Genomic DNA, 57,671 nt, shown 5'->3' with positions numbered 1-57,671 from the left:
CCATCTTTCCCTTCATATGACCGGATTTTGGTACATGCTGCCCTATATCTTGATGACAATTGCCATTATTTTGACCGCTGTTGCCAGCGACCGCCTGATGAAACGTTCCATCTTTGCCGGGATTGGAACCATCATTGCCGGTGTGGGGCTCTTTTTGGGAACGCATACGGATAATCTCGTGCTGGCGATGCTGCTCATCTCCGTATCGGCCGCGATGAACGGCGTGGTTTTACCCACGATTTGGAGTTCGCTGCAACGCATGTTTCCCAGCCAAAATGTCGGAATCGGCGCAGGGCTGTTAAACGGGTTGGAAAACATCATCGCTGCGGTGGGGACGTATATTCTCGGCCTTTCGTTTAATGTCGGTTTTTCCTACCTGATCATCTTCGCCCTGATCGGCGGCATCAGCGGGCTGATTCTGGCGAAACGCGGGTATTGAGAAAAAATCGTTGACAGGCATGGTCTTTTCGGTTATAAACAATTCTATATAATGGATCGGTTGACGCAATGATGGAGTGAGTAAGCTTGGTTCCGGCGCCCAGAGAGCAGATTTCAGAGGCTGGAAGAATCTGCCGCCGCCCGGGCTGAACCCCGCCTCCTGAGCTTCCCGTGAAAAGCGGGACGGTTACCGCCGTTATCGGTTCGAGTGGGCGATCCGCTGCTGCTGGGCGGATTTGCCAATGAAGGTGGTACCGCGAAAGAACCTTTCGTCCTTCTGGGGATGAGGGGTTCTTTTCTTTTTTACTGTGAAAGTTTCCGATTTGACTGAGTTTCATCCGGGGCTTGCCGCAAAAGAGAGGAATATTTTCGATAAAAATGGTTGAAGGTGGTGGTATCCTTGCAGGGAAAACGCATGGTCATAAAGGTGGGATCGAGCAGCATAACGGAAGCCGGCGGAAAAATATCACAAGAGAAAATGAAAAGCTTGACAGCGCAAATGGCAAGTCTGATCCGGCAGGGGATGGAATTGATCCTGGTTTCATCCGGAGCCGTCGCTGCCGGATTGGAAAGACTGGGCTGGTCGCGTGCACAGATTACCATTCCCGAAAAACAAGCCGCTGCTGCAGTGGGACAAGGCATTTTAATCGGGATGTACCAGCAGCTCTTCGCGGCCGAACAGATTCAGATCGCCCAGCTTTTGCTGACACGTGCGGATGTGGAGGATCGCAAGCGGTACATCCATATTCGGAATACGGTTGAAACCTTGCTGCGCCGGGGCATTTTGCCCATTGTCAATGAGAATGACACCGTGGCAGTGGATGAAATCCGCTTTGGCGATAACGATACGCTGGGCAGCCTTGTTGCGTTGGTGGCGGAGGCGGATGCGCTTGTGATGCTGACAGACATCGACGGATTGTATACATCCAATCCGGCCCGGGACCCGAATGCGCGGCGGATTTCTGAAGTGACGGAGATTACGCCCGGTTTAAAAGCGATGGCGGGTCAAAGCATCAGCCGGGTTGGAACCGGCGGCATGCAGACCAAGCTGGCAGCAGCCGAAATTGCCACGCAGTCGGGGATTGAGACCTTTATCGCATCAAGTCAGGAGCCGGACGTATTAACGAAAATCGTTTCCCGGCAACAGGTGGGGACGCGGTTTTTTCCCCACCACCGTCTCTCGGGAAAAAAGTCCTGGCTCGCCTACGGCACGAGAGTGGAAGGAAGTGTCACCGTCGATGCAGGTGCTGCTGAGGCTTTGATCGATGGTTATGGCAGCCTCCTCCTCGCGGGGGTGGAAAAGGTGAGTGGGGAGTTTTTGGAAGGTGCGGCTGTTGCGATCAGGAAAGCAGACGGAGAGGAGATCGGCAAGGGAATCGTCCATTTCTCCAGCTTTGATTTGCGGTTGCTTCTGGAGAGAAAAAAAGTGGAGAAAAAGCAAAGCCACTATCCGGTCGTCATCCATCGGGATGCACTGGTGATTCTTGTGAAAGAGGGGAATCAGTGATGACACAAAATGAATTGCAGCGTTATGTGATTGAAAAGACGGAGAGAGCTAAACAGGCCTCCCGAAAGCTGGTTCTTTGCACCACCGAGGAGAAAAATGAGGCACTCCTTGAGATGGCAGATACACTGTGGCGGGAACGGGAGAGAATCCTTATGGCAAACCAAAAAGATATCCAGGCGGCCAGAGCAGCAGGAACGCCGGAGGGTAAGCTGGATCGGTTACGCTTGAACGAATCCCGTTTGCTGGAGATGATCGAAGGTCTCAGGCAGATTGTCGAACTGGATGATCCGGTGGGAGAGGTGCTGGAAACCTTCCAGCGGCCAAACGGGCTGAAAGTGGAGAAGGTGCGCGTTCCTTTCGGGGTCATTGCCATGGTGTATGAATCGAGGCCCAACGTTACCGTCGATGCGGCCGGGCTGGCCCTGAAAACGGGAAATGCCGTGGTTTTGCGCGGGGGAAAAGAAGCGCTTCGCTCCAATCATGCCCTGATCGAAGCATTGACAAAAGGGTTGCGCCAGTCGAACGTGCCCCCGGAGGCGATTCAGTTTATTGACCGCCCGGAACGGGAGACGGTCGATTTTCTCATTCGCGCCAAAAATACGGTCGACTTGGCCATTCCGCGCGGGGGAGCCGGATTGATTCAGCGCGTCATCCAAAATGCGCTGGTTCCCGTGATTGAGACGGGAGTGGGCAACTGCCACGTCTATGTCCATCAGGCGGCTGATCCGGAGCGGGCCACCCGAATTGTTGTCAATGCCAAAACCGGAAGGCCATCGGTGTGCAACAGCATCGAGACCGTATTGGTCGACGAAGCGATCGCTCCTGTCTGGCTCCCGCAAGCAAGCAGGGATCTGGCTGAAAAAGGCGTTGAACTGCGTGGATGCGAAAAGACATGCGAAATTCTGCGCCACACTCCGGGATTAAAACTGGTGCCCGCTTCGGAGGCGGATTATGCGACCGAATTTCTCGATCTGACGCTGGCGGTGAAAGTGGTATCCGGACTGGAAGAAGCAGTAAAAGTTTGGCACCCGCCATTCGGAAGCGATTGTGACCGAAGACAACGAAGCGGCGAAAGCGTTTCTGGCACAGGTGGATGCTGCTGCGGTGTACCATAATGCATCCACCCGCTTTACCGACGGCTTTGAGTTTGGCTATGGAGCGGAAATCGGCATTTCCACGCAAAAGTTGCATGCGCGGGGACCGATGGGACTGAAGGAATTAACCAGTTATAAATACCGGATCCACGGAACCGGGCAAGTGAGAGAGTAGCTGAGCAGCGGAATTCCGTCGCAAAGAAGCGGCGGAATTTTTTCTGTGACACATACGGCCGGACTGAGACCGGATTGTGAACATCAAGTGTGATTGTTTTTAAAATAAATATATAATAGGATTAGTCTGTCGATTTTTCCGGGAATGTTGATGAGACAAATACCGGGCTGATCTCCGATGACGCGCTTGTACTTTCTCCGTTAAAACCAAAGATGAGGGGAATCCTCTTCTATGAAAATCGCTTTTGTCAGCTGCTCGAAAATGAAAAGGGAGATTCGCTGCCCCGCCTGCGAAATGTTTACTTCCGCGCTGTTTCGCAAAGCTTTTTCCTATTGCAAAGATCATTATGACCAAGTCTATATTCTTTCCGCCCACTACGGGTTGTTGCATGAAAAGCAGATGATTGCCCCTTTTGACCGGGCGATGCGCCAGTTAAGTGCGTCACAGCGCCGGGATTGGGCAGTGCGCGTTCATATTCAACTGCTCGATCAACTGCGCAAACAGTCGATCGCCTGGGAAGAGATCGAGTTGGTTGCTTTTTATGCCGGGGAGGATTATCGCACTTTTTTAATTGAGTTGTTTCCTGAAACGATTCCTGTGGTGGTTCCGCTCGCAGGATTGCCCATCGGAAAGCAGCTGCGGTTTTTTAAGGAGCAGGGTTATTGAGTAGTGTTTTTCCGCCGTGTTGTAAACATGACAAAGGGAGTCTCCCGAAGCGCGGGAGACCCCCTTTTTTCTGTGTCAGTGTTTTCCTTTTGGATAACTGACCATGTTGACAAACATCCGGTAAGCACCGGGTACCTGATTCTGGATTTCCCGATACCAGACCATGGAGGTGTACAGATAGGTGCCTTTCCCGTAATCGGCCACTAACAGCCCGCTGTCGAACGGTTTTTCCCCGGGATCAGCCATCGAGAAGAGGGGAACATAGTGCTGCCGGTCCCAGTCAGAGGGAAAATAGACTGCCCTCTCTTGCACCCAGCCGTCAAAATCGGCGGAAGTGATGGGATTGGGCCATTGCAACAAGGGATGATCCGGTTTTAAAAAGGTGACCGGTGCCGTTTCATCGGTGACCCGCCAGTTGATTGGCGGATCGCCGGGTGTGAGCGGATAGGGAGCGAGCTCCGGTTTCCAGCGGTCGGTCGGCTTATGGTATTGCATGACCACATGGCCGCCGTTTTTTACGTAATCGAGAAGACGCTGATTGTTGGCCAGCAGGTCATCCCGCGACAGATAAGCGCGAATCCCGACGACGATCGTATCATATACGCTTAAATCCCCGTTTTTCAGGTCATCCTCAGTCAGCATTGTCACGTGCAACCCGGCTTGCCGCAAATGTTCGGCAACATCGTCAAAGCCGCTGTCCACATAGCCGATGTTTAAGGACGGGTCAAGTTTGAGAGGAAAGGCATTCAACTTGATGGCTGCATCGGTGATGTAGTAGCTGGTGCCGATGTGAGGGTAGGAGATGCGTTCCACCTGGGCATGGAACTTGTGGTTGCCGACGGCGGCGGTGACCGGAATCTGGTATTGCTGAGCTTTTAACGGCCCGGTGGACTGAATGCGGACGGTAAAGTTTTTGGTTTCATCCGCTTTGGCAAATTGCACGTTCCATTTTGCCGGAGTTGCCTTGAAGCCTTTTGGCAAGTCCAGAGAGATCGTTCCCTGGCTGGGGCCGTTTTTATAATTGGTCACTTTAATCGCAATCGTTTGCTCAGGTTGTGTCGCTTCCGTATTCAGAATGCTCGCTTCGGGGGTGAGTGTGATCCCCCAATCCGGCAGCAGGGCGGGTGTAAAGGTCAGCGGATCGGCGGTAATTTGCTCGGTCACTTTTTGTCCTCCGATCAGGTAAGACAGATCCACTTGCAGAACCGGAGGATGATAGGGATGGAAATACGATTCGGGATTGGCGGGAGCGGTCATCGCAAAGGAAACAGTCATTTCTCCTTTGGAAGGGAGAAAGGTTCGATAAGGCTTCATCGCGAATTTCCATCCGCCTGCGGGTTGCAGGGGGTGGATCCGGACCTGATGAATGGCGTTGTTGTTCAGCTGTAGTTTGACAGTGGAGGTGGACCCTGGGGTCCAGACGTCGCGGTCGAGGGTCACGCGGGTTTGGATGCCTGCGGCAATGGTGATCACATGTTGCAGTTGCTGTTCTTTGATGTTCAGGCGGTACAAGAGGTCATCTTTTTGTTCGTGATTTAACGGGGCGTGGGCAGCCAATTCCTTGGCCATTCGCGTCATGCTTAATGCCTTGACAGCGGAGGCAGTCACCTCAGGCCTGTTCGGATAGGCGTTCTGGGTTCGTTCGTACTGGGTTTGCAGATGAGTTAACGTCGTTTTCAGGGCCGGGTCTTTTACCTGGCTGGCGTAACTTTTAAAATCATAGGGCAGTGAATCGAACAGGGACGTCTCCGGTCCGGTTGCGCTGACGGAAGAACGGATCAATTCCAGGGAGATATACTGGTCAGCCACGGGCAGGTCGCGCCCCATCCCCTGGCTTTTGTGTTTTTTGCGTGATTCCTCTCCCAATTGGGGATAGGTGAGTCCGTATACCGGATCGACTTTTCCGCCGACATTAAAGCGCAGCGTTTCGTGCCCGTCTGTTCCCGGCAGATAAAGTTTTTTCACTTGCCAGGGTTTCAGCCCGGCTTTGATCTGTTCGGGAAAAACACTGGGATCGGCGGCATCTTTAAAGGCGCGCACCGTCAGTTCGCTGATCGCCCGATGATGGCCGTGTTCGGTCGGGACATCGCGGAAAGAGGGCATGATAATATCCGGGCGCTCTTGGCGGATCCGGCGGATCAACCGTTCGTACGTCAGGGTTTCACCCCATTTTTTCAAGGTTTCTTCGGGTGATTTGGAAAAACCGAAGTCATAGATCGGGTCATTTAAGTCTTCACTCAGCATGAACAGATGAACATCCAGCACTTTGGCGGCTTCCTGCAATTCGCGGCTGCGAATAATTCCCAGTGCATTTCCGAGTTCGGGTCCGATCTCGTTTTGACCGCCTTCGCCGCGGTTGGCCAGGACACTGATCGTCCGTACCCCTTTACCCAATGACAGATAAGCGAGCAGAGCGCTGTTCTCATCATCGGGGTGAGCGCCGGTGTTCATAAAGTTGACGATGGTGTCGAGCGGACGCAGTGCTTTCCACAGTTCCTGATCCGGTTCGGATGCAGTGGAAAACGCGACGGAGCGTGAGGGGGAGGCCAAGGGGAATAACAGAACGAAAACGAGCAGCAGAGCGATCAAAACCCGCTTGCGTGACATTTTCATGCTTTTTCCTCCTCGGATTAAAATTGGTTGCCTGACCCGGGATGTTGTGAAAGCAGTTTTCTTGATCTTTATTTTGTGAAATAGAATGAAAGTTTATTTTTATCTGTATATTTATTTAACCAGAAGCCGGTTTTCGTTTTCAAATTCGGGAATCGAAGAAATGAAGAGAAAGAAAGAGAATGGAAATCGATCATAAAGGCGATTGAGCCAACACGACAATTGATTGACTAGTATTTTATTTCATAATTATCGTATTTTTGTGTAATATAAGTAGAGAGGAAGTTTTTGGCGGATGATGAAGGAGGAAAAAGGAGGGGTTTGATGAAGAAAAGATGGCGCTGTTGGCTGAGCGGTGCCCTCGTTTTTCTGTTTGTGACCGGTTGTTTGGCCACCACGCCTCCGTCCGCCGACAAAGGCGGTTTGGAAGAAAAGGTTGTCGTCTACTCTCCCCACGGCAAAGAGATCTTGCAGGAGTTTGAAAAACGGTTTGAACAAGCGCATCCCCATGTCGATGTAGAGTGGCTGGATATCGGTCCGCAGGAGATTTTGGACCGCGTTCGGTCGGAAAGGGAAAATCCACAAGCGGACGTGTGGTGGGGAGCGCCGTCGGTCATGTTTGAAAAGGCAAGGGAGGAAGGATTGCTTCAACCCTATCATCCCTCTTACAGCAAGGCGTTGCCCAGGCAATTCCGTGCTGTGGATGACAGTTGGACAGGAACCAGTCAAACCCCGGAAGTGATCATGTACAATTCACAGAAGGTCTCTCCTTCCGAAGCTCCGAAGGACTGGGATGACCTGCTCGACCCCAAGTGGAAAGGGAAAATCATTATCCGCTATCCGCTTGCCTCAGGGACGATGCGCACCATTTTCAGTGCGATGATTTATCGTTTCGAGCAACAGGATCACAGCCCGCAAAAGGGCTATGAATGGCTGAGAAAACTCGATGCCAATACCCATTCCTATGCGGCCAATCCGGAAATTATGTACAACCAGATCGCACGCGGTGAGGGAGTCATTACGGTGTGGGATATGCCGGATACCGTGATGCTGAAGGAAAAGAAACATTACCCGTTTGATTACGTGATTCCCAAAAGCGGAACCCCTGTTCTGACTGAAGGAATCGCCATTATAAAGGGAGCAAAACATCCAAAGGCCGCTGAGGCTTTTTATGAATTTGTCAATACGCAGGAGTCGATGAGATACTTGGCGGAACAATATTATCGCATTCCGACACGCACGGACGTGACCGGATTGCCGGAGTGGATCAAGGACAGCAAGATTACGCCGATGGATCTTGATTTCAAACTTGTGCAGGCAAAAGAACAAGAGTTGATGAATTACTGGGAACAGAATATCAAAAACAAATCAAAATAACAGTGCCGAAATCCGGATGGGAGGCAGCCATGAGCAGTGTTCGCTTTGAAGCGATTACCAAGCGCTTTCAGGATGTCATCGGAGTGGCAAACTTGAATCTGGAGATCAGGAACGGAGAATTTTTTACTTTGCTCGGTCCCAGTGGCTGCGGGAAAACAACGACCCTGCGCATGATTGCCGGTTTTACCTTCCCGAGTGAAGGGAGGATTTTTCTGGGAGAACGGGAGATCACTTCCGTCCCGCCGCATAAGCGCAATACGGGAATGGTTTTTCAAAATTACGCTTTGTTTCCACATATGACGGTGATGGAAAATGTGGCCTTTGGGCTTACTGTCCGCAAACTTTCCAAACCGGAACGAACAAAACGGGTGAAAGACATTTTGCAGCGCGTACGCTTGGAGGGTTTTGAAGATCGCAAAATATCCGAACTCAGCGGCGGGCAGCAGCAACGGGTGGCGCTGGCCCGTGCCCTGGTGATTCGGCCGAGCATCCTGCTGCTGGATGAACCCTTGAGCAATTTGGATGCACGTTTGCGGGAGGAGATGCGGTCGGAGATTTTGGCGCTGCACCGCTCGTTCGGCATCACGACCGTCTATGTGACTCATGATCAGACAGAAGCGCTCACGATGAGCGACCGCATTGCCGTTTTTCAGAGAGGAACATGCCAACAGGTAGGAACCCCGGAGGAAATTTACCAATCCCCGAAGAATGCGTTTGTCGCTTCTTTCGTCGGTGAGACCAATCTCTTGCCTGCGACTGTGCTCAAACGGGAAGGTGATTCGGTTTTGGTTTGCGCTGCCTCCGCCCTGTTTGAAGTGCCCGTAACGGCGGTGGAAGGGGAGGCGGCGGTCGGGGAAACCATGTGGCTGTCGATTCGCCCGGAAGCGGTGGAAATCGTAACCGGGCCCGGGAGCAATACGATTTCCGTAACGACGGAGCTGATTCAGTTTATGGGTTTTTCCATTCACTGCACGGCGAAAGCGGAGGATGGAACCCGCTTGCGTTCGTTGATCCTCAATCACCGCTTTCAGGGAATGAAAGAAGGGGAGGCGCTGTTCTTTCACTTTCCCGCAGAACGATTGCGACTGTTTGCCCAAAGGGGAGAGGAGGAATGAGGAGAAAAGCGGAGATTGTGCTGCGGCATGTTTGGCGGAATCGAACCACCTGGATTTTATTGCTGCCGGTTCTGTTTGTGCTGATCGGTTATGTACTCTATCCGACATGGCAAACTTTTGTGAACAGCATCCGGTTTAACGGTCACTGGGGATTTGAGTTATACCGCCGTTTTTTCACCGGCGACAGCCTGTCCAATTTGGAAGCGTTGTGGAACAGCGTCTATCTTTCTCTGCTAAGCGTGATTTTCAGCGCATTGATCGGGGTTCCTCTGGCGCTGATCTTCCACCGGTACGATTTTCCCGGGAGGCGCCTGTTTCAGATGGCGGCCGTGATGCCCATGGTTTTGCCGTCTTTGGTGGGGGTAATGTCTTTTCTTTTTCTGTATGGGGAATCAGGTCTGGTGACACGGACCGTGCAGCATTTGCTCGGGCTCAGCACACCGCCGTTTACGCTGTCGGGTGTGCCGGGAATCTTGCTTGTTCACACTTACACCATGTATGTTTATTTTTATCTGACGGTTTCATCGGCGCTTCAGGGGTTGAATCCGTCTGTTGAAGAGGCTGCCGTCAATCTGGGGGCCGGGCCGTGGACCGTGTTTCGCAAGATCACCCTGCCGCTGCTCACCCCGTCGCTGATTGCCGCGTCCCTGCTCGTGTTTATGACCTCGATGGCTTCCTTTTCCGCCCCTTTTCTGCTGGCTGGCGGATACCGCGTGCTCAGCCTGCAGATCTATTTTTCCAAATTGAACGGGGATATGCAGATGGCGGCTGTCCAGTCGGTGATCTTGTCCGTCGTCTCGATTTCCTTTTTGCTGTTTATGCGGTGGCATCAGGGACGGCGGGATTATCATATATCGGAAAAAGGGGTGAGCGGGTGGCGGAGGGAAGTGCGCAATCCTTATGTCAAATGGATGCTGGTCTTTTTGGGCATCCTCATGGTGGCGGTGCTGTTGCTGCCGCATTTCACCCTGATCCTGCTGTCATTTGTGCCGGAAGGGACGTGGACATATCAGACATATCCGACGGAATTCAGCCTGGAAAATTACATTCTGCTCATGAAAGATCCCTCGATTTGGGAACCGATCCGCAACAGTTTGTGGATGGCCGCTCTGGCCACGGCCGGCAATCTCCTGTTCGGCGTTTTGACGGCGTACCTGTTGGTGAAACGGAAATTTCGCGGCAAAAACCTGCTGGATATTCTCGTGATGCTGCCTTGGGCATTGCCGGCGACGGTCGTGGCGATGAACCTGATTTTTGCCTTTAATGTCCCTGCTTTTTTCGGATTTGGCCATGTTTTGGTCGGGACTTTTTGGATTTTGCCGCTCGCTTATTTTATCCGTCATATTCCCTTGGTCGTGCGGCCGACCAGTGCGGCGTTTGCCCAACTGGACGACTCGCTGGAGGAGGCGGCCCGAAATCTCGGGGCTGGATGGTTTACCGCTTTTCGCCGCGTGATCTTGCCGCTGGTGCTTCCCGGGATGATGGCCGGTGCATTGCTGGCTTTTGTGACGGCTGTCGGTGAATTTGTTTCTTCCGTTCTTCTCTATACCATCGATAATCGGCCGATCTCGATCGAGATCATGAATCAGTTGCGCATGTTTAACCTGGGTCAGGCTTCCGCTTATGCGGTATATCAGATTTTGTTGATCGCGCTGGTCATGTTTGTCTCCAATCGGTTCTTAGGCGTCAAGATGCAAAATACCCTTTAAACAGACATGCTCTTTTCGACACATCGACATCTTCACAATAAAAAGGGGAGACGGCACATGCGCCTCTGTGACCGGATTGCCCGGGAAGACGGAAGCGTTTTCCCCGGCAAAACCTATGCAGAATCCATTCTGCGCCCGGTTTTCGAACTGCAGCGCGATCATTTGTATCATGCTATGATGGAAGTTCAGCGCGCCCATGTCCGGATGCTGTTTGATGCGGAGATTCTTTCCAGGCAGGAAGCGGCGCAAATGCTTCGGGCGATCGGGAAAATCCGGGAGAAAGGCAGTCAGGCATTGGCTTATGATCCACGCCATGAAGATCTCTTTTTCCTGCTGGAAGCGAAAATCGCCGGGGAGATCGGGGATGACCTGGCCGGCAATATGCACATAGGACGAAGCCGGAACGATTTGGGCGTCACCGTTTTCCGGATGGTGTTGAGAGACAGGTTGCTGGCGCTGATCCGGCAGCTGTTGCGGTTGAAAAAAACGTTGCTGGAATTGAGCGGGGAGCACGTTTCCACGTTAATGCCGGCTCATACCCATACCCAGCCGGCACAACCGATTACGCTCGCGCATTATCTGCTGGCGGTGTTTGACGGACTGCGCCGCGAAACGGAACGATGCTGGAGTGCGTACAAAACGGTAAACCGGAGCCCGATGGGAGCGGCTGCTCTCTCTGCAACGGGCTTTCCGATTATCCGGCAGACGGTATGTGATTGGCTCGGTTTTTCCGAAGTGATTGAAAATACCTATGATGCGATTGGCGGAGCCGACTATTTGGTGGAAACGGCCACTTCAGCTTTATCGTTGATGACGTTTTTGGGGCGCTTTTTGCACAATTTGTTGTTTTGGTGCACGAAAGAAGCCGGGGTGATCCGCGTTGCCGACCCGTATGTGCAGGTGAGCAGCATCATGCCACAGAAACGGAACCCTGTCAGCCTGGAGCATGCCCGCGCTTTGTCGAGCAGCGCGATCGGTGAGGCGCAGGCGGTCGTGATGATGGTGCATAATACTCCGTTTGGCGATATTGTGGATACCGAGGAGAATCTGCAGCCCCACCTGTATCAGGCTCTGGAAAAGAGCGAGCGCGTTGTCCGCCTGCTAACGGCTGTTCTCGCCACCATGCAAGTCGACCGGGGCAAACTCCGCGCCGAGGCCGGAAAATATTGCTGTACCATCACAGAACTGGCCGATCATCTGTTCCGGACAGAGGGAATCCCGTTTCGCAAAGCCCATTCGATTGCCGCGTTTGTCGCTGCCAAGGCATCTTCGTCCCAACTCGGGCTCGCTCAGGTTCCGGTGGGGTGGGTGAACGATGCAGCGCTTAAGGTGACGGGGAAAGCACTGCATTTGGATGAGAAAATGTGGGGCAAAATCGCCGATCCTGAGTATTTTGTCAATAGGAGAGATCGCACTGGCGGGCCTGCACCCCAAGTGGTGACGGAAATGATCAGGAAGCGCGAGCGGATTTGGGAGTCGGAGAAAGCGAAATTGATGCAGGAGCGGCAGAGGCTGGCGAAAGCCGAAGCGGATCTCGACGCCAAGGTGAAGGAGTGCTGTCAGGGGGAATCGTAGAAAAAACTCTTGTCATTTCGGTTGCCCCCGGAAGCGGGAAGGTGAGGGAAACCTCGGGAGCCTGGTCCGGGGTTTTCTGTATTTTTCGGTTTCAAATGAAGGAAATGTGAAAGAACAAGCGAAAAGAAAACAGGGCAATATGACAGAAGGAGACGAAAAAGATGTTTGGGAAGATATTAGCCAGTTTGAACATCGGCGGAACCATTGTCGACACCATATTGGAGAAAAAAGAATTGCGCCAGGGGGAAAAGGTAGGCGGACAACTCCGTCTCGTCGGCGGGAAAAGCGAGCAGAAAATCAATAATGCCACATTAACCCTGGTGTGCGAATATCGCTATGACCATAAAAAATCGGTTAAATGGAAACAGGTGAAAATCGGACCGATCGGAACGATCCGGCCGCAGGAAGAAAAAGTGATCCCCTTTCAGCTTGAAGTGCCGGAGACGATGCCTTGTACTTTTCACGATTATCTCCGGGAAGGATTTTGTACCAATTTAATCACCGATTTGGACATTCCCTTTGCCATTAATCCGCACGATAATGACGAGGTCACGATTCAGCCCCATCGCGATTTGCAATTATTGCTCGATATTCTGGAATCCTTGGGCATGAAAGTGGTCAAAATGAGCGGGCCGATGGTTCCCTTTGGTTCGACTGCGCCCGCTTTTCCATATTACCAATCGATTTCGCTTGAATCAGGCGGGCTGGTTTCGGCCACGGTGTCACTCCTGTGGAAAGGGAACGGTGAAATCAAATGCTTCCTCGGCCGGAACAGCCGGATGCTTAACATCTCAGCGAGTGATCACGTGGAAGGCGGAGAAAGGATGAAAGCGCTTTTTGAGAAGGAACTGGGGGTGGCAGAGAGGAAATTGGTGAACGAGGTTCTGGAACGCCTGGGCATTGATCGCGACCCGGCCCGTTTTTACCGTTTGCGCATTCCGGAACGTTACCGCCCTTATTGCACCGAATTTTCGCTCGAATATTTGCATAAAAACCTTTTTGAACTTGAATTGGATCAGAAAAGGAAGGGACTTAAAAGTATGGTCGACGATATGCTCGACCTGGATGAGCGCAAGATCCGCTTCCGGGTAAATGAAGAGGATTTGCGCGATCGGGGAAAACGAATTGAAGCACTCATCATCGACTCTTTTGAACAGTTGAAACCAAACGGGACAGAAAAAAATACCTAATAATGAAAAACCGCTTCTGGATCCGCATTTTCAGAAGCGGTTTTTCATTTCCTTCCTGAACAGCTTCACAAGCCGGGAGAAGGGTCTTTTTGGTTGTTCAGGGCCCCGTTCCCCTGCAAACCTCGCAATTTTTCCAAAGGCATCTTTACTGAAGCATGTGGTTTAGCTTGTGTACATATTCCGGGCTTCCGCTGATGATCAAGCGGTCCCCGACCTGCAGCAAAGTGTCCCCGTGAGGGATGATCGCCTCATTTCCGCGAAAGATGCGGATGATGAGGGTGTCTCCGAGAAAGGGCAGATCGCGGACGCGCGTCAGATGGTATCGCTGGTTGGCCAAGGGGATTTCCATCAAATATCCCGCATCATCCGTTACCAGGCGGAACAGGGACGGATACTCGATCATCGCTTTGACCAGGGTTGTGTTGGAGAAGAAGGCGGAGGTGAACTGAATGTGCGAATCCTTCGCCGGCTGTTGCAATTTCGGGTCTTCCACGCGTGCGATCACTTGTTTGACGCCCTTTTTCTCCGCTGCCATCGCAATATCGACGTTTCGCCGGTCATCTGAAGTAAAAGCGATCACAATGTCTTTATCAAACACTTTTTGCTCATCGAGATGCTCGGGATCGGCAACCGGCATTTCGCAGATTTTAAACGGCCGGTCATTCATATGTTCCAAATTGGATTTGTCTGGTCCGTACAGCGTCACATCATAACCGTCTTCATGAAGATCGTGGGACAGTTTCAGGGTGACGGCATTAATGCCGACCAATGCGACCGAGGCTGTCTGTTTCTCTTCTGCATCCGGGATGATCCGCTGAAAGAGAATGGGGGACAAAATCGCTGTGACGACCGCGGCCAGAACCAATGCCGTATTCATGGTATTGGTGATGATCTGGAGGTCCATCCCGACTGCCGCTCCGGCGATAACCAGGCTTAAGGTGGATGTCAGCAAAAAGCCGGAGCCGATGGAGCTGTGCCAATCAAACCAGCGGCGGAAGATAAACACGACCAGCACTTTGGACAGGTAAAAGGATAACAGAAGAAGCGGAAACGTAATCAGGGCTTTCGGATCTTTAATCAGACTGATTAAATCGAGTTTGGCCCCTACCATCACAAAAAAGATGGGAATTAAAAAACCAAATCCAAAGGCCGTTAATTGGTTGACAAAAGATTTTTTGGGAGATAACAGGGAGACGATCATCCCGGCCAAAAAAGCGCCGAGAATGTTTTCGGCTCCAACGGTTTCCGAAAGAGCGACAAAAAACAGAATGAGGGCAAAAACGCCCCGCGTTCCGATGGAAATCGTTTCTTTTGAGATTTTTTCTGTCAGGTTGGCCGGTTTCAAGGTGTGGATCAAACGGTAGACCACAAAAAAGATGACGAAGAGCGACATCAGCAACAGGATGCTTTTAAATCCGGACGGAGATCGAAGCGATACATAAACAGCCAGCAAGATCATCGTTAAAAAATCAGCGATCACGGCAGTGACCAGAATGGATTGCCCCAGGGTGTTGCGGGCAATTCCCTTATCTTTGATGACCGGCAGGGTTACGCTGAGCGAAATGGTGGAGATGATGAGAGTCATAAAAAAGGGGGCCTTGACCAGCCCGAACACGTAAAAACTGATCGATAACCCAAATGCCAGCAGCATGATGCTCAAAAAACTGATGAATCCGATTGCCAGCGGATTGGGTGCTCCTTTTTCCTTTTTTCTTGACTGGAAGATCATATTGAAATCGATCTCCAGGCCGCTGAGAAACATCAGATAAATAATCCCCAGCATTGATAATAATTCCAGCCAGTTATCCTGATTGATTATGGAAAATCCGCTTTTGCCCAAAACGAGACCGACCACGATTTCCGCGACAACCACAGGGATAAAATTCCATTTGAGGCGGTGCAACACGATCGGGACGATAAAGGCGGCGATGACTACAATCATGAGGGAAATAAGTGAATGATGACCTTCCATAAATGCCTCCACAGCCAATTTTTATCCTGACACGAGGAAAGGTTTGAACAAAGTATTCCACAAGTTTGAAGGAAATAAGCGCAAAACAACCGATCTCAATGATAAAATAAATAAGGGGGAAAATCCCCTTTTTTAAGGGACGAAAAAGGAAGCGCAAAAGTTGCAGCATCCTTTTTTTGTGAAATGGTCATGGGATGTCGGGTTATGCCCCGCCAACAAATCAGGATGGTTTTGTGTTTCGATGGCGAAAGGATGTAAATTGAACGGTGAACGGAGGTTGAAAAAATGGCTCTGGATCCGCAGGTAAAGCAATTGCTTGAGCAATTGGGAAAGATGGAAGGGCCTGCCATTCATGAACTGGCTCCTGAAGAAAGCCGAAATTTGTTTCGCAACAGCGTGAAGCATTTTGCTGCACCTCCGGAAGCGGTCGCCAAGGTGGAGGATCGCCGGATTCCGGTAAAGGACGGCGAAATCGACATCCGCATCTATACCCCCTCGGGTGAGGGACCTTTTCCGGTTTTTGTCTATTTCCACGGAGGGGGATGGGTATTGGGGGATCTGGACACGCTTGATTCTCCCCTTCGCACCATTACCAACCGGGTGAACTGCGTGGTCGTCTCTGTCGATTATCGACTCGCTCCGGAACATAAATTTCCGACGGCGGTGGAAGATGGTTACCTTGCGACCAAGTGGGTTGCCGAAAATGCTGCCTCTTTCAGCGGGGACCCGCGGAGAATCGCGGTTGGCGGGGACAGTGCCGGGGGCAATATCGCGGCTGTCGTCGCGCTCATGGCCCGCGAAAAGAAAGAACCGGCGTTGTGTTTTCAGGTTTTGATCTATCCGGTCACCGATGTGTCGAAAAACTATCCGTCCTATTATGAGTTTGGAAAAGGCCTTTTCCTTACGGAAGAAGATATGTTGTATTTTGGCCGTCAATATCTGCGGACAGAGGCAGATCGATTCGATATCCATGTCTCACCCATGCTGGCCGAAGATTTAAGCGGCCTGCCTCCAGCCCTGGTGGTGACTGCGGAATACGATCCGCTTCGCGACGAAGGAGAAGCGTATGCCAGCCGGTTGGAGGAAGCCGGGGTACCTGTGGAGCTTTGCCGGTACGAAGGGATGATTCACGGATTTTTCAACATGACGAAAGTGCTTGATCAGGCCAATCATTTGGTGCAAAAAGTGGCTGACGTATTGAAGCGGGCATTTTGATCCCGCCAAACCCGGTGTGCCTTCCCTGTCAGTTGCCTTCCATCCGAATACTTATGCGATCAACCGGCCATAACTAGCCAAAAAAGAGAAAGGTGATGGGGAGGACAATGAAAGATACGATCGAAGGCACGATGATCCCGGCAACGTCCATCAGAAGCGGAGTGAGTCAGGAGGTGGCTCCTAGTCTGTACTGTCAGACTCTGCAAATGGTAAATGTTTGTTTGATCGGCTCCGATGATCAACCGGGGAAATGGATTCTGGCAGATGCAGGGATGCCGGGGTCGGCGGATGAGATTGTTTCTGCCGCGAAGAAGTGGTTTGGCGACGATTGCAAGCCTGAAGCAATTGTGCTGACACACGGGCATTTCGACCATGTCGGGGCTGTTGTCGATCTGGTGGAAAAATGGGATGTACCGGTTTATGCGCATGAATTGGAATTGCCCTATTTAATGGGAAAGTCCAAATACCCCAAACCTGACCCCGCGGTGGAGGGAGGAATGGTGGCCAAACTATCCGCGCTCTTTCCGGTCGACCCTGTTGATTTGGGAAATCATGTGCGGAAACTCCCGTCAGACGGCAGGATACCGGGACTGTCCGGTTGGAAGTGGATTCATACACCGGGGCATACCCCCGGACATGTTTCCCTCTTCCGCGAAGCAGACCGCTCCCTTATTGCCGGTGATGCATTTTTGACGGTGAAACAGGATTCGCTGTTTAAAATGATCATGCAGGAGCCGGAAATCTGCGGACCACCGCGATACTGGACCACGGATTGGCAGGCCGCCCGTGAATCTGTCAGGCGTCTTGAAGCATTGAAGCCGTTACGGGTCGTGGCCGGACATGGCATGCCGATGAAAGGAGAGGCGCTCCGGCAAGGACTGGAGAAGCTGGCGAAAGAGTTTGACCGCATCGCCATCCCTGACTACGGCCGTTATGTGGATGGAGAGAACGGAGGAGGATAATCAGTGAATATATCCGGCAATACCATTTTGATTACCGGTGGGGCATCGGGAATCGGCCTCGCCTTTGCTGAACGGTTCTTGCAGGCCGGAAATGAAGTGATCATCGTCGGCCGCCGGGAAGCAAAGCTGAAAGAAGCAAAAGAAAAGTTTCCAAAGCTGCATACAAGGGTTTGTGATGTTGCCAATGTGGAGGATCGCCTTTCCTTGTTTCAATGGGTCAAGAGCGAATTTCCCGAACTGAATGTCCTGGTGAATAATGCGGGGATTCAGCAGCGGGTCAATCTTTTGCGGGCGGACAAAGAGTGGGATTATTACCGCCAAGAAATCGCGATCAATCTGGATGGCCCCATTCATCTCTGTATGCTGTTCATCCCGCATCTGGTGAAAAAACAGAACGCAGCCATAATCAATGTCTCTTCCGGGCTGTCGCTGGCACCGGGAGTCTGGGTTCCCGTTTACAGTGCGACCAAAGCAGCCCTTCACTCCTTCACGATCTCGCTGCGGCATCAATTGGCCGACACGGATGTAAAAGTAATTGAAGTCCTGCCCCCGGCAGTAAATACGGACTTGGGCGGCGTCGGCTTACATACTTTCGGGGCACCGGTGGATCAATTCGCGGATGCGATATTTCAAGGGCTTTCCAACGGGGATCTTGAAATCGGCTACGGGGATGCGGAAAAGAGACTCCACGCTTCAAGGGATGAACTCAACCAGAGCACAAAACGGGCATGGGAGAATTTCCTGCAAAACAATCCCGGGTTTCTTGAGTAGGATAAGTTCTTAAAACATGAGAAAAAGCCAAGCCTGGACCTTTTCCGTTTTTCGGAATCGATCCAGGCTTTTTTTACCAGTGACCGTTGCTCACCGGCACAGGCCAGCCTCTGGGATAGATCAGATATGCCGTGCCATTGGAGTGTTTCAGAAAGACGCTTTCAAACTGGGTGCGGTCATAGGTGATGCGGACCTGATCATCACTTGGAGCCGCCGGGTCATTGGTGAGGACATTGCCGTTTTGGTCAAACCCGCGAATGACGAGAAGGTGACCGTTTGAGCTGGGGATCGGGGTATGATCCAACTCACCCGGTTTGTAGGCGATACTGACGATGACCGGAACGCCGGCAGTTGTCCAGCGCTCCAGCTCAGCCAGACTGCTCACCCGGATCACTTTTCCCTCCAGGCCGAGTGAAGCGGCATAAGCGGTGTTAAATGGCCAGTTGCCGGCCCCGTCGTAAACATAGTCCCATACGCCGTTCACTACGTCAGGGACGGTCCGGTTCCATTCAGGACGGTTCATCACCCTGGCCCAGTAAGCCATGACCATGGATGTGGAGGTTGGCGAACACCAGGCTTCACCGCCGTCGGGAAAAACCATCTGCGACCGCAACGGGACATCGAGATCGCTGACCAGGCCGGTGCCAGGCACGATTCCGGGACGGTCCGATCCGTTGGCAAAGGTGATGCCGAGAGAGCGAAAGTCAGGTGTAAGCATCGGATCGGTCGTAAACAGCGTGATGCGCGCTTGGACGGCCGTAGCTGTTTTCTTAAGGATGAGCGTGTCGGTGGCCACAGTGCCGTTTGCATCTCCCTGCCCGTTGACGGAGTGGCGTTTAAAAGGGGTGTCTCCTTGCAGCCATACGCCCATGCTGTACCATTTCGTCCATTTTCCGTCGACCCGGCTGCGCAACTCCACTTCGCTCCATGTGCCGGTCGGGGTGTTGGCCTGCCATGAGGCGATCGCCTCGAGAAATGTTTTCTTTATCACGGGTGAGGTCCATTGCCCGTAATAATAGGAGCTTTGGTTATATTTTCCGGCAGTGTCGGTGCCGGATTTTAATGCGAGCGGGTTCAGCCGGAGAGCTTTGCCGGAAAATCGGGTTCCTGCATGAGCGCCGATGCCAAAATTGCGAAATTCGCTGTAAGCCTTTGTGCGGGTTATTTTGTCTTTCATCTGCTCCTTTGCGCTTGCGGCAGGGATTGTGAAACTGAAGGATAAAACCAGAACCAACAATACACGCCAAACAGGCAAGCGCATAAACAAGCTCCTTTCTTTTTTGGGCTTTCTTCTCTTCCTAATTCGATAATACTACAAAAACCTTTATATTCTGAATTTATATTTCTGTTGAAATAAAATAAAAGAGATGTTATGATACCGACACAAATTTACAGATAGAAAACGGATTCACATATGTGAATAAGGAGGTCCCATGTCCGTTAAATCGGCTGTTCGTGTACTGGAGATTTTTGAATTATTGCGGGATCACCCGCAAGGTTTGAATATAAAGGAAATTGCAAGCGCTTTATCCTTTCCGCAAAGCAGCACGTTTAATCTGGTGAAAACCCTTTATGAACACGGATATCTGTCGGCGACGGAAACAAAAAAGTACCGGCTCGGGCCGAAGTTGATCCAGCTGGGAACGAGCAGCATGGAATCGATGGATGTGTACCGGGAGGCAAAATGGCCGCTGGAACGGCTGGCCGAGCAAGTGGAGGAAACTGTTTTTATGGCGATTTTGTCGGGCGATGAAATGGTTTATGTCGCCAAAGAAGACAGCAACCGCTCCATTAAGACCAGTGCGCAGATCGGATCGCGCAAGCCGATGTATTGCACCGGTCTGGGCAAAGTGCTGTTGGCATATTTGCCGGAGGAAGAGCGAAACCGGATCCTGGACAAATCCGCGCTTCACCCCATTACGGAGAACACGGTGACCGACCGGGATGAACTGGACCGGCTGTTGATTCAGTATCGGGAGCAGGGTTACGCCGTTGACAATGAGGAGAATGAAGAGGGATTGTATTGCATCGCGGCCCCGGTTTTTGATGTCGCCGGACTGGTTTTTGCCGCAGTCAGTGTGGCCGGGCCGAAAGATCGCATTCGGAAGCGACATGATTTTATCGTGTTTCATTTGCTGAGCACGACCAGGGTGATTTCAAGAAATATGGGATATATCCCTTAAAGGGAGGTTGTGCAGTGGATGTTGTCACGATTGGGGAGACGATGGTTTTGTTCACTCCCCAAAATACCGGTTTGCTCCGTTATGCCAAGGATTTTTCGCTCAGTTTTGCCGGCGCGGAAAGCAATCTGGCCGTAGGGTTGGCCCGGCTCGGTCACCGGGTCGGCTGGATGAGCCAGGTCGGTCAGGATGAGTTTGGGGAGGCGATCCTTTCCTTTCTGCGCGGCGAGGGGGTGGATACCACACAGGTGAAAAAGCATCCGGCGGCACCCACGGGCCTGATGGTGAAGGAACCTCTGCACAGAAGGGAGTTGCGGGTCTATTATTACCGCAGCAACAGTGCAGCCAGCAAGATGGATGAATCGTTTTTAAACGAAGATTATCTCGCCGGAGCCAAATATCTGCACCTGACCGGCATCACGCCGGCGCTGAGCGGGAGTTGCCGGGCCATGGCGTTAAAAGCGGTTGAACTGGCGAAAAAACATGGTGTCAAGGTCGTGTTTGACCCCAATTACCGTTCCAAGTTGTGGGGAGAAGCAGAGGCGAAGGCCGCGTTGGGAGAGATCGCGGCTCAGGCGGATATCGTGTTGCCGGGGATAGAAGAAGGCGTCCTGCTGACCGGTGAATCCGGGCCGGAACGGATGGCCAGCCGCTTGCTGGAACGGGGAGCCGGGCTGGTGGTGGTAAAACTGGGGACCAAAGGTGCGTTTTACGCATCCGCGGCCAATTCCGGTTATGTTGAGGGTTTTCCTGTCAAAGAAGTGGCCGATCCGGTTGGGGCGGGTGATGCCTTTGCTGCCGGTTTGCTGTCGGGTTTATTGGACGGTCTTTCTCTCGCGGAGGCGGTTCGCCGAGCTTGTGCGGTTGCGGCGCTGGCCGTTGAGGTAAGAGGGGATTTCGAGGGATTGCCACTGCGGGAGACGCTGATGCGGTTCATGAACCAATCCGGTCAGGATGTGCTGAGATAGGGGGGAGAATATGATTCTGAAGCAAATTGAGGAAAGCGGCATTATCGCCATTGTGCGCGGCCACCAACCGCAGGATGTTGAGTTGATCATCGGGGCATTGCGGGACGGCGGCATTCGCACGATTGAAATTACCATGGATACGCCGGGCGTATGTGAAGTGATCGAACGGGCGGCGAAGAAGTTTGCCGGTGAAATGCTGATTGGTGCCGGAACAGTGTTGGATCCCGAGTCGGCCCGGATGGCGCTTGCTGCGGGGGCCAGGTTTATCTTTTCTCCGTCCCTCAACCTCGAAACCATTCGCATGACAAAACGCTACGGGGCCATCAGCATCCCCGGGGTTTTCACCCCGACGGAAATGCTGACCGCGTTTGAACACGGGGCAGATGCCGTCAAAATTTTCCCTGCCAATGTGCTGGGACCGGCATACATCAAAGCAGTGCGTGATCCGCTGCCGCAAATTCCCGTCATTCCGACAGGCGGGGTGAATGAAGAAAATCTGTCTGCTTACATCAAAAGCGGTGCAATCGCTGTGGGGATTGGTGGCGCCTTGGTGAGGAAGACGCAAAAAGTGGATCGGGAGTACTTGGAAGAACTGACGCAAAAAGCGGCTCGTCTGGTTGAAAAGGGAAGAAGCGCGAGAGGGTAAAGCGGGGAGATGGAGGAGTGGGAATTTGAGAATTACCGGATATCAAACGTATTTGGTTCCGCCGCGCTGGCTTTTTTTAAAAATTGTAACCGATGAGGGAATCAGCGGATGGGGAGAGCCCGTGATCGAAGGGCGGGCCAGGACCGTCAAAGCGGCTGTCGACGAGCTTATGGGGTATTTGCTCGGCAAGGATCCCCTGAAAATCGAGGATCATTGGAACGTGATGTACCGCGGCGGATTTTATCGCGGAGGCCCGATTCTCATGAGTGCCATTGCCGGCATTGATCAAGCGTTATGGGATATCAAAGGCAAGTTTTACAATGCTCCGATCCATGAACTGATGGGCGGAGCCTGCCGGGAATCGATCCGTGTCTATTCCTGGATTGGCGGAGACCGCCCTGCCGATGTGGCCCGCGCTGCAAAGAAAGTGGTTGAGCGCGGTTTTACAGCCGTCAAGATGAACGCGACCGAGGAATTGCACTATATCGATTCATACGCGAAGGTGGAGCAAGTGATTGAACGGGTGGCCGGGGTTCGTGAAGAGGTGGGCAACGAAATCGGTATCGGGATCGATTTTCACGGTCGGGTGCACAAACCGATGGCCAAGCTTTTGGCCAAGGAACTGGAGCCGTTTCATCCGATGTTTATCGAGGAACCGGTTCTGCCAGAGAACAATGAGGCATTGAGGGAGATCACAGCCATTACCTCGATCCCGATTGCCACGGGCGAGCGGATGTTTTCCCGTTGGGATTTTAAAACAGTGCTGGCGAATGGTTATTGTGACATCATCCAGCCGGATCTCTCCCATGCCGGCGGAATCACTGAATGCAAAAAAATCGCCGCAATGGCCGAAGCATACGATGTGGCGCTTGCCCCCCATTGCCCGCTCGGCCCGATTGCACTGTCCGCTTGTCTGCAAGTGGACGCAACATCACATAATGCTTTTATTCAGGAACAAAGCCTGGGCATTCACTACAATCAAGGGAGTGACCTGTTGGATTATCTTGTTGACCAATCTGTTTTCGACTATAAAAACGGGTATGTCAAAATTCCGACAGGGGCTGGACTCGGCATTGAGATTAATGAGGAACAAGTGCGGAAAATGGCTGAAACCGGACATGATTGGAAAAATCCGGTTTGGCGCCACGATGATGGCAGTGTGGCCGAGTGGTAAAATTTTCGGGCAAACCAAAACAACATGTTCCATCCGGGGAAACATAACCTTATGGCGAGGAAAACCATAAGGTTTTTTTGTTTGCATGATTTTATTTAAAAATGAGATTGACAGAGTTGATTTATGTGATTAATATTTATCTGTGCTAATATTTAATGCACTTAAATAACGGCATCGGGGGAGTGAGTATGAAAATATCCGATGAGGAAACAATCACCCGTTTACAAATGCTGTTCCAATCGATCTTTAAGAAAATAGGAGCCGATGTCGCAGAGCAGTTATCCAAGACCGGATTGACCAAACCTCAGTTTATGATAATGCAATTTATCGGTCAACGGGAACATTGCCGGGTAACCGATATTGCCAACATCATGGAGGTGAAACCGAGCGCAATCACCCTGATGATCGACCGGTTGGTCTCGGCCGGCTGGGTGAACCGGAGAGAAGATCCGTCTGACAGGCGCGCGGTCGTAATTGAACTGACTGATGAAGGTAAAGACATTTTAGCGGAAGCGAAACAGAAATGCGATCGGTTAACCGCCGACTATCTGGCTTGTTTCAGCCGAGAGGAACTGGATTTGCTCATTCGGCTTTATGAGAAATTGGAACAAAGCGTATATGGAAGAGAAAGAAAGGATGTGAACGATGATGGAACATAAGCAAACGGAAAAACGAAAGACCTTGATCACCGGCCTGATCATTGCCATGTTGTTTGCTGCGTTGGATGGTACGATCGTGGGTACGGCAATGCCCCGGATCGTGGGTGAACTGGGCGGGCTTGATAAAATGGCCTGGCTGACGACCGCTTACTTGCTTACTTCGACCACGATTGTCCCGATTGCCGGAAAACTGGCCGATTTGATCGGGCGCAAAATCATCTACGTGACAGGATTGGTCATTTTTATCATCGGATCGGCGCTTTGCGGAACTGCAAATGATATGACCGGTCTGATCATCTACCGCGCCGTGCAGGGAATCGGCGGCGGTATTATGATGCCGATGGCGATGATTATTATCGGGGATTTGTTTACCGGAAAAGAGCGGGCCAAATGGCAGGGGGTTTTCGGTGCCCTGTACGGTTTGTCCTCTGTGATCGGACCTCAGGTGGGCGGATGGATTGTCGATTCGCTCAACTGGCGCTGGGTATTCTACATTAATCTGCCGGTGGGTTTGCTGGCCGTCCTGTTTATCTGGATGGGCTTGAAAGGGAAAAAAGTTTCCGGTCCGGTTCGGATTGACATCTGGGGGATGTTTACGATGGTCGTGGGCATCGTCAGCCTGTTGCTGGCTTTGTCCATCGGAGGAAAAAACTACGCCTGGGATTCGTGGCAAATTATCGGTCTCTTTGTCCTGGCGGTTGTAGCGCTTGGTACTTTTGTATTGGTTGAGCGAAAAGCGGAGGAGCCGATCGTCCCCCTCTATCTGTTCAAAAACCGTACCTTTACCTTGCTGAATGCGGTTGGTTTCTTTATGGCAGTGGGGATGTTTGGCGCACTCACATTCATTCCCTTCTTCATGCAAGGGGTGATCGGTGTCAGTGCAACCACATCGGGAACAATCATGACTCCGATGATGATCACCATGATTATCTCCAGCATTATCGGCGGACGCCTTGTGCTGAAAATCGGGGTAAAACCGCAGTTGATCATCGGCATGGCCGTTATGGCTGCCGGATTTGTGATGATGACCTTCTTTGACCAGCATACGACAAAATTGTATGTAACGGGAGTGATGCTGGTTTCCGGTCTGGGACTGGGGCTTGTGATGCCGACGCTGACGCTGGCTTTGCAAGAGAGTTTCAGTAAGGAAGAGCTCGGAGTGGTGACCTCATCCAGCCAGTTCTTCCGTCAGATCGGAGGAACGATCGGGATTACCGTTCTCAATGCGGTCATGATCCAACGGGCCGGCGGGTTGCTCACAGACCGGTTGCTGCCTGCGATGCAAAAAATGCCTCCGCAGCTGGGACCGGTGCTGGGAAAATTTAAGGATATGATTGAGAACGATCCGAATGCGCTGCTTTCGATGCTGTTGAATCCGGATGCGTTGAAAAAATTGCCCGCATTTTTAACGGAATCCATGGTGCCGGTACTGAGAAGCACTCTGGTGGATTCCCTGCACAGCACGTTTGTCTGGGGATTGGTTCTGGTTCTTGCCGGTGGGCTGTTTGCCCTCTTTTTGAAACCGATTCGCCTGAGTGACCGTTCCGAAAAAGAGATCAAAAACGAACAAGTCGCTTGAGGAACGAATACGGCCCTGCCTGTGGAAAAAGGCAGGGCCGTTTTGTCATGTCCGGTTTAGCCATCTGTGCAAAAGTTTTACCACTTGGCAAAGGAGAGGATGTTTTTACGAATCCAAAAGCATAAATATCAACAAAACCATCAAATTGCACAACGCAATCAAAACAGCCGGAAACAATTCCGATTGAGAATCTAGATATCAATATTTGGAATGTTTTTGGAAATGGTCCGGTTTTTCTTTTTCTTCTTTATCCTGTCGAGAATTTCACCTAATTCCTGTTTATTCCAAAGTCGTGTCGAAGCTGAAAAGAAAAAAGCACAACTTTTTGTTTTTCCTCCTTTTTCATAGCAGCTTAATCTTCCGGTGATTTATAATTTTGCTAAATAAACTGATTTATAGCCAAATGTTAAAATCGATTATTTATAACGAATACATAGTGGAAAAGGATGATTTCCATGAATTTATTACCTAAGTGGCTGCAGGAATGGATTCATGATGTACGCTGGCATAAAACGGGATTTAGGTTATTGGATGAACGTTGGATATGGAAATAGAGCGCTTTATCAATCGCGAAACAGATACGATTGCCTTTGCGCGTGCCGATGGATTCGTGGCGGGAGGAAACATCACCATTGCCTATAAGCCGTTGGATGAACACTGGATTTATGCCTCGTTTGATCTTTACCGGCCTGTGACGATCCCGATTGAAGCACGATTGGAGCAGCTTCTCCTTTTTTCCGAATTTTATGTGAAGCCGGGCCTGCTCCTCAAACAATCCCATGTATACCAGGACGTGATGACACGGGTTTTCGCCATGCGCCACAAACGGAAAATGACCGAGCTGCGTGAAGAACGGGCCAAAGTTTTTTCCTTGTTTGTCGGCTCCGGCCATTATGACGAGACCATGGTTTCATTGGAAAATTCATCGGTGTTTAATCCGTTTTTAGACCCGGAACTCATTACGATGGCTTCCGCGAGCGGCGGGGAAGTTTCCCAATTTTATACCAAATACTCCGCATCCATCTTTTCTTTTTACCGCGTTCCGGCAGGGGAAAATAAAGGGAAGTTTTACGTGGTGATCAACTACCTTCCCTGTCCGTATACGGAAAATAAACAGTCTTATTTGGATGATTTGTATATTGAATCGAATCCTGCCTGCATATGCCCGACAGATGTGCCGGTCGACTGTCTCGCTGCTTTGGCTCACTTTCAATTCGGACGGTTAATGAGGCTGGAGGATTTGAAAAAAGAGGCGTTGCGTGGAGATTATCCTTTATTTATCGACTTTTTGCATTATTTAAGTTGTCCGTTTGCGCGAAAGGATTATCCTGATTTGGAAGAAGTGTTTCTCGATTTTGCCGGCTGCGGCCATCCGATGATCGAACAGGAAGTCCTGGAGTTGGCCAGGGTGAATGGATGGCGAAAATTGCTGAAAGCCAGCGGCAAGAGTTAAGTTGGCGAAATTGGCGAAATCCCCGGGCAGGTTCGTTGGCGCCGGGGATTATTGTTTATTTTGTGCGCAGAAACTCCGGCAAGTCAAAACAGGAGCGTAAAATCGATTCGTTGACGTACTTGGTCTCTTTATCAAAGTTCTTCACGACGAGATCCTTGTATTTCTTTGAACCGATGGTAAAGCTCCAAAAACCGCCGGGATAGGTTGGCACGGTTGCGATGTAGATTTTGCTGATCGGGAAAAGCTCTTCAATATGATGAACGGTCTGCTTCATCACTTCGCGGTGAAAGAGCGGGGACTGGCTTTGGCAGACCATGAGTCCGTCTTCCTTGAGTGCTTCACGGATATTTTCGTAAAAGCTGCGCTCAAATAATTGCTTGGCCGGGCCGATTGGGTCGGACGAGTCGACGATAATCACATCGTACGCGTTTTTGTGTTGTTTAATGTATTCAATCCCGTCGTTGTAGATAAAATGAACACGGGGATCGGAAAGATTTCCGGATACGTCCTGGAGGTGTTCTTTGCAGACGCGGACCACCATTTCATCGATTTCGACCATATCAATTCGTTCCACTCCGCTGTATTTAGCCGCTTCATGTGCCGCTCCGCAATCTCCGCCGCCGATGATCAGTACGCGTTTGGGATCGGGATGAATGGAGAGCGGTACATGGGTAATCATTTCATTGTAAATATGACCGTCAAGCGAGGTGGTTTGAACCACACCGTCCAGGACGAGCATTCGTCCAAAATCGTATGAGTCCAGAATCATCACGTGTTGGAAATCGGATGGTGCTGCAAATATAATATCTTTGATCCGGTAACTGATTTTCATGTTTTCCCGTTCATCTTCAACCAGCCACCAGTCTTGCCCGATCTTTTGCAAGAATTTCGGCATCTCGTTCATGTGGAGACCTCCTTTATCACATAGAAGTGGGTGGTACCCTGCTACGAGAAACCATTTTATCAAAAGAGAAAGTCTGCTGACAAATCAGATGAACGGAAACACCTCTTTGAAAAGGGTTTATTTTCTATCGGCCTCGTGATTTGCTATAATGTAACGTAGCGATGTCTATGCAGGAAGGACTCAGTCGTCGAGGAAGAACTCATTTTTTCCCATCGTGATTCTTAATGTAAAGGTTAAAGGAGAGCTTCATGAATAAACATCAGTCCTTATCACCCGAGATTGTGAGTGAAATCGAATACCTTTTGCGTGAAATCAGTCAAATTGTCAAAAGAAAAGGCCGGGATATCCTGAATCATTTTCCCATCACCCCTCCTCAATTCACGGCGTTGATTTGGCTGAAAGATGAAGGAGACTTGACGATCGGTGAATTGAGCCAAAAGATGTTTCTGGCGTGCAGCACCATGACCGATTTGATCGACCGGATGGAGAAAAACGGCATGGTGGAACGGGTGCGGGATGACCGGGATCGCCGGGTCGTACGTATTCATCTCCTCGACAAAGGGCGGAAGATCATCGAGGAGGTGCTGGAAACGCGCCGCCAGTATCTGTCTGAAATTTTGTCGCATTTGAGTGATGACGAGGCGCTTGAAATTCAAAAACATTTATCCATTCTGCATGAGGAAATGAAAAAAGCTTAATCTTCCCCCCTCTCCTTGACTGGGAGAGGGGAGTCTTCGTTTTGTCCAGTGCATGGATGATTTTTTTACATATGATATGATGTTGAAGTTGATGCCATTTAAACAGAGAGGATGGCCGGAATTGATGAGAAGTGGAGAGGGAGAAACCATGAGCCGAGAGACAGAGGGGCGGGTAATCGGGATTCTGGATTCGGGTGTGGGCGGATTGACCGTGGCCCGGAAAGTGATGCGCCAGTTGCCCAGAGAAACGGTTTATTACCTCGGGGATACGAAGCGTTGTCCTTATGGCCCGCGTTCGGAGGACGAAGTGCGCCAGTTCACCATGGAAATCATCCAATTTTTGCTGCAGTTTCCGCTGAAAGCAATCTTAATCGCCTGCAATACGGCGACCGCCGCGGCATTGCGGATGGTTAAACAACATGTGAGCCTTCCCGTGCTGGGGGTGATCGAACCGGGAGCGCGCGCGGCCATCAAAGCGACCAAGACGGGGCGAATCGGAGTGATCGGAACCCAGGGGACGATTCAAAGCGGCGCTTACGAACAGACCCTGAAACGGATTCACCCGGGTTTGGAGGTTCACAGTTTGGCCTGTCCAACCCTGGCTCCGCTGGTGGAAAGCGGGTTGCACCAATCTGAAATGGCGGAACAGATTGTCGGTGAATCTTTGAAGCCCCTCAAAGGAACGGGGATTGACACCTTGATCTTGGGATGTACGCATTATCCCTTATTGACCGATGCGATTGGCAAAGTGATGGGGGATCAGGTGGAAATCATCAGTTCGGCGGAAGAGACTGCCGCGGAGCTGAGCACCATATTGCACCATCAGCAGTTGTTGTCGGAGAGGGAACATCCTTCCCATCGTTTTTTTACCACCGGGTCGCCGGAGACATTTGCTGAAATCGCCGCGGGTTGGTTCGGTTTTCCGGTTCCGGTGGAAACGGCGGAACTGGTACCGGTGGCCAACCCGTAATACCATCACACACCCGGAAGAGAATGACAAAAAAGATGTGCTAAATCCCTCCAATGCTCGTATACATGATAGTAGATGACTTGTCCTTGGAGGGATTTGCATGTTGAACAAGATGTTTCGCGCATCCGTCGTCTTGTTGCTGTTGCCGCTGGCCGTTACCGGTTGCACGTTCGGACCGGAAAAACACACATCCAGGCCGATCGACCCTCCGCCCGCAAACGCGAACCCCGTTGCGGCAAAACAAGCGGAAAGCCCGAAGGAAACGAGCAAGACCGAACTCTATTTTTTATCTGATTCCGGTTATGTCGTCCCTTATGCCTTAAATATTCCTTTATCGAAGGGGAGGGCGATCGCCCGGGATGCCTTGAGCCTCATGGTCAAGGGAGGGGCCGGGGAATCGATGATCCCGGACGGTTTTTCCCCGATCCTGCCAAAGGGGACACAGCTGAAAGGATTAAATATCCAGGATGGAACGGCGACCGTCGATTTTTCCAAAGAGTTTTTAAACTATGATCCCGGTCAGGAAGAAAAAATGTTGGAGGCGGTTACTTGGACGTTGACCGGTTTTCCGCAAGTAAAAGAAGTAAATATCTGGGTCGAGGGCAAACCCATCGCGGTAATGCCGAAGAAAAAGACACCGGCCCAGGGATTGACCAGGGAAAATCTGGGGATCAATCTGGAAGTGGCGGAAGGAACCGAGATGAATCGAAGCATGCCGGTCACCCTTTATTTCCTCGGCCAAACCCCTGATAACAAGGTTTATTACGTCCCGGTCACAAGAATGGTCAATGAGACGTCAAATGCAGCGGAGGTCACCATCAAAGAACTGATCAAGGGACCGCGGCAGGATGCCGATTTGAGCGGAGCTTTGGACTCCGATACCGAGGTAAACAAAATACAGGTAAAAGGGGACACGGTCTTTGCCGATTTTGGCGAGCAATTGCTCGAATATGGGAACCGGTCGGCTTCTAAAGACGCGCTGCAAACCATTGTTCTTTCATTAACGGAAAATACCGGTTATAAAAAGGTAAAACTGAGTGTAAACGGAAAGCAAAACATCATGGCGGCCGGTGAAAAAGATTTGCTTGATCAGCCGGTCACACGTCCGAAATTCGTAAACCCTCAGTCACTTTAAAAAAGAAAAAACGGCAAACGATAAGTGTTGAGGGACGGATGCAATTCATCTCTTGACGGTTCGTTTGCGGGCAACTCCGGGATGATCACGTAATCATCCTTTTTTCTTTTCTTTATTCGGAAATTGAACCAAGGGTATGCTATACTTAAGGGACTTGGCACAGGAGGGTGACATCATTGAGAGTAGATGGTCGCGCATATGATGAATTGAGAAAAGTATCGATGGAAAAAGATTTTATTAAAACAGCGGAAGGTTCTGTTTACATAACTGTGGGGGACACGCGCGTCATTTGTACTGCCACTTTGGAAGACCGGGTTCCCCCGTTTTTGCGAAACTCCGGCAAGGGCTGGATCACGGCCGAGTATTCGATGTTGCCCCGCGCGACGCAAACACGGACCATTCGTGAAGCGAGCAAGGGGAAATTGAGCGGGCGCACGATGGAGATTCAACGTTTAATCGGGCGCGCTCTTCGTTCGGTCGTCGATCTGGAAGCACTCGGCGAACGGACGTTGTGGCTGGATTGCGATGTGATTCAAGCCGATGGAGGGACGCGGACTGCTTCGATCACCGGCGCTTTTGTCGCCATGGTTTCGGCCCTTGCCCCGCTGGTGAGAAACGGGACGTTGAAATCCCTGCCGGTCAAAGACTTTTTGGCTGCTACAAGCGTCGGCGTGATCGGGGAACATGCCTGCCTCGACTTGTGCTATGAGGAAGATTCGTCTGCGATTGTCGATATGAATATCGTGATGACGGGCTCCGGTCAGTATGTGGAAATTCAGGGAACAGGTGAAGAAACGCCGTTTTCCGCCGAGCAGCTTGCCGAATTGCTCTCCCTCGGCCAAAAAGGAACGTCGGAACTGATCCGCCTGCAAAAAGAGATTTTGGGAGAAGATGCCGAGCTGGTCGGAGCAGCCCAAGTCAAAAAAGAGGCTTCGGAAAAAGCGTAAAAATGGCGTACAGCAACTGCCGCTTGCCCATGACGAACCCGTTCATGGGCATTTCCATGTTTGATGCGGGAGGAAACAACATGAAAAAACGCTGGGTTTATCCTCACATTACCATCGCCACCGGAAATAAAAATAAGCTGAAACAATTTGCCGAACTGTTTGCCAAACATCTCGGGCTTGAGGTTAAAGGTTTGGCCGATTATCCTGATATGCCGGAGATTGTGGAAGATTGCGACACGTTTGAAGGAAACGCGATCAAAAAAGCGGAGACCATATCCCGAATGTTAAATATTCCGGTAGTGTCCGATGATTCCGGGCTGGTCGTTCCCGCCTTGGGAGGGGAGCCGGGTGTTTACTCGGCACGTTACTCCGGACCGGGAGCGACGGATGAACAGAACAACCTCAAGCTCCTGGGCAAGATCCAAGCCATACCGCCCGAGCGAAGAGAAGGGTTTTATGTCTGCGCGATGGCCCTGGCCATTCCGGGAGAAAAGACCGAAGTGGTCCGCGGGGAATGCCGGGGAATAATCACAGACCAACCGCGCGGAGAATGGGGTTTCGGTTATGATCCTCTGTTTTACTTCCCCGAAAAAGGGAAAACGATGGCGGAACTGACAAATGAAGAGAAATTTGCATTCAGCCACAGGGCCAGGGCGACTGAAAAATTGATCGCCTTATTGAAAGAGCGTTATCTTTTTTCATGAACATTGCCGACAGGAGGTTGATGTCCGGATGAAAGTCCTCATTGTCAGCGACTCCCACGGGAAAGGAAAATTGCTGAATCAGATTGTGGAGCGCGTCAAGGCGGATCATGTGATCCATTGCGGCGATTTTTGCACAGACGAGAAACAGTTGCCCGCTTGCTCGTTAACCGTGGTTCGTGGAAATTGCGATTGGGAACAGGTTCCCATGGAACAGATCTGGAAGCGGGACAGCCTCACGTTTTTTGTGACACACGGGCATCGTTATCAGGTGAAAACCACTCCGCTGCCTGTTCGCTACCGGGCACAAGAGCTTGGAGCGCAGATCGCCTGTTTTGGTCATTCTCACTTTCCCTTTTGCGAAAAGGTGGGAGACGTATTGCTGATTAACCCGGGAAGCATTACCCTTCCGCGCGGTTTTCCCTTTCCGACCTATGCTGTGCTCACAAAAGAAAAAGATCTGTTGACTGTCACTTATTACAAGACGGACGGCACACCGACCCGCCAGCGCGGCTTTAAGGGACGTCTGGACTGAATAAAAGCGAGGAGCAGGGCAAATCCTGCTCCGCCTCTCTCACGGTAATGACTTCGTTTCGATTTTTTGCAATAACTGGTTTGATTGCCTGTAAAAATTAAAAAATGGGTCTTGACGAAATGTATTGGTTTGGTATATGATAATTTTGCTGTCGCAATCAACAAGTTGTGTCCCAGTAGCTCAGCTGGATAGAGCAGCGGCCTTCTAAGCCGTCGGTCGGGAGTTCGAATCTCTCCTGGGACGCCAAAACATGTCGCTTAAAAACGCCTGTCTTGATCGATTCGGTTAAGGGAGGCGTTTTTTCGTGCCGGTGTCATTCCGGGTTTTCACTCAAAAAGATCCGGGTTACTGGCCTGCGATGCATTCTTTCAGCTGATTTGGGCAAACGTTATATTTTTAATAGTCCGAAAATAAAATCAAATTGAATGAGGGTGAATCGTGTGGCGGTGATTGCCGCGATGTTGGTGCTTGGTTCCGGTTTGGTCCATTCTCTGTGGAATCTCTTTGCGAAAAAGAGTATCAATAAGAATGCTTTTCTGTGGTACTGTCAGTGGGTGGCGATCGTTCTCTTTTTTCCATGGGCGATTTTGGACAACGGCGGTTTGCCGGACCAGAAGACGGCGTATCTCTTTCTTTTGATGTCCATGTTATTGCACGGGCTGTATGTCGTATTGCTGGCAAAAACCTATACCATCGGGGATTTGTCCCTGGCTTACCCTGTTATGAGAGGAACAAGCCCTTTATTGGTCCCCGTCATCGGTACTCTTTTTTTGCATGAAAGCCTCTCTGCCGGGAGCTGGATCGGTTTGGGGTTTATTCTGTTTGGGATCATGTTCCTCGGTGGCAGAGGAGGGAAAAAGAATTCGGATCATCCGCTGAAGGCCATATTGCTGTCTTTGGGAGTCGGTGTCTGCATTGCTGCTTACATCATTGTCGACAAGCTGACTTTAACTTATCTTTCACCTGTATTTTTAAATAATGGCGACGAATGTCGGGAATATGCTTGCGCTGTCCCCGGTGATCATCAGACCTGACGAACTGAAAAAGGAATGGGTTTTCAACCGGAAGACGATTTTGCTGGGAGGAATCTTGGCTCCGGGAGGATATCTCCTGTTTTTGTTTGCCTTGTCCCTGGCGGAGGTGGCACAACTGGCCCCGATGAGAGAAATCGGCACGGTTTTCGGCACGGTTCTCGGGATCCTCGTTCTCCGTGAACGGCATGGTTTGCGGTGGATGGCAGGGTCGGCCATGATTACCCTGGGAGTGATCATGCTCGGGGTCTGGGGATAAATCTGATTTTGGGAGTTGTTGGTGCTTTACACCTGGGTGTGCATGGTTTAACATAGAAGCAGTTGCTTTCATACATAGTGAGTGAAGCATGGTCCCCCGGGCGGGATTTTTTCCTGTGGCAGGGCTCTTTCTTGCAAAGTGTTATCGCTGTGTTATAATGAAAGGGTTATTGCGGGAATAGCTTAGAATCGGACTGATTCATCTTAATTTATAGATTGACGCAGGAGGTTACCGTTGATGAAGGCAAGTTGGGAAAAAACTGAAAAAAATCAGGGTGTTTTGACTGTAGAAACCGATGAAAAAACAGTTGCGGAAGCATTGGATCAGGCATTTAAAAAAGTAGTGAAAAAAGTAAGTGTGCCAGGATTCCGGAAAGGAAAAGTTCCCCGTCCCATTTTCGAAAAGCGTTTCGGTGTGGAAGCTCTTTACCAGGATGCGCTCGACATCCTGCTCCCGGAAGCTTATGAAGCTGCGGTAAAAGAAACGGGAATCGAGCCGGTGGATCGTCCGGAAATCGACATTGAGCAATTGGAAAAAGGGAAATCTTTGATTTTCAAGGCGACCGTTACGGTAAAACCCGAAGTCAAACTGGGTGAATACAAAGGATTGGAAGTCGAAGAAAAAGACTTCTCCGTAAAACCGGAAGATGTGGATGCCGAACTGGAACGCATGCAAAAACAGCAAGGCCAGCTTGAAGCGATTGAAGACGGTGCGGTGGAAAAAGGCGACCGGGTGATCATCGATTTCGAAGGCTTTGTTGACGGAGAAGCTTTTGAAGGCGGAAAAGCGGAAAAATACACGCTCGAAGTGGGTTCCGGCACGTTTATCCCCGGTTTCGAAGATCAGCTGATCGGCATGAAGCCCGGTGAAGAAAAAGATGTGGAAGTAACATTCCCGGAAGATTACCACGCCAAAGAACTGGCCGGCAAACCGGCGGTATTCAAAGTGAAACTGCATGAGATCAAACGCCTTAACCTTCCGGAACTGGATGATGAATTCGCACAGGATGTAAGCGAATTTGATACATTGGCAGAATTGAAAGCCGATATCGAGAAAAACCTGAACGAAAAAGCGCAACAAGAGAAAGAAAATTACATTCGCAACGAACTCGTGGAATTGGCGGCCAAAAATGCCGAAATCGAGATTCCGCAAGTGATGATTGACCATGAAGTGGAGCATATGCTTCGCGACTTTGAGCAACGTTTGATGTACCAAGGTCTCAATCTGGAAATGTACGCCCAATTCACCGGACAGGATCAGGATGCCTTAAAAGAACAGTTCAAGGAAGATGCTGAAAAACGGGTTCGTGCCAACCTCGTGCTGGAAGCGATTGCCGCAGCTGAAAAAATCGAAGTGACGGAAGATGAGATCGAACAGGAAATCAAAACGATGGCCGAGCAAATGGGTCGCGAGTTGGAAGAGGTTCGCAAACTCGTCGAACAACAAGGCGTCATTGATTCCGTGAAAGAACAACTTCGCGTGAAGAAAACGATCGATCTACTTGTATCTAACAGTAAAAATAAGGCATAATGGTTATAGGAGAGCAAAAAACGGGGCACGTGAAAAACGTGCCTTGTTTTTAAAATAAGAAGCTCCGAAATGAGGTGTTTTCGATGCCTTTGGTGCCAATGGTCGTGGAACAAACGAACCGTGGAGAACGGGCATATGATATCTATTCCCGTTTGCTGAAAGACCGGATCATCTTTCTGGGAGGCCCGATTGACGACAACATTGCCAATTTGGTAGTTGCGCAAATGCTCTTTTTGAGTGCGGAAGACCCAGAGAAAGACATTCATTTGTACATAAATTCTCCCGGCGGATCTGTAACGGCTGGAATGGCGATTTTTGACACGATGAACCATATCGGCCCCGATGTTTCCACCATTTGTGTCGGGCTTGCCGCCAGCATGGGCGCTTTTCTTCTCGCCGCCGGTACGAAAGGGAAACGTTTTGCCCTGCCCAACAGCGAAGTGATGATTCACCAGCCGCTGGGTGGTGCGCGCGGGCAGGCATCGGACATAAAAATCCACGCTGACTGGATTTTGCGGACCAAAGATCAGATCAACCGTATTTTGGCGGAGCGCACAGGACAACCACTGGAAAAGATCGCCCGGGATACCGATCGCGATTTCTTCATGACCGCACAGCAAGCAAAGGAGTACGGGATTGTCGACAAGGTGATGACGACCAGTGGAAAGGGGTGAGAGAGTTGTTCAAATTTAACGAAGAAAGAGGACAACTAAAATGCTCGTTTTGCGGAAAATCTCAGGACCAGGTGAGAAAATTGGTCGCCGGTCCGGGTGTATATATCTGCGATGAATGTATTGAACTGTGCAATGAGATCGTGGAGGAAGAATTGGGCAACGAAGAGGAAATCGATCTGCAAAATCTGCCCAAGCCACAAGAAATCTGCAACATTCTCGATCAGTATGTGATCGGGCAGGATAAGGCCAAAAAGGCGCTTTCCGTAGCCGTTTACAATCATTACAAACGGATTAACTCTTCTCAGAAGGCCGATGATGTGGAACTTTCCAAAAGCAACATCCTGATGGTCGGTCCGACGGGGAGCGGGAAAACTCTGTTGGCGCAAACCCTTGCCCGCATCTTGAATGTTCCGTTTGCGATTGCCGATGCCACTTCGCTTACCGAAGCGGGTTATGTCGGTGAAGATGTGGAGAATATCCTGCTCAAGCTGATCCAAGCTGCCGACTATGACATCGAAAAAGCGGAGCGCGGGATCATCTACATCGACGAGATTGACAAAGTGGCCCGCAAGTCGGAGAATCCGTCAATCACCCGTGACGTTTCCGGCGAAGGAGTTCAACAGGCTCTGCTCAAAATTCTGGAAGGCACGGTGGCCAGCGTTCCCCCGCAAGGCGGGCGCAAACATCCGCATCAGGAATTTATCCAAATCGACACCAGCAACATTTTGTTTATCTGTGGCGGAGCATTTGATGGTCTGGAAACGATCATCAAGCGCCGGATCGGCAAAAAGGTAATCGGCTTTGGCATGGATCATCAGAGCGTCAACATGAAACCGGGCGAATTCTTGAAATTGGTATTGCCTGAAGACTTGCTGAAGTTCGGTTTGATTCCGGAGTTCGTCGGACGGCTGCCGGTGATCTCCGCACTGGAACCGCTTGATGAGACGGCGTTGGTTCGCATTTTGACCGAACCGAAAAACGCGCTTGTGAAACAGTACCAAAAACTTCTCGAAATGGACAACGTCGAGTTGAAATTTGAGACGGAAGCGCTGGAAGCAATCGCTCAGGAAGCGATCAAAAGGAAAACAGGTGCGCGCGGATTGCGGGCCATCATCGAGACCATTATGCTTGATGTCATGTTTGAGCTTCCTTCCCGCGAAGATGTTCTTCAGTGCCAAATTACCAAAGATACCGTCTTGCATGGTGTGCCGCCCAAATTGATGACAAAGGAAGGCCGCGTCATCAACAGCAAAAAAGAAGAGACGGCGTAACGAAATTGTTGGCATCTGCCGGGATTGGGCGGATGCTTTTTTCTTTCGTTCATGGTATGTTAAAATGTAGTGGTTTCAGGTCAAATCATGAGCAGTTCTCCGGCAAAGCGGCAGAGCTGCTCTTTCGGTTAACAAAGAGGTGGAATTTTGCATGCTACAAGTATCGGTTATTGATCGAGACCATTATTTAAATTTTGTGGAGACAGAGCCTTATAGAAACTTTCTGCAATATCCCTCATGGGCCGATTTGAAGGCAGAATGGAAATGGGCCAGCGAGTTGTTGGGATGGTTTACCGGGGACGGACAGATGGTTGGCGGAGCGCTTGTCCTTTATCGGAAAGTGCCGGGATTAAACAAATATTTGGCATACATACCGCGGGGACCGATGATCGATTGGTTCTCCAATCGCAAATTGAGCGAATGGTTTGAGCCTCTTCTCAGCCATTTAAAACAGCGCCATGTTTTTACTGTGAAGATGGACCCGCCGCTCGTGCGAAAGAAGTGGTCCAGCCAAACGATCATGCAAGCGATTCAGGAGTTTCAGTCACATGGATTAAAAAACCGAAAATTGACCGATATTCGACCTGATCAGATCTTTAATGATGTGGAATATGTACAGCAGGAATTGGCCGAACTCGGCTGGAGAAAAAATGAAGGACAGGACAGTTTTGATACGGTTCAGCCGCAATTTGTCTTTCGTTTAAACATGAGGGGAAAATCCTTGGAACAAGTCTATTCCGGATTTTATCCCGCATGGCAAAACAAGATTCATCAAGCGGAACAGGAAGGAATTCATGTTTACCTGGGAACCGAAGAGGATTTGCCGCAATTTCACCATTTGCTGCGAATCACAGCAGAGCGGGAAAAATCTCAGGTGCGGGGTCTTTCCTATTTCGAAAGAATGTTTGAAACCCTGATTATGGAGAATCCTTACCGCGTGCGCCTGTACTTGGCCCGCTTGGGTGAGAGAATCTTGAGTGCCTCCCTCGCGGTCAGGGTAAACGGGCACACTTGGGACCTCTATAATGCCCGTCACGGCGAATCGCTCGCGGATCCGGCCAGTGTTTATCTGCGCTGGAAGATGATTCAGGATGCTTATCAGCAGGGGGATCGCCTCTTTGATTTCCGTGGAATCAGCACCGTTTTGGATGAAAATAACCCCTTGTTTGAATTATTGCATTTCAAGTTGGGTTTCGGCGGGGAAGCTTGTGAATTGGTCGGAGAATGGGATTATCCGGTTATTCCGATGTTGTATTGGGCTTTTGATATGTATATGAAAAAAAGATAAAGCCGCTGGTTCATTTTGGCTTGGCCCGAACGGATGATTATCCCCCTTTCCTGACGGTCATAATACAAGATAAAGTATTGGACTTTGCAGGAACAGGAAAGGGATGGGCTAGATGAGTTGGACTGCATTACTCATGTTTTTACAGGTTTTCTTTTCCATCATTATCGGCATTTATTTTTGGAACCTCTTAAAAAGCCAACAAACCAATCGAAGTGCATTGGATAAAGAAGCACGCAAAGAAATGGAAAAGTTAAAGTCCATGCGCCAGATTTCTTTGTCTGAGCCTCTTGCCGAAAAGACACGTCCGGCAAAAGTGGACGAGATCATCGGACAGGAGGAAGGAATTCGCGCCTTAAAAGCAGCACTGTGCGGCCCGAATCCCCAGCATGTATTGATTTACGGCCCGCCGGGAGTGGGAAAGACAGCGGCCGCCCGGGTGATCTTGGAGGAGGCGAAAAAAAGCAGCGTATCGCCGTTTAACAGCGACTCCAAATTTATTGAGATCGATGCCACCACCGCCAGGTTCGATGAACGGGGCATCGCCGATCCCCTGATCGGTTCCGTGCACGATCCGATTTACCAGGGAGCGGGGGCGATGGGGATGGCCGGTATTCCCCAGCCCAAACCCGGAGCCGTAACCAAAGCGCATGGCGGCATTCTGTTTATTGACGAAATCGGGGAGCTGCATCCCATTCAGATGAACAAGCTGCTCAAAGTGTTGGAAGACCGGAAAGTGTTTTTGGAAAGCGCGTATTACAGTTCGGAAGACAGTAATACCCCCACCCACATCCATGATATTTTTCAAAACGGATTGCCGGCCGATTTCCGCCTGATCGGGGCGACAACCCGCACACCGGAAGAAATTCCGCCGGCGATTCGTTCCCGTTGCATGGAAATATTTTTCCGGCCGCTTCTGGCGACGGAAATCGAAAAAATCGCCACCCAGGCGCTCGAGCGCATCCGGTTTGGTTATACACCCGAAGCGATTTCCGTTATCACCAAATATGCGATGAATGGCCGGGATGCGGTGAACATTGTGCAAACCTCAGTGGGACTTGCCATGTCGGAAAACCGTTCGCGGGTGGAAGCGGATGATGTGGAATGGGTGGTGAACAGCAGCCAGCTGAACCCCCGTCCAAATCAAAAAATGCCTCCGACCGCCCAAGTGGGGCTGGCAACGGGACTGGCCGTGTACGGCCCGCATCTGGGCACGGTTTTGGAAATTGAGGTTTCAGCTTCTCCCGCATCTCCCGGGAAAGGAACGATTCGAATCACGGGTGTTGTGGAAGAAGAGGAAATGTCCAGCCAGCAGCGGACATTGCGTCGCAAAAGCATGGCTCGCGGGTCGGTGGAAAATGTGATCACTGTGTTGCGGACCACAGGCGTACGTCCGGAAGATTATCATTTGCATATCAATTTTCCGGGTGGAATCCCATTGGACGGGCCGTCTGCGGGGATTACCATGGCGACCGCGATTTATTCCGCGATCAAAGGAGTCCCCGTTGACAATCAATTAGCGATGACCGGTGAACTCAGCATTCACGGATATGTGAAACCGGTCGGCGGAATTATTGCCAAGGTGGAAGCGGCCAAACAAGCCGGGGCGAAACGGGTGCTGATCCCGGCGGAAAATATGCAGGCCATCTTTAAGAAGATGGAAGGGATTGAAGTGATTCCTGTCGAACGCATTGAGTCGGTATTGAAGTTGGCTTGCGTTCAGAAAGAGGAGACAGAAGTGACAGACGCGGGTGAGGAAGAGAGTATGGGAGAAACATCAAGCCTGTTTACTCCTACGTCTGCGCCTGTATAAAAAGGAACTGATGACGGAGTCACCTTTTGCCCTGTTTCCCTGCCGATCTTGAGGGAATCCGGCATGAGCAGGATGTCATAGACAAAAGAAAACGAATAGGATAAAATCGAACAAAGCTGCAATCAGTTCCTTGTTGACAGCAACGGAGGTGCATATATGGCTGTAAAAGAAGAGGAACGTACATTGCCTTTACTCCCGTTACGGGGACTTATCGTTTTCCCTACTATGGTATTGCATTTGGATGTAGGAAGGGAACGTTCGGTTCGGGCTTTGGAAAAGGCGATGGTGGACGATCATAATCTCATATTGCTCGCGACGCAAAAAGAAGTTCATATAGAAGAGCCAACCCCAGAAGATATATATCAAATAGGAACGGTTGCAAAAGTTCGCCAAATGCTTAAACTTCCCAACGGAACGATTCGCGTGCTCGTCGAAGGCTTAAAGCGGGCGCGTATCGAAGAATTTGTCGGCGATGATGAGTGTTACATTGTTCGCTACCTCGAGCTTGAAGGTGAGGATGAGGGCGGACAGGATATCAAAGCGCTGATGCGCGCGGTATTGGACCATTTTGAACAATACCTTCGTTTGTCCAAAAAGCTCTCGCCGGAGATCTATTCCGTTGTCGTCGATATCGAGGAACCCGGCCGCCTGGCTGATGTGATCACTTCCCATCTTCCTCTCAAGATTGCCGATAAGCAGACGATTCTGGAGGAGACGAACATCCAGGCCAGGTTGGAAAAGCTTCTTTCCATCATCCACAACGAAAAAGAAGTGCTGGAACTGGAGAAAAAAATCAGTTCCCGTGTCAAAAAACAGATGGAAAAAACGCAAAAAGAGTATTACTTGCGTGAACAGATGAAGGCCATTCAAAAGGAACTCGGAGAAAAAGAAGGACGCACCGGCGAAGTGGAGGAACTTCGCGAGAAACTGGCCGAATTGAAAGCAGACGACTCAGTAAAAGAGAAGATCGAAAAGGAAATCGACCGCCTGGAAAAAATTCCGACCAACTCAGCAGAAGGCGGTGTGGTTCGCAATTATATCGATTGGTTGCTGGATTTGCCCTGGCAAAAAGAGACAGTGGATGATCTGAGCCTGGACAAGGCGGAAAGAATCCTGGACGAAGATCATTACGGTCTGGAAAAGGTAAAAGAGCGGGTATTGGAGTATTTGGCGGTTCAACAGATGGTGAAAAAATTGAAGGGGCCGATTCTCTGTCTGGCCGGACCTCCCGGTGTGGGAAAAACCTCGCTGGCCCGGTCGATTGCCCGGGCGCTGAACAGGAATTTCGTTCGCATTTCTCTCGGAGGAGTGCGCGATGAAGCGGAGATTCGGGGGCATCGCCGTACCTATGTCGGTGCAATGCCGGGCCGGATCATTCAGGGAATGAAACAGGCAGGAAGCAGCAACCCCGTTTTTTTGCTCGATGAAATCGACAAAATGTCGATGGATTTTCGCGGAGATCCTTCGGCAGCCCTTTTGGAAGTGCTCGATCCCAATCAAAACCATACATTTAGCGATCATTATATCGAAATTCCGTTTGATCTATCCAAAGTGATGTTTATTACGACGGCCAATGCGATTCATAACATCCCCCGTCCGCTGCTGGACCGGATGGAGGTGCTGTATATCTCCGGCTATACCGAAATCGAAAAGGAAGAGATCGCGAAAAAATACTTGCTTCCGAAACAACTGGAGGAACATGGTTTATCCAAAGAACAGTTGCAAATCCAGTCCGGCGCCGTATTAAAACTGATCCGTAACTATACGAGAGAAGCCGGTGTCCGCAATCTCGAACGGGCCATCGGAACGCTTTGCCGCAAAGCAGCGAAGCACATCGTCGCTGGCGAGAAGAAGAAAGTGGTCGTGACAGCGCGAAATATCGAGTCCTACCTGGGACCGGAAAAATTTCGCTACGGCCGGGCGGAAGAAACGGATCAGGTCGGTGTGGTTACCGGATTGGCCTGGACGGAAGCGGGAGGTGACACCTTGTCTGTCGAGGTGACCCTTTTCCCGGGAAAAGGAAAGCTGACTTTGACCGGTCAGCTGGGCGATGTGATGAAGGAATCCGCACAGGCGGCGTTCAGCTTTATCCGGAGCAGAGCTGAAGAGCTCGGAATCGACCCGGAATTCCATGAAAAAAATGATATTCATATCCATATCCCTGAAGGCGCGATTCCTAAAGACGGCCCTTCCGCCGGCATCACGATGGCTACCGCATTGGTCTCTGCTTTGACGGGCATCCCCGTTTCGCGCGATGTGGCGATGACGGGAGAGATTACCCTGCGGGGAAGGGTTCTCCCCATTGGCGGCTTAAAAGAAAAATCATTAAGTGCTCACCGCGCCGGCATCAAACATGTGATTTGTCCGCAGGATAATGAAAAAGATCTGCAAGATATACCAAAAAGTGTCCGCAAGGACCTCAAATTCACGACGGTCAGTCACATGGATGAAGTGCTGAAGTTGGCGTTAGTGAGGGATCCTTATGCTGGTAAAAAAAGCTGAGTTTGTGATCAGCGCCGTCAAACCGGCGCAATATCCCGAAGACGCCCTGCCGGAAATCGCTCTGGCCGGGCGTTCCAATGTGGGAAAATCTTCGTTGATCAATTGTTTGATCCAACGAAAAAATCTGGCGCGTACCAGTTCCAAACCGGGAAAGACGCAAACGATCAATTTTTATCGCATTAATGATCAATTGTACTTTGCCGATGTACCGGGATACGGCTTTGCCCGGGTGCCGAAAAGCGTTCGCCAGTCGTGGGGAAAAATGATGGAGACCTACCTGACGGGGCGCGAAACCTTAAAAGGCGTGATTCAGGTGGTCGATTTGCGTCATCCGCCGACAGCAGATGATCAGAATATGTATCAATATTTGAAGCATTTTGGCATTCCGGTTATCGTTGTGGCCACCAAAGCAGATAAAATTTCCAGAGGAAAATGGCAAAAGCATTTAAAAGCAGTGAGAGAAGGACTGGAGTTGCATCAGGGCGACCCGTTGCTTCTGTTTTCATCCGAAACTGCATATGGTAAAGAACAGTTATGGAAAGAAATAGAGAAATGCACAGGAAACAGCGAAGGCTCATGATAACAGGATGCTGTGCACAGGAAAGGGTGGGAGTGGATGGGAAAGAAAATCCGTGTGGCCGTACTGTTTGGGGGAAAATCAGGAGAGCATGACGTCTCTTTGTCTTCTGCCGCATCGGTGATTAAAGCCATCGATCCGGAAAAATATGAGGTGATCCCCATTGGAATCACCCGGGAAGGCCATTTTAATCCGGGAAAAAAGTCTCTTCCCATGTTGCAGGGAAAATTGGAGCCGGAAAAAATTGAACAGATCGGCAGCAACCTTCCACAGGTGGTTGAAGATGCCGGGACTGACCTCGACTTTTTCGGCCCGGGAAAAATTGATGTGGTTTTTCCGGTTCTTCACGGTACATTTGGAGAGGATGGAACGATTCAGGGGATGATGGAAATCGCCCAAATCCCGTATGTTGGTGCAGGTGTGCTTGCCTCCGCCGTCGGGATGGATAAGGAATTTTCCAAAAAAGTGTTTGCCGTCGAAGGTCTTCCCCAAGCCAAATATCTGGCCTTCCTGAAATCCGGATGGTCAAAGCGGAAAGAGGAATGGATCGCGAAAATCGAAGAAGAACTGGGGTACCCCTGTTTTGTGAAACCGGCAAACCTCGGTTCCAGTGTCGGCATTTCCAAGGTGAAAAAACGGGATGAACTGATTGAGGCTGTTGAACTGGCCGGACAATTTGACCGAAAAATCATTGTGGAAGAGTTTATCCCTGCCCATGAAGTGGAAGTGGCCGTGTTGGGAAATGACGAGCCGAAAGCCTCGGTTCCGGGGGAAATCGTCTCTTCCAATGAATTTTATGATTACCGGGCAAAATATGTGGACGGGAAATCGGTGATGCGCATTCCCGCCGATTTGCCCGGGGAGGTTGCCGAAAAGCTTCGCGATTTGGCCATCCGTGCTTTCAGGGCGATTGATTGCAGCGGGTTGGCACGAGTTGATTTCTTCATCCGCAAAGATAACGGAGAAGTATTAATCAACGAAATCAACACTATGCCCGGTTTCACCCCTTTCAGCATGTATGCCAAGCTGTGGGAGCATTCCGGCATCAGCTACAGTGAACTGATTTCCCGCTTGATTGAACTGGCGCTGGAACGGTTTGAAGAGAAGAAGAATTTAATCACTTCCTTTGAGGTGAAGTGAACGAAAAGGCTGTTGGCAAAGAAGGTCAACAGCCTTTTTTTGTCGAAAAATATTTGTATATTTGTATAATTTAATTCGGTTTAGACAACAAGAAGGGAGCATCAAAATGTTTGGAACAATGAGGCTGGCAAGATCCTTGGCGATGATGGCTCTTGCGGTTTTATTCTCTTTTTTGGTCATGCATGGATCGGCCCAAGCCTACACCGGGAAAATTCTGTTTGATCAAGGGCATGGTGAAACGGCGGGAAATGCGGATTGGACCATTAACGGGGCCTATTCGGAATTGGCGGATGCCTTGCGGAGCGATGGTTATACCGTGGCCTCAACCGCTTCCTCACTGACGGATACCTTGCTCAGCCAGTATGATGTATTGGTTTTGCCGGAGCCGAATATAAACTTCAGTTCATCAGAAAAATCGGCCATCATCCGTTTTATCCAAAACGGAGGCGGGGTCTACTTCATCGCCGATCACAATAACTCCGACCGGAACAATGACGGTGTCGATTCGGTCGATATCTACAACAGCTTTGTCAATACGCTCGGTTTCACATTTAACTATGCTTCGCTGTCAAAGGATCCCATTACCGATATACGCAATTCTCCCGTCACTTCCGGCGTCTCTGCAGTCGGGTGCTGGGGTGGTACGACAATCAAAGTCGGGACAAGCAACAGCAGCATCGTAAAAGATATCTATCTGAACGCTGATCCGTTTCATATCCACGGTTCCTATGGCAATGGCCGTTTTGCGGCTCTTGGTGACTCCTCCTTGTATGATGATGGCACAGGGAATCCCGGTGACAGCTTACACCCGAACTGGTACGATTATGACGATTCCATCCTGGCTGTAAATACGATTGAGTGGCTGGCAGGGGATCGCTGAGACAAAGAGCAATAACGAGTAAAAGCCCGGTGATCCGGGCTTTTACTCGTCTTGTGCGGTTAAGATGAGGGGGCCTTCCGGCATGATGGCAATGGTGTGTTCATATTGTGCGGACAGGCTGCCATCCACCGTTTTGGCCGTCCAGCCGTCCGGCATCAGCCTGACATGATGGGAACCGAGGTTCAGCATCGGCTCGATCGTGAACACCATGCCTTCCTGAATGAGCGGTCCTTGTCCGGGAGGGCCGTAATGGGGAACTTCGGGTTCTTCGTGTATATGTTTGCCGATTCCGTGGCCGATGAAAGGGCGCACCACGGAAAGTCCCTGAGATTCGGCATATGTCTGAATCGCGTGGGAAATGTCGCCGATGCGATTGCCTGAACGCGCTTTGGCAATTCCACGGTAAAGCGCTTCTTTTGTTGCCTTTAACAGCCTCTGCGCCTCAGGGGAGATTTTTCCGACAGCATAGGACCATGCTGAATCGGCCAGCCAGCCATTTAAGTTGACGACCAAGTCGATGGTGACGATATCTCCTTCAGCAAGCGGGGTTTTGCGCGGAAATCCGTGGCACACCTCATCATTGACCGAGGCGCAGGTAGCGTATGGGTAACCCATATAGTCTTTTTGTTCGGGAGTGGCTCCATGCTGCATCAAGTAATTTTCCACCCATTGGTCGATCTCCCAGGTGGTCACCCCCGGACGGATCCGCTTGCGCAGTTCCCGGTGGCAGGCAGCAAGAAGTTTGCCTGCTTTGTGCATGAGTGCAATTTCTTCCGGTGTTCGTATGGATATCATTTGCTTCGCTCCGATGAGAATTTTTGAGTATCTAGTATCTATATACTATGCCCCAATTATTTTCTGGTGACAAGGAACAAGCCGAGAATAACGACAAAAACCGGCCAGATTCCGTGCAGAATCGAGGTGATGGGTGAGATGACCGGAAGATTGGCAATGCCAGGATAGGCAAAAATCCCGGTAATCACCATAATGCCCCCGACAATGCCCGTAATGTGGTTTTTGGAAATGGAGAAGGAAAACAGTACCGCAATCCCAAATAACACAAGCAACAGGCTCCAATGTTTAGGCCATCCGTCGACATATTTTATTCCCCAGATGGAGAGGCCCAGAGCGGTGATCAGGCCGGTCCACAGGGTAAGAACATGATTTCGCTTGGACAAAGCAAAAAACATGAGAATGGCGCCGAGCAAAAAGAGAATAAAAGGCCAGGTGAGAAGAGATGTGATCGAAGCCAGATCCGATTTGATCAACATGAGCAATATCCCTGCAAGAATGAGGATAAGTCCGGTCAGCTTCACTTTCATCAGTTGTTCGCTCCTTGAATGAAAGAAGTAGATTTTTCCTTTTTAATCTTAACACAATTTGCATAAAATGGAGCGACAATGTTTAAACGGATCAGCTGTGGCGGCGTCCCCATTTTTGCTCGACCCAGGCGATCAGCTGGTACATAATCGTCGCAATAATCGCCACGATCACAAGGCTCAGCATGACCAAATTGAGATTGAATACCTGAAAGCCGTAGATAATCAAATAACCCAGTCCTTCTTTGGAGACCAGAAATTCACCGACGATGACGCCGACCCAGGACAAGCCGACATTTACTTTTAAAGCGGCGATGATGTCCGGTATACTGGCGGGGAAGATAATGGTGCGGAAAATCTGAGCGCGAGTGGCGCCAAAAGACCGCGCCAGGATCAGATAGCTCTCATCGACGCTCTGAAAGCTGGTATGGATTACCAAAGTGGTGATGATGATCGTGATGGCGATCGCCATGGCGAGAATCGAGGGAAACCCGGCTCCCATTGTCACGATAAAAAGGGGACCGAGGGCTACTTTGGGCATGCTGTTGATCACGACCAGATAAGGATCGAGCACGCGGGACAGGAAAGAAGAGGACCAGATGAGCGTTGCCAGAGCGACGCCGCTGGCCGTGCCCAGGATAAAACCGGCGATCGTTTCCGCCGATGTCATAAAGATGTGATGAAAAAGCGCACCGGACTGGACCAGCTGGTTTGCCTGTTCCCAGATGCGGGACGGACTGCTGAAGAGGAAAGGATCAATCCAGCCGTTGTTCGCTCCCCATTCCCATCCCCAGATCAAGCCGAGCAACAGAAGAAGGCGAATCAGCCAAATCCAGACAGTGCGAATGTAGAGGCGACGAAGATAGGCGGCGTGTTCCGGACTGGCTTCGCCTTTTTTTATCCATTTCACGGTTTTTCCACTTCCCTCCAAAGTTCTTCAAAGATCACCCGGAAGGCGGGATGGCTGCGCGCTTTGAGCGGCGGCAAACTTCTCAGTTCTTCGGGGACATGGATCTGGTGCCGGATCTCGCCCGGTTGCCCGCCCATTACGAGAATCCGGTCACCTACGGCAATCGCTTCTTCCAGATCGTGTGTGACGAGTAGCGCCGTTTTGTTTTCTTCCTTTAACGCCCGGGCGAGCAGATCTTCGAGCAGGATTTTGTTTTGGATATCCAACGCGGAAAAAGGTTCATCCAGCAATAATATATCTGGTTCGACGGCCAAGGTTCGCACCAGAGCGACACGTTGTCTCATTCCGCCGGATAATTGGGACGGATAGTGATGACTGACATGCTTTAGCCCCATTTTTTCCAGCAGATCCCTCGCCTTGGCGATTTTGTCCGGGGTGGCCTGACCCTGAATTTGCAGTCCGAACAGCATATTTTGTTCCACAGTTCTCCACTCGAGCAGTCCGTCTTTTTGCAACATGTAGCTGGTGCGAAAAGAAGGGCCGTCAATTTTTTTGCCGAACAGTCGGATTATGCCTTTGGTCGCGGGGAAGATCCCGGCGATCAGTGAAAGGATGGTGCTTTTTCCGCAACCGCTGGGGCCGACGAGAGCGACAAATTCGCCTTCATCCACTGAAAAGGAAACGGAACGGATCGCCGTCACTTCTTCTTTTTTCGTAAAATAGGCATGGGTTAAATTTTCAATCTGCACAGCCGGTGGCGAATTCATCTTCGATCCCCCCTTTTTATTGTTTTTGTTTGGTTGAAACCTCTTTGGCAAAGGAAGTGTCCACCAGCTTTTGATAGGGGATTTTAGCCGGAAGTTCGCCTGCTTGGGACATGACCGTCAATAAGCGGTTATACTCTTCTTCATCGATGATGGTGTTTTTGGCATAGGAATCCTGCTCTTTGTAGCGCTGAATGACGCGCACCAGAATGTCGCGGTCGGTGTCGGGGAATTGCGGGGCGATCACGTCGGCAATTTCCCCGGGGGTATGGGTGGCGACCCAGTCTTGTCCTTTTTGGACGGCGCGGGTAAAACGCCGGATTATGTCAGGGTTCTGTTTGATATAGGATTGATTGGTCATGTAGCAGGTATAGGGAACATGGCCGCTGTCCTTGCCGAAGGAGGCAACGATGTAGCCTTTTTTTCTTTTTCGATTTTGGAGGCCATTGGTTCAAACAGTTGAACGAAATCGCCGGTTCCGGCGACAAAGGCGTTTGCCAGATTCTGATAATCGACATTCTGGATGATTTGGACATCTTTGTGCGGGGTGAGACCGTGTTTCCGTTGTACGTATTCACTGATCATTTCCGGCATTCCTCCGCGCCGCTGCCCGAGCAGGGATTTACCCTTGAGCATCGACCAGTCAAAGTGGGGAATCGGCTGGCGGGAAACGAGAAAGGAACCGTCCGTTTGGGTCAATTGTGCGAAGGCGGTGATCGGATGTGCAGAGGACCGGGCTGTCACATAAATGGCCGCTTCAGCTCCGACCAGGACGATATCGGATTGGCCTGCGACCAGTGTTGTCATGGTTTTATCGCCCCCGTTGCCATTGGACAGCTGAATGTCCAGGCCTTGTTCCTTGAAAAAACCTTTTTCCAAGGCAACATATTGAGGAGCATAGAAGAGTGAATGGGTGACTTCCACCAGTCGGATTTGCCGCAGTCCGGACCGGGAAGAGGAGGAAGAGCAAGCGGTTAAAAGGAGAACGATGACGAGCGCCAACACGAAACCAAACGATCGAGTCAAGCGGTTCATGGGCGTCACCTCTCAAAGTGGTCTCAGTAACCGGAAGGTGGTGTCGAACCGGTAAACAAAAGGGATTTTCGCAAACTTCTGCTATTTCTTATTATTATTATTATTATACACAATCTGGGCTTCAAAATGTGTTCACAGGGCGAAACTTGGGATTTGAAATCTCTGTGATATAATGGATATTGAATTTTATTCACTTTTGCCCGGATTGCCGAGTCAAGAGGAAGGCTGTTCCGGGATTCGAGGTGAAACGAAGTTGCATATTTTAACAGTCGGATTAAACCATAAAACAGCACCAGTTGAACTGCGTGAACGATTTTCTTTTGCTGAAGACCGACTTGAACTTGCCTTGAGAAGTTTACGTGATATGAAAAGCATCATGGAATGCGTGATCGTCAGCACGTGTAACCGCATGGAACTTTATGTGGTCTGTGATCAATTGCATACAGGAGATTATTATACCAAAACCTTTCTGGAAAGCTGGTTTCGCATTCCCCGCCAGGAGTTTGCCGACCATCTTTATGTAAAAGCGAATCAGGAAGCGGTGCGGCATCTCTACCATGTAGTTTGCGGCCTCGATTCTCTTGTGATCGGGGAAACACAAATTTTGGGTCAGGTGAAACACGCCTTTTTGACCGCTCAGTCGACGGGGACGACGGGAACCATCTTCAATATGTTGTTTAAACAAGCGGTGACCTTCGGAAAACGCGTTCACTCGGAGACGGAAATCGGGCAAAATGCCGTGTCTGTCAGTTATGCTGCCGTTGAGCTTGGGAAAAAAATGTTCGATTCCTTTGCCGATAAAACGATTTTGCTCATCGGTGCGGGGGAAATGAGCGAGCTGACGGCGAAGCATTTTTATTCGACCGGGGCGGCGCGCGTCCTGGTGGTGAACCGCACCCTGGACAAAGCAGAGGAGTTGGCTGCCAGGTTTCACGGTGAAGCCCGGGCATGGGATCAATTGCTTTCCGCGCTGGCTGAAGCTGATATCGTGGTCAGCTCAACCGGGTCCCGGGAACCTGTTTTGACAAGGGATATGGTCGCTCCGATTGCTGCTCGGCGGCGCTCTCCGCTGTTCATGATCGATATTGCGGTACCGCGCGACATAGAGCCCTCCATCCATGAATTGGATCAAGTTTTCTTGTATGATATAGACGATTTGCATGGAATTGTGGATTCCAATCTCGCGCTCAGGGAGCAGGAAGCGAAAAAAATCGCCGTCTGGATTGAACAAAAACAAAAAGAATTTGATGAGTGGATGGAAACTTTGGGTGTGGTGCCGCTCATTACGGCGTTGCGCGAAAAGGCGCTGGCGATTCAGGAGGAAGCCGTCCTGCGCATTGAACGGAAGCTGCCGGACCTGACGGAAAAACAGCGCAGAGTGATTCGCAAACACACAAAGAGCATTGTGAATCAGTTGATGCACGAGCCGATCGTCCGTGTCAAGGAACTGGCGACCACACCGAAGAAAGAAGCGGCGCAGGAGATGTTTGTCACCTTGTTCGCTTTGGAAAAACTACTGGATGACAACGGGGACAAGACATCTGAAAAAGTGAAACACCCGGCGTTTACGAGCGGGAAACTGATCCGCACTTAAAGGGGGAGCAGCCCGTGTTCGCCGAACGTTGGTTCTATGATTTCATGATTTATGCCTATGCGCTCAGCTTGCTGTTTGCGCTGGCTGATTTCTTTCATCCAACCAGGAAGTCCGGGTGGATTTCCTATCTGTTTCTGGCGGGCGTTTGGGTGATGCAGACGTTCGTATTTGTAATGGGGCTCGGGCATTATGTTGCCTTGTCAATTCCGCTTGATGCCCTGTTTATCTATTCATGGATTTTGATCGGATTTACGCTTTTGATGCATTTGATCTATCGCATGAACATCTTTTACTTCATCGCCAACTTGATCGGATTTATCGTTTTTGCGATCAATCTGTTCATTCCCCGGCAGGGTTCTGAAGAATTGACGCATCTCCTGCTGAAGGAATTGGTCTTGATCCATGTTGCCATGGCGATGATGGCTTATGCCGCCTTTTCACTGGCGAGTATCGGTTCCGGATTGTACCTGGTCAACAACCACTTGTTGAAGCAGAAAAAATGGAACCTTCTTTTGCGCCAGCTGCCGAGTCTGGGCTGGTTGGAGTGGTTCTCCATCTGGCTGGTGGTCGGAGGAACCGGATTTTTCATTGCCGCGATGGTTTTGGGCGTGATCTACAGTTACCAGGCGATTGGGCACATGTTTTGGACAGACCCGAAAGTTTGGGGATCGTTTTTGGTGACGCTCCTTTATGGCTGGATCTTGTACCGCTGGGGGAGAAAACAGATGATGGGCCGCCGGTTGGCCTGGTGGAATACGCTTGCGATTTTGGCTGTGTTGATCAACTATGTGACCATGCGATCCAGTGACTCGGTTCATCACTGGTTTTAGACAAAGGAGCTAGAATACGATGAAACCGTTATACGCCATGATGGTGGATATAACCGGCCGGCGCTGCCTGGTTGTGGGGGGGGGTTCGGTGGCGGAACGCAAGGCGGCCGCGCTTCTGGAAGCCGGAGCGCTGGTCAAAGTCGTCAGCCCGTCAGCCACCCCCCTCATTCAAAAGTGGGCCCTGCTCGGCAGAGTCGAGTGGAAAAATCGACCGTACGCACCGACGGACGGAATTGGCTGCTTTCTCGTCATCGCCGCTACTGATGACAACCAAACCAATGAGGCGATCTATCGCGATGCCAAGGAGCGGGGGCAGTGGATCAATGTCGTTGATCAGCCTGAACTGTGCAATTTCACCGTTCCCTCCACAGTGAAGCGGGGACCGTTGCAGATCGCCATTTCCACCGGTGGAGCCAGCCCGTCGCTCGCGAAAAAGATCCGCCAGGACCTGGAAAAATCGTTTGGTGAAGAGTACGAACGCTACCTCGGTTTATTGCAGGAGATGAGAGAAAAAGTCCGCGCAGAAGTAAAAGATCCGAGACTTCGATACAGCTTGATGAAAGAATTGGTGTCGGATGAATGGCTGATCGAGTGCCGGCGTGATCCGGAGGGAGTCAGGGGGAAAATGCTTGGCTTCATTCAGTCTCATTTATCCGTACAAGCCTAGAAAGGAGGGAGAAGATGCGATCACTCATCGTGGGAACAAGAAAGAGCCAGTTGGCAATGACCCAGACTAGCTGGGTTGTCGACCGCTTGAAAGAAGTGAAGCCGGGACTCGAGGTGAGAATGGAGAAAATTGTCACCAAGGGCGATCGGATTCTCAATGTCACGTTGTCCAAAGTGGGCGGCAAAGGATTGTTTGTCAAAGAGATTGAACAAGCATTATTGGACGGGCGCATTGATTTTGCCGTACACAGCATGAAAGATTTGCCGGGTGAGATGCCGGAAGGGCTTGTGATCGGAGCCATTCCCCGTCGTGAAAATCCACGGGATGTGCTGTTGTCGCGCGATGGAAAGATGCTGGCTGAATTGCCGCCCGGCTCCGTGGTGGGGACGAGCAGTCTGCGGCGCCAAGCGCAGATATTGGCCTCCCGCCCTGATTTGAGGGTGGAGCCGGTTCGTGGCAACCTGGATACGCGCATCCGGAAAATGAGGGAAGGACAGTTTGATGCGATCGTACTTGCGGCGGCGGGCCTTTACCGCATGGATTGGCAAAGCGAGATTTGTGAAGAATTGCCGATCAACGTGATGTTACCCGCGGTTGGCCAGGGAGCGCTCGCCATCCAGTGTCGTGAAGATGACCATGAGCTGCTCTCTCTCCTCGCCGGGATCAACCATGAGCAGACGGCGCGGGCGGTCCGGGCGGAAAGGGCTTTTTTGGTCGCCTTTGAAGGAAGTTGCCATATGCCCCTGGCTGCTTACGCCGAAGTCGATGGAGAGGAAGTGCACTTGACCGGTTTGGTGGCGCAACCGGACGGTAAAGAGGTCATCAAGAAAAGCATGCGAGGCAAAGACGAATGGGCGGTTGGCAAACAGCTTGCCAAAGAGATGAGAGAGCTTGGAGCAGGTCAACTGCTGGCACTCAGTGAGAGGAGTTAGTCGGATGACGAAACTTGTTTATTTGGTAGGAGCTGGACCGGGGGATCCCGGATTAATTACAGTAAAAGGATTGGAAGCGATTAAAAAGGCAGACTGCATTGTTTACGACCGTTTAGCGAGCCCTTTGCTGTTAAAGCACGCGAAACCGAAGGCCGAATTGATTTACTGCGGCAAGCTGCCGGACCGGCATACGCTGACCCAGGAGGAGATCAATGACTTACTGGTGGCTAAAGCGAAAGAGGGGAAGGTCGTAACCCGGCTCAAAGGGGGAGATCCTTTCATTTTCGGCCGCGGGGGTGAAGAGGCGGAACGCCTTGTGGAAGAAGGGATTCCGTTTGAAGTCGTACCGGGGATTACCTCGGCAATCGCCGTTCCCGCTTATGCCGGCATTCCCGTCACACACCGTGACTTTAATTCCTCCTTTGCGATCGTCACAGGGCATGAACGGCCGGAAAAAACCGAATCATCCATCCGTTGGAACCACTTGGCTACGGCAGTGGAAACTCTGATCTTTTTGATGGGGGTCGGAAATCTGCCGTTTATTGTCGAACAGCTCATCAAATACGGCCGTTCAAAAGAAACGCCGGTTGCACTTATTCGCTGGGGCACCCGGGTTGAACAGGAAACGCTGACGGGAACCTTGGAGGATATCGTGCAAAAAGTGGAGGAGGCCCGTTTCCGTTCCCCGGCCATTATCGTGGTGGGGGAAGTCGTAAAACTGCGGGAAAAATTGTCGTGGTTTGAAAAGAAACCGCTGTTTGGCAAAAGGGTTCTGGTCACAAGGGCTCGAAGCCAGAGCAGCGTTTTGACGGAGAAAATTCAGGCGCTTGGTGGAGAAGCGGTAGAATTTCCCGTGATCCGCATCACCCGTCCTGAGCGCCAAGACCTGTTGGATGCGGCGTTGCATCAGCTTGAGCGGTTTGACTGGGTGATTTTTACCAGTGCCAATGGAGTGAAGCACTTTTTTAAACGCCTGATCGAATTAAATCTCGATATTCGCCGGATGGCCAAGGCGCGGATTGCGGCGATCGGTCCCAAAACGGCAGAGGTGCTAATCGAAAAAGGATTGCGGGTGGAAGTGTTGCCGGAAGAGTATAAGGCAGAAGCGCTTGTGGAAGCACTCAAACCGATGATCAAGCAGGGAGAAGAGATTCTGCTTCCCCGTGCCGATATCGCCCGCGAAGTTTTGGCTGTTGAATTGGAGAAACTGGGATGCCATGTCACGGAAGTGGATGCATACGATACAAAAATCGGCACCGAAGATGCGGGCGAAGTAGTAGAAATGCTGAAACGGGGCGCTATTCATGTGATTACCTTCACAAGCTCCTCTACGGTTCGCAATTTTGTCGAAGCAGTGAAAACAGTCGAACCGGAGGTTCCTGCTTTGCTCTCCGGGAGCAGGATCGCCTGCATCGGTCCCATCACGGCACAAACCGCTGCCGAACTGGGGCTGAAGGTAGATGTGGTTGCTGATTCATATACGATTGACGGTCTGGTGGAGGCATTAAAAACACTATAGGCCCGGCATGATAAAGGAGGAGTTTTCTATGCAATCATATATCCGACACCGTCGTTTGCGAGCAAGCGAGCAGATCCGCCGCATGGTTCGTGAACATCACGTTCATGTTGAGGATCTGATTTATCCGATTTTCGTGGTGGAAGGGGAAAATATCAAACAAGAAGTTCCTTCGATGCCTGAGGTTTACCATTATTCCCTGGACCGGCTGCATGAGGAGATGGACGAGCTGGTCCGGCTGGGCATTTCTTCTGTCATCATTTTTGGGGTGCCGGCTGAAAAGGATGAACGGGGGAGCTCTGCAGATGATGAACAGGGAATCGTGCAAAAAGCGATTCGCTATATCAAAGAAAAGTATCCTTCCATTTACGTGATCGCCGACACCTGTCTGTGCCAGTACACTTCGCATGGTCATTGCGGTATCGTAGAAAACGGAGTGATCGTCAATGACGCTTCATTGACGCGGCTCGTCTCAACCGCTGTTTCCCAGGCCCGGGCGGGTGCTGATATGATCGCTCCGTCCAACATGATGGACGGTTTTGTTTACGAGATTCGTAAAGGATTGGATGAAGCCGGGTTTTCCCATATTCCAATCATGTCTTATGCCGTCAAGTACGCCTCAAGCTTTTACGGACCTTTCCGGGATGCGGCTCATTCCACACCGCAGTTTGGCGACCGCCGGACCTATCAGATGGACCCGGCCAATGTACGAGAGGCGATGCGGGAAGCGGCCTCTGATGTGGCCGAAGGTGCGGACATGCTGATTGTCAAACCGGGGCTTCCTTATCTCGATGTCATGGTGCGTGTGCGGGAGCGTTTTGACTTGCCAGTTGTCGCTTACAACGTGAGCGGTGAGTATTCCATGGTCAAAGCGGCTGCACTCAATGGCTGGATTGATGAAAAGCAGGTAGTGACCGAATCGATGCTGGCATTCAAACGGGCCGGGGCAGATCTGATTATCACGTACCATGCCAAAGATCTGGCCCGCTGGCTAAAAGGGGGAGAATAAGATGCCCGTCAAAACGATGGATGAACTGGATAAAGAGATCCTGAACCAACTCCAGGAAGGTGTGGAACTGGTTCCTGAGCCGTTTAAAGCAGTGGCCGAAACCTTGGGGACAGACGAAGAAACGGTTTTGTCGCGTGTCCGTGAGTTGAAAAAGGATACCATACGCCAAATTTCCGCCATTTTTGACACCCGTACACTCGGCTACAAGTCCAGCTTGGTTGCTGCAAAAGTACGGGAGGAACACCTGGATGAAGCGGCCCGCATCATTAATCAGCATCCCGGGGTTACCCATAACTATAAGCGAAACCACGAGTATAATCTCTGGTTTACCATTGCTGTACCTCCGAACAGCCGCATCGGTCTCGAAAAAACAGTGGAACTGTTGGGCAAGTTGGCCGGCGTTGAGGTGATTCGCCTGATGCCAACGCTGAAATTGTTCAAGATCGGGGTTCAGCTCGACATGACCGGCAAACAGGATGGAACGAAAGCAAAAGCAAAACCGAGCTATAATGAGGAAGACCGGAAAAAAGCGGATAAAGTGATCACCGATTTTGACATTGCCGTGATTCGCGAATTGCAAAAAGATCTCCCTGTTCAATCACGCCCCTTTGATCTTTACGCACAAAATTTGGGACTTTCAACGGAAGAACTGTTGGACGCGGCTAAAAAAATGCTTGAACGGAAGCAGATGCGCCGCTTCGCCGCCATTCTCAATCACCGCAAGGCCGGGTTTCGCTTTAACGGCATGGGGGTTTGGGCGGTTCCGGAAGACCGTGCCGATGAAATTGGCCCGGTGATGGCTTCCTTTAAAGCCGTCAGCCATTGCTATCTGCGTCCGACTTATCCGGATTGGCCGTATTCGATTTTCACCATGGTGCATGGCCGGACCTTGGAAGAATGCGAAAAAATCTTGCAGGCGATTGAGGACGAAACCGGAATTACCGAACGTGCGACGCTATATTCGACCAAAGAATACAAAAAGACCCGGCTTCAGTATTTCACACCGGATATGGATGAGTGGGAAGAGCGTGTGATTCGGGAACAAAAAATAGAGGCTTAACCCGGCCTCAACAGATTGGTGTCAGCAGCCCCGCAGCGATTGCACGGGGCTCTTTTTTTACGCTGAAATCTCCACCACGCCCAGAAAAGCTGCACTTCCGGTGGCCTCGATGCGATTGATCTCTCTGGACGTCAGCCTTCGTGGCACG

51 protein-coding genes, 1 tRNA gene and 2 pseudogenes (2 of these 54 cut by a window edge) are annotated in these 57,671 nt (G+C 50.7%); 44 read left to right on the top strand and 10 right to left on the bottom strand.

The genetic code is table 11. The annotated features are described in order from the left end of the window. The 4 genes and pseudogenes from JG50_RS0101260 to JG50_RS0101245 all read left to right on the top strand — a co-directional run. Positions 1 to 439, top strand: partial view of an MFS transporter gene (locus tag JG50_RS0101260; RefSeq protein WP_232330988.1) — the 3' end only. It extends 818 nt beyond the left edge of the window; the window shows 439 of its 1,257 coding nt (coding positions 819-1,257); the start codon falls outside the window, past its left edge; the stop codon is at positions 437 to 439. Between the two features lie 399 nt (positions 440 to 838). Beyond that, positions 839 to 1,945: a glutamate 5-kinase gene (gene proB, locus JG50_RS0101255; RefSeq protein ID WP_198059280.1), complete on the top strand. Its 1,107-nt coding sequence runs from the start codon at positions 839 to 841 to the stop codon at positions 1,943 to 1,945. Further along, positions 1,945 to 3,214: pseudogene (locus JG50_RS17960) on the top strand (glutamate-5-semialdehyde dehydrogenase). Before proB ends, JG50_RS17960 begins: the two are co-directional and overlap by 1 nt. Positions 3,215 to 3,445: 231 nt before the next feature. Beyond that, positions 3,446 to 3,880: a DUF6884 domain-containing protein gene (locus JG50_RS0101245; protein WP_033099271.1), complete on the top strand. Its 435-nt coding sequence runs from the start codon at positions 3,446 to 3,448 to the stop codon at positions 3,878 to 3,880. A 75-nt stretch (positions 3,881 to 3,955) separates the two neighbouring features. On the opposite strand, the gene JG50_RS0101240 is transcribed toward JG50_RS0101245, so the two are convergent. After that, positions 3,956 to 6,493 (bottom strand): PIG-L family deacetylase, encoded by a 2,538-nt coding sequence (locus tag JG50_RS0101240; protein ID WP_052153871.1) that lies wholly within the window; start codon positions 6,491 to 6,493, stop codon positions 3,956 to 3,958. Between the two features lie 321 nt (positions 6,494 to 6,814). Here JG50_RS0101240 and JG50_RS0101235 point away from each other — a divergent pair, with 321 nt between their 5' ends. From JG50_RS0101235 to JG50_RS0101215, 5 genes are all read left to right on the top strand, one after another. Beyond that, a complete protein-coding gene (locus JG50_RS0101235) occupies positions 6,815 to 7,867 on the top strand; it encodes an extracellular solute-binding protein (RefSeq protein ID WP_033099270.1) in 1,053 nt (350 codons plus the stop codon). A gap of 29 nt (positions 7,868 to 7,896) precedes the next feature. Beyond that, complete coding sequence (locus JG50_RS0101230) at positions 7,897 to 8,982, top strand: ABC transporter ATP-binding protein (protein ID WP_033099269.1); 1,086 nt, start codon at positions 7,897 to 7,899, stop codon at positions 8,980 to 8,982. Next, positions 8,979 to 10,691 (top strand): ABC transporter permease, encoded by a 1,713-nt coding sequence (locus JG50_RS0101225; protein ID WP_033099268.1) that lies wholly within the window; start codon positions 8,979 to 8,981, stop codon positions 10,689 to 10,691. Before JG50_RS0101230 ends, JG50_RS0101225 begins: the two co-directional genes overlap by 4 nt. 57 nt (positions 10,692 to 10,748) lie before the next feature. After that, positions 10,749 to 12,266 (top strand): argininosuccinate lyase, encoded by a 1,518-nt coding sequence (gene argH, locus JG50_RS0101220; RefSeq protein WP_033099267.1) that lies wholly within the window; start codon positions 10,749 to 10,751, stop codon positions 12,264 to 12,266. Positions 12,267 to 12,427: 161 nt separating this feature from the next. Next, positions 12,428 to 13,456, top strand: coding sequence for a sporulation protein (locus tag JG50_RS0101215; RefSeq protein WP_033099266.1), 1,029 nt, complete (start codon positions 12,428 to 12,430; stop codon positions 13,454 to 13,456). Positions 13,457 to 13,601: 145 nt separating this feature from the next. Here JG50_RS0101215 and JG50_RS0101210 read toward each other — a convergent pair whose 3' ends face one another. Next, positions 13,602 to 15,428: a monovalent cation:proton antiporter family protein gene (locus tag JG50_RS0101210; RefSeq protein WP_033099265.1), complete on the bottom strand. Its 1,827-nt coding sequence runs from the start codon at positions 15,426 to 15,428 to the stop codon at positions 13,602 to 13,604. A 285-nt stretch (positions 15,429 to 15,713) separates the two neighbouring features. Between JG50_RS0101210 and JG50_RS0101205 the strand changes: the two genes are divergently transcribed. The 3 genes from JG50_RS0101205 (at position 15,714) to JG50_RS0101195 (ending at position 18,376) form a co-directional block, all read left to right on the top strand. After that, positions 15,714 to 16,643: an alpha/beta hydrolase gene (locus tag JG50_RS0101205; protein ID WP_033099264.1), complete on the top strand. Its 930-nt coding sequence runs from the start codon at positions 15,714 to 15,716 to the stop codon at positions 16,641 to 16,643. A 107-nt stretch (positions 16,644 to 16,750) separates the two neighbouring features. Continuing rightward, entirely contained in the window at positions 16,751 to 17,605 is an 855-nt protein-coding gene (locus JG50_RS0101200) for an MBL fold metallo-hydrolase (protein WP_033099263.1), read from the top strand. 3 nt (positions 17,606 to 17,608) lie between these two features. Continuing rightward, positions 17,609 to 18,376 carry an SDR family oxidoreductase gene (locus JG50_RS0101195; protein WP_033099262.1) on the top strand — a complete coding sequence of 256 codons (768 nt, stop codon included), beginning with the start codon at positions 17,609 to 17,611 and terminating at the stop codon, positions 18,374 to 18,376. A gap of 73 nt (positions 18,377 to 18,449) precedes the next feature. Here the strand turns inward: JG50_RS0101195 and JG50_RS0101190 are convergent, their stop codons facing one another. After that, a complete protein-coding gene (locus tag JG50_RS0101190) occupies positions 18,450 to 19,637 on the bottom strand; it encodes a C39 family peptidase (RefSeq protein WP_052153869.1) in 1,188 nt (395 codons plus the stop codon). 172 nt (positions 19,638 to 19,809) lie between these two features. Here JG50_RS0101190 and JG50_RS0101185 point away from each other — a divergent pair, with 172 nt between their 5' ends. The 7 genes from JG50_RS0101185 to JG50_RS0101155 all read left to right on the top strand — a co-directional run bounded on the left by JG50_RS0101185 (position 19,810) and on the right by JG50_RS0101155 (position 27,035). After that, positions 19,810 to 20,559: an IclR family transcriptional regulator gene (locus JG50_RS0101185; RefSeq protein WP_033099261.1), complete on the top strand. Its 750-nt coding sequence runs from the start codon at positions 19,810 to 19,812 to the stop codon at positions 20,557 to 20,559. 14 nt (positions 20,560 to 20,573) lie between these two features. Next, complete coding sequence (locus JG50_RS0101180; RefSeq protein WP_033099260.1) at positions 20,574 to 21,524, top strand: sugar kinase; 951 nt, start codon at positions 20,574 to 20,576, stop codon at positions 21,522 to 21,524. Positions 21,525 to 21,534: 10 nt separating this feature from the next. Further along, the gene (locus JG50_RS0101175; RefSeq protein WP_033099259.1) at positions 21,535 to 22,170 is read left to right on the top strand and encodes a bifunctional 4-hydroxy-2-oxoglutarate aldolase/2-dehydro-3-deoxy-phosphogluconate aldolase; all 636 of its coding nucleotides are present in this window, start codon (positions 21,535 to 21,537) and stop codon (positions 22,168 to 22,170) included. A gap of 25 nt (positions 22,171 to 22,195) precedes the next feature. Further along, positions 22,196 to 23,344: a galactonate dehydratase gene (gene dgoD, locus JG50_RS0101170; protein WP_033099258.1), complete on the top strand. Its 1,149-nt coding sequence runs from the start codon at positions 22,196 to 22,198 to the stop codon at positions 23,342 to 23,344. 188 nt (positions 23,345 to 23,532) lie between these two features. Next, positions 23,533 to 24,003: a MarR family winged helix-turn-helix transcriptional regulator gene (locus JG50_RS0101165; protein ID WP_033099257.1), complete on the top strand. Its 471-nt coding sequence runs from the start codon at positions 23,533 to 23,535 to the stop codon at positions 24,001 to 24,003. Further along, positions 23,993 to 25,582, top strand: a complete 1,590-nt coding sequence (locus tag JG50_RS0101160; RefSeq protein WP_033099369.1) for an MDR family MFS transporter — start codon at positions 23,993 to 23,995, stop codon at positions 25,580 to 25,582. The genes JG50_RS0101165 and JG50_RS0101160 overlap by 11 nt, the downstream gene beginning before the upstream one ends. A 544-nt stretch (positions 25,583 to 26,126) precedes the next feature. Continuing rightward, positions 26,127 to 27,035, top strand: coding sequence for a hypothetical protein (locus JG50_RS0101155; protein WP_033099256.1), 909 nt, complete (start codon positions 26,127 to 26,129; stop codon positions 27,033 to 27,035). A 55-nt stretch (positions 27,036 to 27,090) separates the two neighbouring features. Here JG50_RS0101155 and speE read toward each other — a convergent pair whose 3' ends face one another. Beyond that, positions 27,091 to 27,939: a polyamine aminopropyltransferase gene (gene speE / locus JG50_RS0101150; protein WP_033099255.1), complete on the bottom strand. Its 849-nt coding sequence runs from the start codon at positions 27,937 to 27,939 to the stop codon at positions 27,091 to 27,093. Between the two features lie 248 nt (positions 27,940 to 28,187). On the opposite strand from speE, the gene JG50_RS0101145 reads away from it, so the two are divergent. The 18 genes from JG50_RS0101145 to JG50_RS0101065 all read left to right on the top strand — a co-directional run bounded on the left by JG50_RS0101145 (position 28,188) and on the right by JG50_RS0101065 (position 45,887). Beyond that, positions 28,188 to 28,637, top strand: coding sequence for a MarR family winged helix-turn-helix transcriptional regulator (locus JG50_RS0101145; protein WP_033099254.1), 450 nt, complete (start codon positions 28,188 to 28,190; stop codon positions 28,635 to 28,637). 148 nt (positions 28,638 to 28,785) lie between these two features. Continuing rightward, positions 28,786 to 29,607, top strand: a complete 822-nt coding sequence (racE, locus tag JG50_RS0101140) for a glutamate racemase (RefSeq protein WP_033099368.1) — start codon at positions 28,786 to 28,788, stop codon at positions 29,605 to 29,607. A gap of 100 nt (positions 29,608 to 29,707) precedes the next feature. Beyond that, entirely contained in the window at positions 29,708 to 30,742 is a 1,035-nt protein-coding gene (locus JG50_RS0101135) for a GerMN domain-containing protein (RefSeq protein ID WP_033099253.1), read from the top strand. 176 nt (positions 30,743 to 30,918) lie between these two features. Then, positions 30,919 to 31,689, top strand: coding sequence for a ribonuclease PH (gene rph / locus JG50_RS0101130; RefSeq protein ID WP_033099252.1), 771 nt, complete (start codon positions 30,919 to 30,921; stop codon positions 31,687 to 31,689). 80 nt (positions 31,690 to 31,769) lie between these two features. After that, complete coding sequence (locus JG50_RS0101125; protein WP_033099367.1) at positions 31,770 to 32,393, top strand: XTP/dITP diphosphatase; 624 nt, start codon at positions 31,770 to 31,772, stop codon at positions 32,391 to 32,393. Between the two features lie 28 nt (positions 32,394 to 32,421). Beyond that, on the top strand, positions 32,422 to 32,925 hold the full coding sequence (locus JG50_RS0101120) for a metallophosphoesterase family protein (protein ID WP_033099251.1): 504 nt from the start codon (positions 32,422 to 32,424) through the stop codon (positions 32,923 to 32,925). A 169-nt stretch (positions 32,926 to 33,094) separates the two neighbouring features. Then, positions 33,095 to 33,171, top strand: a tRNA-Arg gene (locus JG50_RS0101115). Between the two features lie 185 nt (positions 33,172 to 33,356). After that, complete coding sequence (locus JG50_RS17955) at positions 33,357 to 33,959, top strand: DMT family transporter (protein WP_160173777.1); 603 nt, start codon at positions 33,357 to 33,359, stop codon at positions 33,957 to 33,959. Further along, positions 33,925 to 34,215 carry an EamA family transporter gene (locus JG50_RS18535; protein ID WP_052153867.1) on the top strand — a complete coding sequence of 97 codons (291 nt, stop codon included), beginning with the start codon at positions 33,925 to 33,927 and terminating at the stop codon, positions 34,213 to 34,215. Before JG50_RS17955 ends, JG50_RS18535 begins: the two co-directional genes overlap by 35 nt. A 237-nt stretch (positions 34,216 to 34,452) precedes the next feature. Continuing rightward, on the top strand, positions 34,453 to 35,745 hold the full coding sequence (gene tig, locus JG50_RS0101105) for a trigger factor (protein ID WP_033099250.1): 1,293 nt from the start codon (positions 34,453 to 34,455) through the stop codon (positions 35,743 to 35,745). An 83-nt stretch (positions 35,746 to 35,828) separates the two neighbouring features. Beyond that, positions 35,829 to 36,419, top strand: coding sequence for an ATP-dependent Clp endopeptidase proteolytic subunit ClpP (gene clpP / locus JG50_RS0101100; RefSeq protein ID WP_033099249.1), 591 nt, complete (start codon positions 35,829 to 35,831; stop codon positions 36,417 to 36,419). A 5-nt stretch (positions 36,420 to 36,424) separates the two neighbouring features. Then, positions 36,425 to 37,690 (top strand): ATP-dependent protease ATP-binding subunit ClpX, encoded by a 1,266-nt coding sequence (clpX, locus tag JG50_RS0101095; RefSeq protein ID WP_033099248.1) that lies wholly within the window; start codon positions 36,425 to 36,427, stop codon positions 37,688 to 37,690. 151 nt (positions 37,691 to 37,841) lie between these two features. Next, positions 37,842 to 38,978: a lipid II:glycine glycyltransferase FemX gene (locus tag JG50_RS0101090; protein ID WP_033099247.1), complete on the top strand. Its 1,137-nt coding sequence runs from the start codon at positions 37,842 to 37,844 to the stop codon at positions 38,976 to 38,978. A 112-nt stretch (positions 38,979 to 39,090) separates the two neighbouring features. Further along, the gene (lonB, locus tag JG50_RS0101085) at positions 39,091 to 40,788 is read left to right on the top strand and encodes an ATP-dependent protease LonB (RefSeq protein ID WP_033099246.1); all 1,698 of its coding nucleotides are present in this window, start codon (positions 39,091 to 39,093) and stop codon (positions 40,786 to 40,788) included. 156 nt (positions 40,789 to 40,944) lie between these two features. Continuing rightward, positions 40,945 to 43,290 (top strand): endopeptidase La, encoded by a 2,346-nt coding sequence (gene lon, locus JG50_RS0101080; protein WP_033099245.1) that lies wholly within the window; start codon positions 40,945 to 40,947, stop codon positions 43,288 to 43,290. After that, entirely contained in the window at positions 43,271 to 43,870 is a 600-nt protein-coding gene (gene yihA, locus JG50_RS0101075; protein WP_033099244.1) for a ribosome biogenesis GTP-binding protein YihA/YsxC, read from the top strand. The genes lon and yihA overlap by 20 nt, the downstream gene beginning before the upstream one ends. A 36-nt stretch (positions 43,871 to 43,906) precedes the next feature. Continuing rightward, positions 43,907 to 45,007, top strand: coding sequence for a D-alanine--D-alanine ligase (locus JG50_RS0101070; RefSeq protein ID WP_033099243.1), 1,101 nt, complete (start codon positions 43,907 to 43,909; stop codon positions 45,005 to 45,007). Between the two features lie 106 nt (positions 45,008 to 45,113). Next, on the top strand, positions 45,114 to 45,887 hold the full coding sequence (locus tag JG50_RS0101065) for a Gldg family protein (protein ID WP_052153866.1): 774 nt from the start codon (positions 45,114 to 45,116) through the stop codon (positions 45,885 to 45,887). 42 nt (positions 45,888 to 45,929) lie between these two features. Here JG50_RS0101065 and map read toward each other — a convergent pair whose 3' ends face one another. From map to JG50_RS17950, 5 genes and pseudogenes are all read right to left on the bottom strand, one after another. Further along, positions 45,930 to 46,682 (bottom strand): type I methionyl aminopeptidase, encoded by a 753-nt coding sequence (gene map, locus JG50_RS0101060; RefSeq protein ID WP_033099242.1) that lies wholly within the window; start codon positions 46,680 to 46,682, stop codon positions 45,930 to 45,932. 56 nt (positions 46,683 to 46,738) lie between these two features. Beyond that, positions 46,739 to 47,209: a hypothetical protein gene (locus tag JG50_RS0101055; RefSeq protein WP_033099241.1), complete on the bottom strand. Its 471-nt coding sequence runs from the start codon at positions 47,207 to 47,209 to the stop codon at positions 46,739 to 46,741. A gap of 91 nt (positions 47,210 to 47,300) precedes the next feature. Next, positions 47,301 to 48,107, bottom strand: coding sequence for an ABC transporter permease (locus JG50_RS0101050; protein WP_033099365.1), 807 nt, complete (start codon positions 48,105 to 48,107; stop codon positions 47,301 to 47,303). Between the two features lie 5 nt (positions 48,108 to 48,112). After that, the gene (locus JG50_RS0101045; RefSeq protein ID WP_033099240.1) at positions 48,113 to 48,883 is read right to left on the bottom strand and encodes an ABC transporter ATP-binding protein; all 771 of its coding nucleotides are present in this window, start codon (positions 48,881 to 48,883) and stop codon (positions 48,113 to 48,115) included. 16 nt (positions 48,884 to 48,899) lie between these two features. Beyond that, positions 48,900 to 49,915: pseudogene (locus JG50_RS17950) on the bottom strand (ABC transporter substrate-binding protein). Between the two features lie 253 nt (positions 49,916 to 50,168). On the opposite strand from JG50_RS17950, the gene hemA reads away from it, so the two are divergent. From hemA to ahbA, 7 genes are read left to right on the top strand one after another with little or no spacing between them, the layout of a single operon-like run. Continuing rightward, positions 50,169 to 51,509: a glutamyl-tRNA reductase gene (hemA, locus tag JG50_RS0101035; protein ID WP_033099364.1), complete on the top strand. Its 1,341-nt coding sequence runs from the start codon at positions 50,169 to 50,171 to the stop codon at positions 51,507 to 51,509. A gap of 14 nt (positions 51,510 to 51,523) precedes the next feature. Next, positions 51,524 to 52,339: a cytochrome c biogenesis protein CcsA gene (gene ccsA / locus JG50_RS0101030; protein WP_052153865.1), complete on the top strand. Its 816-nt coding sequence runs from the start codon at positions 51,524 to 51,526 to the stop codon at positions 52,337 to 52,339. Between the two features lie 19 nt (positions 52,340 to 52,358). Next, a complete protein-coding gene (locus JG50_RS0101025) occupies positions 52,359 to 53,006 on the top strand; it encodes a precorrin-2 dehydrogenase/sirohydrochlorin ferrochelatase family protein (RefSeq protein ID WP_033099239.1) in 648 nt (215 codons plus the stop codon). Positions 53,007 to 53,020: 14 nt separating this feature from the next. Then, positions 53,021 to 53,938: a hydroxymethylbilane synthase gene (gene hemC, locus JG50_RS0101020; protein WP_033099238.1), complete on the top strand. Its 918-nt coding sequence runs from the start codon at positions 53,021 to 53,023 to the stop codon at positions 53,936 to 53,938. A 4-nt stretch (positions 53,939 to 53,942) separates the two neighbouring features. Continuing rightward, a complete protein-coding gene (gene cobA, locus JG50_RS0101015; protein WP_033099237.1) occupies positions 53,943 to 55,457 on the top strand; it encodes a uroporphyrinogen-III C-methyltransferase in 1,515 nt (504 codons plus the stop codon). 28 nt (positions 55,458 to 55,485) lie between these two features. Beyond that, complete coding sequence (gene hemB / locus JG50_RS0101010) at positions 55,486 to 56,463, top strand: porphobilinogen synthase (protein ID WP_033099236.1); 978 nt, start codon at positions 55,486 to 55,488, stop codon at positions 56,461 to 56,463. Between the two features lies 1 nt (position 56,464). Then, positions 56,465 to 57,523, top strand: coding sequence for a siroheme decarboxylase subunit alpha (ahbA, locus tag JG50_RS0101005; RefSeq protein WP_033099235.1), 1,059 nt, complete (start codon positions 56,465 to 56,467; stop codon positions 57,521 to 57,523). Between the two features lie 57 nt (positions 57,524 to 57,580). On the opposite strand, the gene JG50_RS0101000 is transcribed toward ahbA, so the two are convergent. After that, on the bottom strand, positions 57,581 to 57,671 hold the final stretch of the coding sequence (locus JG50_RS0101000) for a hypothetical protein (RefSeq protein WP_232330886.1). It continues 356 nt past the right edge of the window; 91 of the gene's 447 nt are visible here — the last part of the coding sequence; its start codon lies off the right edge, out of view — the gene reads right to left on this strand; it ends in the stop codon at positions 57,581 to 57,583.

The organism is Thermoactinomyces daqus (assembly GCF_000763315.1).
In the GTDB taxonomy this organism is placed as follows: Bacteria; Bacillota; Bacilli; order Thermoactinomycetales; family Thermoactinomycetaceae; genus Thermoactinomyces_A; species Thermoactinomyces_A daqus.
The sequence above is the reverse complement of the archived record's forward strand: the minus strand, read 5'-3'. Positions and strand labels throughout refer to the sequence as shown.

Excerpts from the sequence above, each read along its gene's own strand:
- JG50_RS0101025 (WP_033099239.1), top strand. The coding sequence starts at position 52,359 with ATGAAACCGTTATACGCCATGATGGTGGATATAACCGGCCGGCGCTGC.
- JG50_RS0101205 (WP_033099264.1), top strand. The coding sequence starts at position 15,714 with ATGGCTCTGGATCCGCAGGTAAAGCAATTGCTTGAGCAATTGGGAAAG.
- JG50_RS0101160 (WP_033099369.1), top strand. The coding sequence starts at position 23,993 with ATGGAACATAAGCAAACGGAAAAACGAAAGACCTTGATCACCGGCCTG.
- cobA (WP_033099237.1), top strand. The coding sequence starts at position 53,943 with ATGACGAAACTTGTTTATTTGGTAGGAGCTGGACCGGGGGATCCCGGA.
- JG50_RS0101145 (WP_033099254.1), top strand. The coding sequence starts at position 28,188 with ATGAATAAACATCAGTCCTTATCACCCGAGATTGTGAGTGAAATCGAA.
- JG50_RS0101055 (WP_033099241.1), bottom strand. The coding sequence starts at position 47,209 with ATGAAAGTGAAGCTGACCGGACTTATCCTCATTCTTGCAGGGATATTG.
- JG50_RS0101135 (WP_033099253.1), top strand. The coding sequence starts at position 29,708 with ATGTTGAACAAGATGTTTCGCGCATCCGTCGTCTTGTTGCTGTTGCCG.
- yihA (WP_033099244.1), top strand. The coding sequence starts at position 43,271 with ATGCTGGTAAAAAAAGCTGAGTTTGTGATCAGCGCCGTCAAACCGGCG.
- JG50_RS0101245 (WP_033099271.1), top strand. The coding sequence starts at position 3,446 with ATGAAAATCGCTTTTGTCAGCTGCTCGAAAATGAAAAGGGAGATTCGC.
- JG50_RS0101120 (WP_033099251.1), top strand. The coding sequence starts at position 32,422 with ATGAAAGTCCTCATTGTCAGCGACTCCCACGGGAAAGGAAAATTGCTG.
- JG50_RS0101235 (WP_033099270.1), top strand. The coding sequence starts at position 6,815 with ATGAAGAAAAGATGGCGCTGTTGGCTGAGCGGTGCCCTCGTTTTTCTG.
- lon (WP_033099245.1), top strand. The coding sequence starts at position 40,945 with ATGGCTGTAAAAGAAGAGGAACGTACATTGCCTTTACTCCCGTTACGG.
- JG50_RS0101175 (WP_033099259.1), top strand. The coding sequence starts at position 21,535 with ATGATTCTGAAGCAAATTGAGGAAAGCGGCATTATCGCCATTGTGCGC.
- JG50_RS0101240 (WP_052153871.1), bottom strand. The coding sequence starts at position 6,493 with ATGAAAATGTCACGCAAGCGGGTTTTGATCGCTCTGCTGCTCGTTTTC.
- lonB (WP_033099246.1), top strand. The coding sequence starts at position 39,091 with ATGAGTTGGACTGCATTACTCATGTTTTTACAGGTTTTCTTTTCCATC.
- JG50_RS0101230 (WP_033099269.1), top strand. The coding sequence starts at position 7,897 with ATGAGCAGTGTTCGCTTTGAAGCGATTACCAAGCGCTTTCAGGATGTC.
- JG50_RS0101045 (WP_033099240.1), bottom strand. The coding sequence starts at position 48,883 with ATGAATTCGCCACCGGCTGTGCAGATTGAAAATTTAACCCATGCCTAT.
- JG50_RS18535 (WP_052153867.1), top strand. The coding sequence starts at position 33,925 with ATGCTTGCGCTGTCCCCGGTGATCATCAGACCTGACGAACTGAAAAAG.
- JG50_RS0101165 (WP_033099257.1), top strand. The coding sequence starts at position 23,533 with ATGAAAATATCCGATGAGGAAACAATCACCCGTTTACAAATGCTGTTC.
- hemC (WP_033099238.1), top strand. The coding sequence starts at position 53,021 with ATGCGATCACTCATCGTGGGAACAAGAAAGAGCCAGTTGGCAATGACC.
- hemB (WP_033099236.1), top strand. The coding sequence starts at position 55,486 with ATGCAATCATATATCCGACACCGTCGTTTGCGAGCAAGCGAGCAGATC.
- ahbA (WP_033099235.1), top strand. The coding sequence starts at position 56,465 with ATGCCCGTCAAAACGATGGATGAACTGGATAAAGAGATCCTGAACCAA.
- JG50_RS0101190 (WP_052153869.1), bottom strand. The coding sequence starts at position 19,637 with ATGCGCTTGCCTGTTTGGCGTGTATTGTTGGTTCTGGTTTTATCCTTC.
- tig (WP_033099250.1), top strand. The coding sequence starts at position 34,453 with ATGAAGGCAAGTTGGGAAAAAACTGAAAAAAATCAGGGTGTTTTGACT.
- JG50_RS0101155 (WP_033099256.1), top strand. The coding sequence starts at position 26,127 with ATGGAAATAGAGCGCTTTATCAATCGCGAAACAGATACGATTGCCTTT.
- JG50_RS0101090 (WP_033099247.1), top strand. The coding sequence starts at position 37,842 with ATGCTACAAGTATCGGTTATTGATCGAGACCATTATTTAAATTTTGTG.
- JG50_RS0101065 (WP_052153866.1), top strand. The coding sequence starts at position 45,114 with ATGTTTGGAACAATGAGGCTGGCAAGATCCTTGGCGATGATGGCTCTT.
- racE (WP_033099368.1), top strand. The coding sequence starts at position 28,786 with ATGAGCCGAGAGACAGAGGGGCGGGTAATCGGGATTCTGGATTCGGGT.
- argH (WP_033099267.1), top strand. The coding sequence starts at position 10,749 with ATGCGCCTCTGTGACCGGATTGCCCGGGAAGACGGAAGCGTTTTCCCC.
- JG50_RS0101215 (WP_033099266.1), top strand. The coding sequence starts at position 12,428 with ATGTTTGGGAAGATATTAGCCAGTTTGAACATCGGCGGAACCATTGTC.
- JG50_RS0101185 (WP_033099261.1), top strand. The coding sequence starts at position 19,810 with ATGTCCGTTAAATCGGCTGTTCGTGTACTGGAGATTTTTGAATTATTG.
- map (WP_033099242.1), bottom strand. The coding sequence starts at position 46,682 with ATGATATCCATACGAACACCGGAAGAAATTGCACTCATGCACAAAGCA.
- JG50_RS0101210 (WP_033099265.1), bottom strand. The coding sequence starts at position 15,428 with ATGGAAGGTCATCATTCACTTATTTCCCTCATGATTGTAGTCATCGCC.
- JG50_RS0101070 (WP_033099243.1), top strand. The coding sequence starts at position 43,907 with ATGGGAAAGAAAATCCGTGTGGCCGTACTGTTTGGGGGAAAATCAGGA.
- JG50_RS0101225 (WP_033099268.1), top strand. The coding sequence starts at position 8,979 with ATGAGGAGAAAAGCGGAGATTGTGCTGCGGCATGTTTGGCGGAATCGA.
- clpP (WP_033099249.1), top strand. The coding sequence starts at position 35,829 with ATGCCTTTGGTGCCAATGGTCGTGGAACAAACGAACCGTGGAGAACGG.
- speE (WP_033099255.1), bottom strand. The coding sequence starts at position 27,939 with ATGAACGAGATGCCGAAATTCTTGCAAAAGATCGGGCAAGACTGGTGG.
- JG50_RS0101200 (WP_033099263.1), top strand. The coding sequence starts at position 16,751 with ATGAAAGATACGATCGAAGGCACGATGATCCCGGCAACGTCCATCAGA.
- JG50_RS0101125 (WP_033099367.1), top strand. The coding sequence starts at position 31,770 with ATGAAAAAACGCTGGGTTTATCCTCACATTACCATCGCCACCGGAAAT.